This is a genomic window from Methylobacterium sp. J-068 (assembly GCF_022829445.1).
GTDB lineage: Bacteria > Pseudomonadota > Alphaproteobacteria > Rhizobiales > Beijerinckiaceae > Methylobacterium.
The window spans coordinates 1-51,708 of record NZ_JAKSXY010000018.1; the positions used below are offsets into that span (position 1 = coordinate 1).

Genomic DNA, 51,708 nt, shown 5'->3' on the forward strand with positions numbered 1-51,708 from the left:
GAGGAGGTGGGGCAGGAACGCGGCGCAGGCGAGCGCCATCGCCAGCAGGGCATCGGCCGTCGTCATCGCCCGGCGCGGCCAGATGCCGAACCCCGCGAGCGGCGCGAGACCCAGCACCGCGAGGGCGAACCAGAGCGCGAGCGTGCGGACCAGCATCGCGCCGAGGCGCCGGAGCCAGCGGCGCCGGACGCGCGCGCCATTGCCGATCAGCAGCGCTCCGAGCCCGAGCGTCGCGGCGTAGAGAAGGGCCGCGAGGCCTGAGCCGAGTGCGTAGGCTCCGAGCATGGGCTGCTGCGCCAGGAACGCCGAGCCGCCGCTTGCGAAGGCGAGGCGCAGGGTCACGCCGCCGAAGGTCGGGTACAGGCAGGCGGCGAGGAACAGGGCCAGGGCCAGGACGCCCCCGATCAGCCGGCGCGGCCATCCGGCGGGGCTGGGCCGGAGGATCACGACGGCGAGACGCGCCAGCCCATAGATGATCGCGATCCCGAAGAGCGGGTAGCGATCGAGGAAGAAGCCGTAGAACCGGGCCTCCAGCACGGGCGGCAACGGGGTCCGCTGGTCGAACCCCGTCGCGAAGGCGACGCCGATCGCCAGGATCGCCGCCGCCAGGGGAAGAAGGGCCGGCACCGCGCCGCGCACGGCAGGTTCGCGAGCCAGGTTCAGCCCTCGTAGTTGTCGCGCACCAGACGGTCGAGCAGGCGCACGCCCCAGCCGGCGCCCCAGCTCCGGTTGATCTCGCTCGCCGAGGAGGACATCGCCACGCCGGCGATGTCGAGATGCGCCCAGGGGACATCGTTGACGTAGCGCTTCAGGAACGAGGCCGCGGTTGCGGCACCGCCGTGACGACCGCCGGAATTCTTCATGTCGGCGAACTTCGAATCGATCGCCTTGTCGTAGGCCGGGATCAGCGGCATCCGCCAAACGGCCTCGCCCGTCGCCTCGCCGGCGGCGGTGATCTTCGCCGAGAGGGCATCGTCGTTCGAGTACATGCCGGCGATGTCCTGGCCGAGCGCCACGATGATCGCGCCCGTCAGAGTCGCCAGATCGATCATGAACTTCGGCTTGTAGGAGCCCTGGATGTGCCAGATCACGTCGGCGAGGACGAGGCGGCCCTCCGCGTCGGTGTTGATGATCTCGATGGTCTGGCCCGACATCGAGGTGACGATGTCGCCGGGGCGCTGGGCGTCGCCGTCCGGCATGTTCTCGACGATGCCGATGGCACCGATGACGTTGACCTTCGCCTTGCGGGCGGCGAGCGCGTGCAGGGTGCCGACGACGCAGGCCGCGCCGCCCATGTCGCCCTTCATGTCCTCCATGCCGCCGGCGGACTTGATGGAGATGCCGCCGGAATCGAAGCACACGCCCTTGCCGATGAAGGCGATGGGCGCCTCGGCCGGGTCGGCGCCGCCGTTCCAGCGCATCACCACGACCCGGGCCTCCTTGGTGGAGCCCTGCGCCACCGCGAGCAGGGCGCGCATGCCGAGCGCCTCGAGCTTGCCGGGGCCGAGCACCTCGACCTCGACGCCGAGCTTGGTCAGCGCCTCGGTGCGGCGGGCGAATTCCTCCGGGTGAAGGACGTTCGGCGGCTCGTTGACGAGTTCGCGGGCGAGGATGACGCCGTCGGCCACGGCCTCGGCGGTCCTGGCGGCGCTCTCGGCGGCGGCGGCGTCCGCCACCATCAGGGTCAGGGAGGTGCCCTTGGCGTCCTCGCCCTCGGGCTTCTTCTTGGTCTTGTAGCGGTCGAAGCTGTAATGGCGCAGGCGGGCGCCGAGCGCGAAGTCGGCGGCGTTCTCGGCGGTCACGTCGAGCCCGGCGAACGTCAGCGCCGCGTGCGCGTCGCGGCCCGAGACCTTGCCGGCGGTGAAGCCGCCCAGCGCCGGCCAGTCGATCTTGGCGCGGTCCTTCTCCGAACCGAGGCCGATCACCAGAAGCCGGTCGGCGTCGAGGCCGGCGGGGGCCGGCAGGGCCAGGGCCGACAGCGACTTGCCCTTGAAGCGCTCGCTCGCGGCGGCGCGCGCCACGAGGTCGGCGACACCGCCGCCGATCGCCTGCGCCACGGCGGGCGCCAGCGCGAGGTCGTCGCCCACGAACAGGACGATGTCGCCCCGGCCCACAGGACCGAGAGGCCCGAACGCGATCGTGATTCCGTCCGCCATGACGCTGCTTTCCGAGAATGGGACTCGAACGAGAGATACGTTCGAAGAAGTGCGAGCAAACCGTGCGGAGCGGCACACGGTGACGCGCTCCGCTCCAGGCGCTTCTGTGTACCCGTTGAGGCACAGAACGCAACGCGATCGGAACGCCGCGAAACCGCCCGATTTGGCGCGCCCCGATCGGAGTCGACGGCCGGGGGGCGGGACAGGTAGAGACAGGCGGGACATTCTTCCCGCCCGGGCGATGCGGGGGCGTGCCGCGAGACGCCGATCCACGAGAACCGATGACGCAGATCGAGCGCTACATCTTCAGAATCGCGCTCGGGGCGTTCCTGGCCTGCCTGGTCGGCCTGACCGGCACGATCTGGGTGACCCAGGCCCTGCGCGAACTCGACCTGATCACGGCCAAGGGCCAGACGCTGGTCATCTTCTTCCTGATCACCGGCCTGTCGCTGCCGACCCTGATCACCGTCATCGCCCCGGTCGCGCTGTTCATCGCGGTGGTCCACACCCTGAACAAGCTGAACGGCGATTCCGAGCTGATCGTGATGTCGGCCGCCGGCATGCGGCCGCGCCAGATCCTACGCCCCTTCCTCAGCCTCGGCCTCGCGGTCAGCCTCGCGGTGGCCTTCCTGACGATCCAGGTGATGCCGTCCTCGTTCCAGGAACTGCGCGACGTGCTCACGCGCGTCCGGGGCGACTTCATCGCCAACGTGGTCAAGGAGGGGCAGTTCACCAGCCTCGACAGCGGCATCACCTTCCACTTCCGCGAGCGCGGTCCGGGCGGCGGCCTGCTCGGGCTGTTCATCCAGGACAAGCGCGAGGCCGGGAAATCGGTCGTCTACCTCGCCGAGCGGGGGCAGGCGATGGAGTATGGCGGTCAGAGCTACCTCGCCCTGGAGAAGGGCAGCATCCACCGCCAGCAGAAGGGCTCCCGCGACGCCTCGATCATCACCTTCGAGCGCTACACCGTCGACCTCGCGGCCTTCACGCCGCCGGACGCGGAGCTGGTTTACAAGCCGCGCGAGCGCGCCACGATGCAGCTCCTGTTCCCCGATACCGGCGAGACCTACTACAAGCAGCAGAAGGGCCGCTTCCGGGCGGAACTGCACGATCGGCTCTCGTCCTGGCTCTACCCCCTGGCCCTGACCTTCATCGCCTTCGCGGCGTTGGGCGACCCGCGCACCACCCGGCAGGGACGCGGCCTCGCGGTGGCGGGCGCGGTGATCGCGGTGGTGGTGGTGCGGATCGGGGGATTCGCCGCCAGCAGCGCGGCCGCGCGCAGCCCCGGCGCCGTGGCGGCGGTCTACGGCGTGCCGCTCCTCGCCATCCTGATCTCGACGATCATCATCTTCAACGGCGCGGCCGTGCGGGAGCGGAATGCCCGCGCGATCCGTGCCTTCGCGGGCCTCGTCGCTCGCCTCAGGCGGCGCCCGCGCCTCGGCGTGCAGTGAGGCGCGGTTAGGCCATGCTGATCGGCGCGACCCTCGGCCGCTACTTCGCCATGCGCTTCCTGCGCACCATCCTGGGCGTGTTCCTCACGGTCTTCACGCTCGTCTACACCCTGGATTTCGTCGAACTCCTGCGCCGCGCGGGCGATGCCGAGGGCGCGTCCACGGGTTTGATGGCGCAGCTCTCGCTCTACCGGACGCCGGCGGTGGCCGAGGGCGTGCTGCCCTTCGCGATCCTGTTCGGCTCGATGGCCGCCCTGCTCCAGCTCTCGCGCAAGCTCGAACTCGTGGTCGCGCGCGCCGCCGGCATCTCGGCCTGGCAGTTCCTGCAGCCGGGCGTGTTCGTGGCGCTGGCCATCGGGGCATTCACGGTCGGCGTCTACAATCCGGTCTCGGCCCTGATGAAGCAGCGTTCCACCGAGATCGAGGCGAAGATCTTCTCGCGTTCCACCAAGGCGAATTCCGGCAAGGACCTCTGGCTGCGCCAGCGCAGCCTCGACGGGCAGGCCATCATCCGGGCGGACACCGCGATCGAGGGCACCACCGCGCTCGCCGGGGTCTCCGTCTTCACCTTCGACGAGGCGGGCCGGTTCACCGCGCAGATCGAGGCCGCGCGGGCGAGCCTGCACGACGGCTACTGGGCGCTGACCCAGGCCCGCGTGATGGCCCAGGGGCAGCCGGCCGAGACCTTCGACACCTACCTCATCGCCTCGACCCTGGTGCCATCGCAGGTCCGGCAGCGCTTCACGCCCCCCGAATCTGTGCCTTTCTGGCAACTGACCGAGACCATCGCGCGCTTCGAGCGGGCGGGTCTCGATGCCACGCGCTACCGTCTCCAGTACGATGTGCTGCTGGCCCGGCCGGTCCTGTTCCTCGCCATGGTGCTGGTGGCGGCCAGCGTTTCCTTAAGGTTCTTCCGCTTTGGTGGTGTGGGTAAGCTCGTGCTGGGCGGCGTGGCGGCGGGGTTCGTGCTGTATGTCGCCCGACAGGTGCTGGAAGGCCTCGGTGCCTCGGGAATCGTGACGCCGGCGGTGGCGGCGTGGTTCCCGGCCGTGGTAGGGAGTCTCCTCGGTACGCTCACGCTTCTCTATCAGGAGGACGGCTGATGTCGGACTCGCGGGTGGAGAGGGTGCAGGGGCCTTGGCAGGAGTTGGGACTGGCGTTGCGTAAGGTCGCCGACATCGCGTTAGCCACCGGGTTCGTGGCCCTCCTGACCGTCGCCGCACCGGCGGCGACGGGCGGCCGCGCCATGGCGCAATCGAGTTCTTCGGCGCAGTCGGGCCCTTCGGCTCAGCCGGGCCCGAAGAGCGCCGCCGGGCAGAAAGCCGTCCCCGCTCGGAAGGCCGGCGAGAAGCCGGCCGAGCGCCTCCTCGTCGAGGCGGCCGAGCTCGTCTACGACAACGACCGCAACACCGTGATGGCGCGCGGCAACGCGGAGCTGCATTACGGCGCCCGCGTGCTCCAGGCCGACCGGGTGACCTACGACCGCAACGCGAGCCGCGTCTACGCGGAAGGCAACGTGCGGCTGACCGAGGCCACCGGCGCGGTGCTGACCGGCGAGAAGATGGAGCTGACCGACGATTTCCGGAGCGGCTTCATCGATGCCCTGCGCGTGCAGCAGACCGTGGAACTCCACGGCCAGCCGGTCCGCACCCGGTTCTCCGCGCCCCGCGCCGAGCGGATCGAGGGCGACACCACCAGCTTCGAATACGGCACCTACACCGCCTGCGAGCCGTGCAAGAACAATCCGGAGACGCCGCCGCTCTGGCAGATCCGCGCCACCAAGATCATCCACAACAATCAGACTCACACCATCGCGTTCGAGGAATCGAGCCTCGAGATCGCGGGCATCCCGGTCGCCTACCTGCCGTATTTCGAGACCGCCGATCCGACGGTGAAGCGCAAGACCGGCTTCCTGACGCCCCGCTTCGTCACCTCGACGGCGCTCGGCTCCGGGGTCGCGACGCCGTTCTTCATCGATCTGGCGCCGAACTACGACCTGACCCTCTCGCCCGCCTTCCTGAGCAACCAGGGCGTCCTCGGTCAGGCGGAGTTCCGCCACCGCCTCGAGACGGGCTCCTACAACCTACGCCTCTCCGGCATCTTCCAGACCACGCCGAGCGCCTTCCTGCCCGGCCCCCTCGGCGCGGGCGACCGCGACTTCCGGGGCGCGGTGGAATCCAAGGGCCAGTTCTACATCAACGACCGCTGGCGCACCGGCTGGGACGTCGTCGGCGTCACCGACAAGTGGTTCCTCGACAATTACCGCATCCGCAACCAGAGCATCACCACGGACTACTTCCGTGAAGCGGTCTCGACGGCCTACCTGATCGGCCAGGGCGACCGCTCGTGGTTCGAGGCGCGCGGCTACTACTTCAAGGGCCTGTCGAGCTTCGACTGGCAGAAGGAGCAGCCTTTCGTTGCGCCCGTGATCGACTACGACAAGCGCATCAACGGCCCGGCGCCGCTCGGCGGCGAGGTGCGGTTCGAGGCCAACATCACCAGCCTGACGCGTCAGGCCACCGACTTCCAGGCCGTGCAGAGCCCCACCGGCTACCTGCTGACCCCGACCGTCAACGGGCGGACCTACAACCTCTACGAGACCTGCACCACGTTCGAGCGGGGCAAGTGCATCATCCGGGGCCTGGCCGGCACCAACACCCGCGCCTCGGCCCAGCTCTCCTGGCGCCGCTCCTTCATCGACGACATGGGGCAGGTCTTCACCCCCTTCGCCTACCTGCGCACGGACGCGTTCTTCGTCGATCCGCGCAATTCCGGCTACCAGAATGCCCTGGTGCAGAACATCGCCCGCCAGGACGCCGACTTCTCGGGCCGCGTGCTGCCCGCCGTGGGCATCGATTACCGCTATCCCTTCGTGAGCAATTTCGGGCCCCTCGGCGTCCACACCATCGAGCCGATCGCCCAGGTGATCGCGCGGCCGAGCGAGACGCATATCGGCCGCCTGCCGAACGAGGACGCGCAGAGCCTGATCTTCGACGACACCTCGCTGTTCGAGTGGGACAAGTTCTCCGGCTACGACCGGGTCGAGGGCGGCGTGCGCACCAATCTCGGCGCGCAATACTCCGTCGTGACCCCGGCCGGCTGGTACGCGAACGCCATGTTCGGCGAGTCGATCCAGATCGCGGGTGTCAATTCCTTCCGCCGGGGCGACATCGCCAATGTGGGCCTCGATTCCGGCCTGGAGAACCGGCGCTCGGACTTCGTCGGCCGCTTCCAGCTCTCGCCGAACCAGAACATCACCTTCATCACGCGCGGCCGCTTCGATCAGGCGGATCTCGGCGTGAACCGGGTCGAGACCGGTATCATCGCCCGGCTCTCGCCCTTCGCGCCGATCGACCTCTCGGCCTTCTATTCCTACTACAAGGCCCAGCCGGCTCTGGGCTTCGCCAATCGCCGCGAGGGCGTGACCGCCTCGGCAACCTATCACGTCACGCCGAACTGGTTCGTGACCGGGTCTGCCCTGATCGACATGTCGCACTACCTCGACGTGCGCGACACGTTCAAGACCGCCTATGCCTCCTACCTTGCGAACCCGGTCGGCGATGCGCCGGTCTATTCCAATCCCGGGCGCTTCTACCTCTCGGGCATGAGCATCGGCGGCGGCTATCAGGACGAGTGCACCACCGTGTCGGTGAACTACATCGTCTCCCCGACCGCCACCGCGCTCGGCACCAGCGAGCGCAACCGCACCGTCCTCCTGAGGCTCGAACTCAAGACCCTGGGCGAAGCCGATTTCCGCCAGAACCTCGGGACCGCGGTGACGGCCGACGGCATCTCGACGATCCGTTGACAGGGTCCGGCGCCCACGCATGCGGAGGCCGGCGGTGAGCCGCCTGCGCGCGCCCGTCGCCCTCACACTGGGGGACCCGGCCGGCATCGGCCCCGAACTCGCCCTGATGGCATGGTTGGCGCGCGACGACGGCGCGGGTCTGCCGCCCTTCTTCCTGATCGGCGATCCCGATTTCATCGAGCGCCGAGCGGGCGCGATGAACCTGCAGGTCCCGGTCGCCGATGTCGGCCCCGACCTCGCCGAGGAGGTCTTCGCGCGCGCTCTGCCGGTGATGCCGATGCCGAGCGGCATGCGCGTCGATGCCGTGCCGGGCCGCCCGGATTCGGCGCATGCGGGCGCGATCCTCGAATCGATCACCACCGCCGTGACCCTCGTGCAGCGCGGGGCCGCGTCGGCGCTGGTGACGAACCCCATCGCCAAGTACGTCCTGACCCAGGTCGGCTTCGCGCATCCGGGCCACACGGAGTTTCTCGCCTCCCTCGCGGTCGCGCCCGGCGAGGCGCCGCCGCTGCCCGTGATGATGCTGTGGTCCGAAACCCTCGCGGTGGTGCCGGTGACCATCCACGTGGCCTTACGCCGGGTGCCCGAGCTCCTGACGCAGGATCTGGTGGTGCGCACGGCCCGCATCGTCGCCCACGACCTGCGCCATCGCTTCGGCCTCGCGCGGCCCCGCCTCGTCCTGTCCGGCCTGAATCCCCATGCGGGCGAGAACGGCACGATGGGGACCGAGGACCGCGACGTGCTGGAGCCGGCCGTGATGCAGTTGCAGAACGAGGGCATCGACATCCGGGGACCGCTCCCCGCCGACACCCTGTTCCACGAACGGGCACGAGCGAGCTACGATGTGGCCCTGACCCCGACCCACGATCAGGGACTGATTCCCATCAAGACCCTGGCCTTCGACGAGGGGGTGAACGTCACCCTCGGTCTGCCCTTCATCCGGACCTCACCGGATCACGGCACCGCCTTCGACATCGCGGGCCGGGGCGTTGCGCGGCCCGACAGCCTGATGGCGGCCCTCCGTCTCGCCGCCCGACTCGCGAAGGCCGGCGCGTGAGCGGGGATGGCGAGCTGAGTGTGGACGGCCTGCCGCCGCTGCGTGAGGTGGTGCGCCGGCACGGCCTGGAGCCGAAGAAGGCGCTCGGCCAGAACTTCCTGTTCGACCTCAACCTGACGGGCCGGATCGCCCGCGCCGCCGGCCCCCTCGACGGCGTCACCGTGGTGGAGATCGGCCCAGGGCCCGGCGGCCTCACGCGCGCACTCCTCGCCGAGGGCGCGCGCCGCGTCATCGCCATCGAGCGCGACCCCCGCGCCCTGCCGGCGCTCGCCGAGGTCGCCGCGCATTATCCCGGCCGCCTCGACGTGATCGATGCCGACGCCCTGCGCTTCGACCCCACGCCCCTCATCGGCGCCGGGCCGGTGCGGGTGGTGGCCAACCTGCCCTACAACATCGGCACGCCGCTCCTGGTCGGGTGGCTCACGGGCGCGGCCTGGCCGCCGTGGTGGGATTCGCTGACGCTGATGTTCCAGCGCGAGGTCGCCGAGCGCATCGTCGCCGACGAGCACGACCGCGCCAATTACGGCCGCCTCGGCGTCCTCTGCGGCTGGCGCACGCAGGCCCACATCCTGTTCGACGTGGCGCCGTCCGCCTTCGTGCCGCCGCCGAAGGTGACCTCGTCCATCGTCCGTCTGACGCCGCGCGCCGAGCCCCTGCCCTGCTCGGTCCAGGCGCTCGAAGCCATCACCCGCGCGGCCTTCGGGCAGCGCCGCAAGATGCTGCGCCAGAGCCTGAAGGCGGCGGTCCCCGACCCCGCCCGCCTCCTCGCCGCCGCCGGCATCGCCGAGACCGCGCGGGCCGAGGAAGTCCCGGTCTCCGCCTTCGTGGCGATGGCGCGGGCGCTCAAGGACGGCTGATCCTGTCTCCGCCTGAGCGAAGCCCGGATCCGCCATCCCGAAGGGGGCAACCGGATTTGGGATGACGAAAACGAAAGAGGCCGCGCGGATCGCTCCGCGCGGCCTCTTCGATTCGCATCCGGGTCCGGTTGCGATCAGCGGCCCTGCTGGACCGCCGAGAGGACCCAGCGGCCGCCGCGCTCGCGCACGAAGGTCCAGAGTTCGACGGCCTCGGGCTCGCCGGTCTCGACCACGCGCTGGGTGCGCCGGTCGAGGGTCACGTCCTTGATCGCGTAGCGCATCGCCACCGTGGCGTACTCGGCATTGCCCTCGCCCCACGATTCGGACAGGTCGCCCTGCAGGAGCTTCACGTCCGAGATCCGGTTGACGACGCCGCGCGCCTCGTTGGCCCGCAATTCCTCGATGAAGTAACCGGCCATTTCCGGGGTGGCGAGGTTGCGCAGGGCCGCCGCGTCCTCACGGCCATAGGCCGCCTGGACGTCGTTGAGCGCGATCTCGAAGCTCTGGAAGTCACCGGGGCCGATCTGCACCGGGCGTGCCTGAACGGGCTGCACCGGAGCCGGGCCGCGCGCCTGGGCACTGGCGGTGCCGCCTCCCAGCGGTGCGCCGGCCATGGGCGCCGGGTTCGGACGCGCTCCGGACTGAAGGTCCGAGCGGGCGAGACCCGCGGCGGCCGGGGTGTCCTGGCGACGGCGGAACCAGCGCACCGCGAAGGCCACCAGCATCACGACGAGGCCGACCTGCAGCAGCAGACCGAGGAAGGACATGATGCCGCCGAGGCCGCCGAAGAAGCCGCCGCCCAGCAGCGCGCCGAGCAGGCCCGCGCCGAGCAGGCCCGCCATGAAGCCACCGCCGAAGCGACGGCCCGGCTGCGCGGCCTGGTTCATGCCCGGATTGCCCATGGCGGGGCCGGGCTGGGTCTGCGAACGCTGAATCGGGGCCGGTGCGCCGGGCGCCGTCGTGGTGGCGGAGGGCGGCGTGAAGGTGCGCGATCCGCGCGAGCCCATGCCACCGCTGCTGCCGCTTCCGGGACGCGCCTCGACGACGGGCGCGGCGAGGGTCAACGCCGCGGCGAGCGCGAGCATGGACGCCGCGCGCTTGCGACGAGTGGTGGAGGTGAGCATGAAGACGCCTCTGATGACGAACGGAGAGGTCGACGACCTCGAAAGAGCCCGGCGCGAACGCCGCTCCTGCATATGGTGACGTTCCAGCATGGGTTTTAGTCCTTACAGACTGCGCTTTTCGGTGCGCGGCCGGCGAGCCGGAGTCGATTTCAGACGACGGCCGGAAAGACGAGGCGGACCACCGATCCCTCCCCCAGCTTCGAATCGATCGAGACCGTGCCGTTCTGGCGCTTCATCAGGCCGTGCACGATGGCGAGCCCCGTGCCCCGCCCGGCCTCGCGGCTCGTGATGAAGGGCGCCAGCGCCCGCGCCGACATCTCGGGCGACATGCCCTGGCCCTCGTCCGTGACCAGGATGCCCACCGCCCCGTCGCCCGGCCGTTGCAGGCCGCGGTCCCCGGGCGGCACCGCGAAGGTCGCGATGACGATCCGCCCCGGCTGGGGCATCGCCTCGCAGGCATTGGCCACGATATGGGTCAGCGCCAGTTCCACCTGCGTCGGGTTGGCGAGGCCGGGGGCGAGGCCCGGATGGGGGCGGATGGCGAGGTCGACCCGCGTCGGCAGCGTCGGGCCGACCCGGGCGCCGAAATCCTCGATCAGGCGGTTCAGGTCCACCGGCCGCACGTCCGGAGCGATGCGGCGCGAGAAGGCCAGCAATTGTCGGGTCAGGATCGTCGCCCGCTCGGCGGCATCGGTGGAGCGCAGGATCGCGCGCTGGATGAACGGCTCCTCCCGGTCGCCGAGGCGGCGCTTCAGGCCGTCGATGTAGCCGATCAGGATCTGGAGGAAGTTGTTGAACTCGTGCGCCACGCTGTTGGTGAGGAGCCCGAGCGCCTCGCGCTGGCGCGAGAGTTGGAGGGCGCCCTCGGCGTCGCGACGCCGGGTCACGTCGACCACCTGCGCGAGCCGGTAATCCGTCCCCGGAACCGTGGCGACGAGCAGCTGGGCCCAGTAGGTCGCGCCGCTCCGGGATTGCGCGAGGATCTCGACGCCCTCGGGCCGGGTGCCGGTCAGAGCGGCTTTCAGGGTGGCGCAGGTCTCCCGGTCTCCGTCCGGCCGCAGCATCGCGGCGGCTCGGCCGCCAATCGCCTCGCCGGCCTCACGCCCGCTCAAGGCCAGGAAGGAGGCGTTCGCGAGGACGATCCGGTCCCCATCCGCGTCGAGCAGGAGCGCCGGCACGGGCGAAGCGGTCAGGAGCGCGGCGAGGCCCGGGTCCGGCCTCGTCTCCGACGCGGGGTCGTCCGTCCGGGGCGATGCCATGGCCTCTCCGCCGATGCGGGACGTCGCGCCCCTCGGAGTCAAGCCATAGCGGCATCCGCCGCCGCGGCAAAGCGCCGGGACGACCCTACTGGCGCACCCACATCACCCGGCCGATCCAGGCGATGTCGCCGACATTGACGATGCGGTCGGCGTGCTCGGGGTTCAGCGAGGCGAGTTCGATCGTGCGTGCCGTCTTGCGCTTCAGTTCCTTGGCCAGAACCTCGCCGACCGTGAGCCGCACCACCACGCGGTCGCCCTTGCGGACGCTGGCGGTGGGAGAGACGATGAGCACGTCGCCGTCCCGGTAGAGCGGCGCCATCGAATCGCCCTGCACCTCCAGGGCGAAGGCGCGGTCGTCGCCGAGGTCGGGAAACTCGATCTCTTCCCAGCCGGGGCCGCCGGTGGGCATGCCCTCATCGGTGAACAGCCGGCCCGAGCCGGCCTGGGTCATGCCGACGAGCGGGATCATGGTGCGCGGCGGGCCACCGCGCGCCTCGATCAGGCGGAGAAAGTCGTCCAGGCTCGCGCCGGTGGCGGCGAGCACCTTGGAGACCGATTCGGTCGAGGGCCAGCGCTTGCGTCCGTCGGGGCCGATGCGCTTCGAGCGGTTGAAGCTCGTCGCGTCGAGGCCGGCCCGGCGCGCGAGGCCGGATGCGGAGAAACCATGCCGCTCGGCCAAGCGGTCGATCGCGGTCCAAATCTGTTCATGAGACAGCATTGGGGCTCAAAGCGCACTACGGTTAAGACGTTCAGCCTATTTCTAGGAAAGTAGAACTATTTCCGCCTGATGGCAATGCCCACTCGACCATCAAAAACGCTTCGTCATCGCTCCGATAGCTTCTCACGACTTGCTCGCCAGAGTTGCAGCGATGCGCGAAGCGGCGATGTTTGATCGCCGTCTCGAAACCCGTTAGGGAGCGCGGATGCCGATCATCTACAAGATCTGTCCGCGCGATCTCTGGCGGGAGGCCGAGGCGCTCGGCCGCTTCACCGGCGCGCCGGTCGACCTGGCCGATGGATATATTCATTTTTCCACCGCGTCCCAAGTGGCGGAGACGGCCTCACGCCACTTCGCGGGCGCGACGGACCTCGTCCTCGTCTCGGTGGAGGCGGACGCCCTCGGGCCGGCCCTGCGCTACGAGCCGTCGCGCGGCGGCGACCTCTTCCCGCATCTCTATGGCGACCTGCCCCTCGATGCCGTGCGGGCGCTCGACGCGTTGCCCCTCGGCTCCGATGGCCGCCACGTCTTCCCCGCCGCTCTTCGGGGCGAACCCTCGGCGTAACGGCCGTCTCCCGGTGATCGGAGCCTTCCCGTGATCAACGCGCTGTTCCCCCTGGCCCGGCCGCTCCTGCACAGCCTCGACCCGGAGACCGCCCACAACCTGACCCTGCGGGGACTCTCGGCCCTGCCGCCGCGCGGGCCGGGCGCGGATGATTCGCGCCTCGCGGTCGAGGTGCTGGGGCGGCGCTTTCCGAATCCGGTCGGCCTCGCCGCGGGCTTCGACAAGGGCGCGCAGGTGCCGGACGCCCTGCTCGGCCTCGGTTTCGGCTTCGTGGAGGTCGGCGGCGTGGTGCCGAGGCCTCAGCCGGGCAACCCGCGCCCGCGCGTGTTCCGCCTCACCCGGGACAGCGCCGTCATCAATCGCTTCGGGCTGAACAGCGAGGGCCTCGACGTGGTGCGGGCCCGCCTCGCGGCCCGGCAGGGCCGGCCGGGCCGGGTCGGCGTCAATATCGGGGCGAACAAGGAGTCGACGGACCGCCTGGCCGACTACGTCACCTGCACCCGCGCCCTGGCGCCGCTGGTCGACTTCATCACCGTGAACGTCTCCTCGCCCAACACGCCGGGCCTGCGCGACCTCCAGGGCGAGGCGTTCCTCGACGAACTCCTGGCCCGCGTGGTCGAGGCGCGCGACGCCACCCATCCGGGCACGGCGATCCTGCTCAAGATCGCGCCGGACATCACCCTGGAGGCTCTCGACGCCATGGCGGCGACGGCCCTGCGCCGCGGCGTGCAGGCGCTCGTCGTCTCCAACACCACCGTCGCCCGCCCCGCGAGCCTGCGCGAGACGGCGCTCGCCACGGAAACGGGCGGCCTCTCGGGCCGGCCGCTCTTCGCGGCGGCGACACGGCTCCTCGCCGAGACCTACCTGCGGGTCGGCGTGAGGCTGCCGCTGATCGGCGTCGGCGGGATCGATTCTCCGGAGGCCGCCTGGACCAAGATCCGCGCCGGCGCCAGCCTCGTGCAGCTCTATTCCAGCCTCGTCTATGCCGGGCCGGGCCTGATCCCGGAGATCAAGCGCGGCCTCGTCGCGCGCCTGAAGGCCGAGAACGCGACGAGCCTCGCCTCGGTCGTCGGGCGCGACGCGGCCGCGCTGGCGACGATGGCGGCCTGACGCCTCCTTCGAGCGGCAGCGTCCCGTCTTGGTCCGTTCCTTGTCACCGTCGTCGTAGGCAACGCCGATGCGGTCGCCCCCGAGCGCGGAGATCACGCCCGGATACCACTTGCCGCCGCCCTGGACGTTGCGCTCGACCCGCCCGCCGATCGCCCAGTTCTACGGCTTCACGTTGCCGAGGCTCATCGCCTCGCGATCCCCGTCGTCGTAGGCGACGACAATCCGTCGCCCCCCGCCGCGCGGGCCTCAGCGCGGCCGGCGCCGCCCGGTCCCGGCCAGGACGGCGCCCCCGGCCGCGAGGCCGAGCAGGACCCATTTCAGGGGCAGGCGGCCGGCCTCCTCGCTCGGAAGGGGCTCGACCACCATCCGCCCCGGAGCGATCTCGACGCCCGGCTTTCCATAGGCCTGCGCATCGGCGATCTGCTCGCGCGAGACCGCCCATTCGGCGCCCATCTGACGATCATGCGCCATCACCGCCACCCCGACAGCGACGGCGGTGGCCAGGGCGGCGAACACCCGAACCGGCGTTCTCATGGATCTCGTCTCTCCAGCGGGACCTCGACGGGTCGGGGCCATGCATGCGGCATAGCCGAAAGACACGCGCCGGTTCGAACGATTTCAAGCTGGTGAACGCCGACCCTGCGGAAAACGCATGGCACCCTTAAGCGCATGACGGGCCTGCGTTTTCGCATGGTTGAGCGCCGCCTTCGCACTGCGATATCGGGGGGCAGCCTCCCATCCCGTCCCCATCCCGCCCCCCGCCCCTGCCAGGACCCTCCATGGATCACCCGGTCGCGACCCCCAAGCGTTCGTCCGCCGCCGGCGGCTGGGGCGCGTTGAAAAGCTGCGGCAAGCACCTTCTCGGCAGCCGCGCACCGCTCTCCGGCGCCCGCACCCTGCTGAAGGCTAACCAGCCGGACGGCTTCGACTGTCCCGGCTGCGCCTGGGGCGACCCGGAGCACGGCTCGTCGTTCGAGTTCTGCGAGAACGGCGTCAAGGCGGTCTCCTGGGAGGCCACCGACAAGCGCACGCCGCCGAAATTCTTCGCCCGGCACACCCTGACCGAACTCCGTGGCTGGACCGACTACGCCCTGGAGGGCGAGGGCCGCCTGACGCATCCGATGCGCTACGACGCGTCGAGCGACCGCTACGTCGTCACCACCTGGGAGGCGGCCTTCGCCGAGATCGGCGCCACGCTGCGCGGTCTCAGCCATCCCGATCAGGCCGAGTTCTACACCTCCGGCCGGGCCTCCAACGAGGCCGCCTATCTCTACCAGCTCTTCGCCCGGCACTACGGCACCAACAACTTCCCCGACTGCTCCAACATGTGCCACGAGGCCAGCGGCATCGCCCTCCAGGCGGCCATCGGCGTCGGCAAGGGCACGGTGCTCCTCGAGGATTTCGAGAAGGCCGACGCGATCTTCGTGGTGGGCCAGAACCCCGGCACCAACCATCCGCGCATGCTCGGCGACCTGCGCCGCGCGGCCCAGCGCGGCGCCAAGGTGGTGGTGTTCAACCCCGTGCGCGAGCGCGGCCTGGAGCGCTTCGCCGACCCGCAGAACACGGTGGAGATGCTGCGCGGCTCGAGCGCCCCGGTCGCGAGCCACTATTACCAGCCGCGCCTGGGCGGCGACATGGCGGCCTTCCGGGGCATCGCCAAGGCGGTGTTCGCGGCCGACGACGCGGCGCTCGCCGCCGGCAAACCGTCGCGGCTCGACCTTACCTTCCTGCGCAACCACACCGCCGATCACGCGGCCTACCGCGCCGCCGTCGATGCCACGACCTGGGCGGCGATCGAGGACCAGTCCGGCCTCACCCGCGCCGACATCGAGGTCGCGGCCGAGGTCTATCTCGCCGCCGACCGGGTGATCTGCACCTGGGCCATGGGCGTGACGCAGCACCGGCACTCGGTCGCCACCATCCGCGAATTGACCAACGTCATGCTCCTGCGCGGCCATGTCGGGCGCCCCGGCACCGGCCTCTGCCCCGTGCGCGGCCATTCCAACGTGCAGGGCGACCGCACGGTGGGCATCAACGAGAAGCCGCCGGCCGCCCTCCTCGACGCCCTGGAGCGGGAATTCGGCTTCACCGCGCCGCGCCGGCACGGCCACAACGTGCTGGCGAGCATCGGCGCCATGCTGGACGGCTCCGCCAAGGCGTTCATCGGTCTGGGCGGCAACTTCGCCCGCGCGACGCCGGACACGACGCTGGTCGCCAAGGCCCTGGCCTCCTGCGACCTCACCGTCCACATCGCGACGAAGCTGAACCACTCGCACCTCGTGCCGGGCCGCGTGGCCTACCTGCTGCCCTGCCTCGGCCGCACCGAGATCGACCGCAACGCGAAGGGCAGGACCCAGATCGTCACGGTCGAGGATTCCATGAGCATGGTCCACGGCTCGGGCGGCATCAACAAGCCGGCCTCGCCGGAACTCCGCTCGGAGATCGGCATCATCGCCGGCATGGCGGCGGCGACCGTCGGCTCGGAGCGGGTCGACTGGGCGATGCTGGCCGATGATTACGACCGGATCCGCGACCTCATCGAGCGCACGATCCCGGGCTTCACCGGCTACAACCTGCGCGTCCGGCGCCCGCGCGGCTTCATGCTGCGCAATCTGGCCGCCGAGCGGACTTTCGAGACGCCGACCGGCCGGGCCAACTTCTCCGCCGACCCGCTGCCGGAGGCGACGGAGCACCAGCGGGCCCGGCGCGAGCCCGGCACCTTCGTGCTCCAGACCTTCCGCAGCCACGACCAGTACAACACCACGATCTACGGCCTCGACGACCGTTATCGCGGGGTCTACGGCGAGCGCCGGGTGGTCTTCGCGCATCCCGACGACCTCGCGGAGATCCGGGCGCTGACCGGCGACCGCGTCGACATCGTCGGCACGCATGCGGACGGCGTCACGCGGGTGGCCGAGAGCTTCCGCCTCGTGCCCTTCGACATGCCGCGCGGATCGCTCGCCGGGTATTACCCGGAACTCAACGTCCTGGTGCCGCTCTCGACCTTCGGCGAAGGCAGCGACACCCCGACCTCGAAGTCGGTTCTGGTCTCGCTGCGCGCTCCGATCGCCGCATGAGCGCTCAGGCGGGAGGGACCGGAGAGGTTGCCGGAGAAGCCCTGGCCGAGACCTTCCTGGCGGTCACCGACTCGGTGGCCGCGCTCCAGCCCGGCCTTTCGAATTTGGAGGCCGGCATCCTCGCCGCCCTCCATCTCGGGCTGGCCGAGGACAGCCGCAGCTTCGCGCGGGTGTTCGGGATCGAGCACGCGCTGGTCCTGCGGGCCGTGGAGACGCTGGCGAGCGAGGCGGGCCTCCTCGCTCTCGCCGAGCGCAATCCCCGCACGCAGCGCACCCGCTACGCCGCCAGCGAGGCCGGCGGCGCGGTGCTGGCGCACCTGCACGGTTAGCATCTCCGAGCCTCAGCGGCCCGGCGGGGCGGCGTCGTTCGCGCAGGCACGGGCCTCCGTCCGAATCCCCGGCTCGATGAACGGCGAGCGCCGGATTTGCGCCTTCTCCTCATCGAGCAGGGTCGCGCGCGGGTAGGTGACATAGCCCTGCATCATCAGAGCCTCGGCGCGGCACTGGGCGGTCTGGCAGGCGGGGGACCGATCGGGATGAATCAGTCCGATCGTATGCAGAAGCTCGTGCCCGATGCCGCCGATCCAACGGCACCGTCCCGGGATCTCGGCCCCGTTCGCCTTGCCGCAAGCGGGCACGATCGGCTCGCCGGCCAGTCCGCGAAGGTCGTTGGCGGAAACGACCGCGATTCCGTTCCCGCCAGCGCCGGATTGTCCGCAGGCATGGTCGGCATCGACGTAGACCAGGTAGCGGGCACTCGGGTCGTCGTAGCGCGCGAGACCCAGGCGGGTCAGTTCGTCCACCGCGTTGCGGTAGAACGCGCCATAACCCGCATGCCGGTCGGTGGAGCGAAACCAAGCGGCCTTCCTGTCGGATCGGACGACACGCACGAGCGGATCGGCGAGCCGGAAGGTCGCCCCCTTCAATGTGTCGTTCAGCCATGCCTGGACATGCCGGACGCCGAATTCGGCGGCCTTGCGGTAGCTCTCGGACACGGAACGGTCGGCCGGCACGAGATAGATGACCTGTACGCTCGGTGCCGCGTACGCGGCGCCGCTCCAGCCAGCGGCGCCGAGAACACTGATCAGAACGAGGAGAAACCCGAAACGACGCATCTGCAAACCACGGACCGGCATGGAGCCCAACGTGGCAGGACTTCGTTTCGGAAATCCCCCCGCCGGTCCGAGATCTCGGTCGAGGCGCGCCTCAGCGCTTGATCGCCACCGGTCCGTTCATGCCGGGCCAGTCCGAGTAGCCGTTGGCGCCGCCGCCGTACCAGTAGGATTTCGGCGCCTCGGCCAGCGGGGCGCCGGTGGCGAGGCGCTGCACGAGGTCCGGGTTGGCGATGTAGGGGCGGCCGAAGCTGAAGAGATCGGCGCGGCCCTCGGCGAGGTCCTTCTCAGCCAGGTCCAGCGTGTACTGGTTGTTGCCGATATAGGCGCCCCGGAAGCGCTCGCGGATCTGGCCGAAATCCACCGAATCCGGCACGTCGCGGGTCTGCTGCGTCACGCCCTCGATGGTGTGGACGTAGAGCAGACCGAAGGCGTTCAGGGCCTCCACGTAGGCGCCGAAGGTCGCCTTCGGGTCGCTATCGAGCGGCGTCTTGCCGGGCTCGGTGGTGGCGGGCGAGAGGCGGATGCCGACGCGGTGGCCGCCGCCCCAGACCTCGGTCACGGCCTTCACCACCGCGAGGGGAAAGCGCAGGCGGTTCTCGATCGAGCCACCATACCGATCGGTGCGGTGGTTGGTGGAATCGCGCACGAATTGTTCGAGCAGGTAGTTGTTGGCCGAGTGGATCTCGACGCCGTCGAAGCCGGCGCGCTTGGCGTTCTCGGCGGCCCGGCGATAATCCTCGACGATGCCGGGGATCTCGTCGGTCTCCAGGGCGCGCGGCGTCACGTGCGGCTGCATGCCCGATTCCGTGAAGGCCGTGCCCTCGGGCCTGATCGCCGAAGGCGCCACCGGCTTTTGGCCGTCCGGCTGCACGTCGGGGTGCGAGATCCGGCCCGTGTGCCAGAGCTGGAGGAAGATCAGCCCGCCATTGGCATGAACCCCGGCGGTGACCGGCTTCCAGGCCTCGACCTGCGCCGCGCTCCAGATACCCGGCGTGTAGGCGTAGCCCACGGCCTGGGGCGAGATGTTGGTGGCCTCGCTGATGATCAGGCCCGCATTGGCGCGCTGGGCGTAGTAATCGACCGCGAAGGCCGGCGGCACGCCCTCGGTGGAAGAGCGGCTGCGGGTGAGCGGCGCCATCACGACGCGGTTCTTGAGGCTGAGATCGCCCAGCGTGAAGGGTTCGAGGATCGGGCTCATTCGGCGGTTCTGTCCTGGGTTGCGCCCGGCACCGTGGGTGCCCTGTGGCTTCGTCCGGGACAAGCGGCGGCGCCGGGCGGTGTTCCGCCCCCGGCGCCGCATGGCAGCCCGTCAGTATCCCTTGGCGGCGATGGCCTCGCGCCAGTTCACGGCCCGGCGCGCCATGCTGATGTGCTGGCGCTCGTACATGCGGCCCTCGATCTTGATCGCGCCGCGCTTGGCGTTCTCCTCCTTCTCGAAGGCCTCGATCACGAGGCGGGCGCGGCGAACCTCCTCGTCGGAGGGCGCGAAGCAGGTGTTGGCCGGCTCCAGCTGGCTGGGGTGGATCAGGGTCTTGCCGTCGAAGCCGAGGTCGCGCGCCTGCTGGCACTCGGCCCGGCACCCGTCCACGTCCGCGATGTCGTTCCAGACGCCGTCGAGGATCGTCAGACCCTCGGCGCGGGCGGCCGCGAGGGTGAACATCATCCAGGGCAGCATCGGCACGCGGCCGGGCACCAGCTGGGCCCAGGTATCCTTGGCCAGATCGTTGGTGCCGAGCACGAAGCAGGTCAGACGGGTGCGCCGGTCGCGCCGCGCCTTGGCGATCTCCTGAATGTTCAGGATCGCCGCCGGGGTCTCGATCATCGCCCAGACGGCGATGCTCTCGTGGGCGTCGAGGGCTTCGAGATGGTTGGCGATGCTCTCCAGCACGGCCGGCGACGAGACCTTCGGCATCAGGATCGCATCGGGCCGCGCCTCGATCGCCGCCTTCAGGTCGGCCTCGCCCCAGGGCGTCTGGGGGGCGTTGACGCGGATGATGATCTCGCGCGTGCCGTAGCCGCCGCCCTTGACCGCCGCGCAGACCTGTTCGCGCGCCACGTCCTTGGCGTCCGGCGCCACGGCATCCTCGAGGTCGAGGATCAGCGAGTCGGCGTCCAGGGTCTTCGCCTTCTCGAGCGCCCTCTGGTTCGAACCGGGCATATAGAGCACGCTGCGGCGCAGGCGGAGATCGGACATATCGGCTTCCCGTGACTTTGGCGGAAGCTTAGTGCACCCCACGCGGCGGAACACCCCGGCGGAGCCGGAATGCCGTGGCATTTCAGGGATTTTGTTGCAATGCACCCGGAATCTCGGCGCAAGCCCGATTGCGTCCGCCAGTTCCCGATCGTGAGGAGCCATGTCGCGGCAACGCTCGAAGCGCGGGTCGGACCGGGTCCGCGCCCCTAGGCCCGGGTGGATCGATCCATGCCCTATCGTGTGACGCCGGAGGGTGTCCGCCTCGCCGTGCGCCTGACGCCGCGCGCGAATCGCGACGGTCTCGATGGGCTGGTAGCGGATCCCGAGGGACGCGTCGCTCTGCAGGTTAGGATCGCCGCGCCGCCCGTGGACGGGGCCGCCAACGCGGCCCTGATCGCGTATCTCGCGAGGCGCTTGGACCTGCGTCGCTCCGAAATCCGGATCGCGTCCGGCGAGACGAGCCGGCACAAGATCGTGATCCTCTCCGGAGACGGTCCGGCGCTCGCGGCCAAGCTGGCCGCGATCACGGACGGCGCCGCGCGGCGCCGCTGAACGGCCCCGCGTCAGTGGCGCAGGGGTGCCGTTAGGCTGAAGATCACGGTGTAGTCCGGGTTCTCGACGGCCGGGTGCTCGTCCGAGAGACGGTACGAGCCGGGATTGGCCGGCTCGATCGCCTCCAGGATGGGCACCATCGTGAAGGGGTCGCCGCCGTCGAACGGCTGGATCGTGATTCCGGCCTCGGCATCCACCGTCTCGACCCGGCCAAAAACCTGCTGGCGCCGGATCAGCGTTCCCTCGTGATCGAGATAGGTGACGCCGACGAAGAGCGTCGCGCCGACCAGCTGATCGGCGAAATCCTCGTCCCATTCGATACCGGATTCGTCGTTCTCAGAGTCGCTCATGGGGACAGGGATGGCGAAGAATCCGTCCGGCGGCAACCGGGATTCCGGGAGCGTCCGCCTCAGACCAGATCTGCTTCGATCGAGCGGAGGACGGTCTCAGAACAACCGGCTGCCGTTCGGCACCGTCAGGTCGGGCCGGAACAGGACCACCGCGCCGGCTTCGTCCGTGAAACCGAGGGTGAGGACCTCGGACAGAAACTTGCCGATCTGGCGCGGCGGGAAGTTCACCACCGCGGCGATCTGCCGGCCGATCAGGTCCTCCGCCCGGTAATGCTCGGTGATCTGCGCGCTGGAGCGCTTCGTCCCGATGACCGGCCCGAAATCGATGGTGAGCTTCAGGGCGGGCTTGCGGGCCTCCGGGAACGGCTCGGCGGAGAGAACGGTCCCGACCCGGATGTCGACGGCCAGGAAGGCGTCGAAATCGATGGTCGGGCCGGCCGGCGCGTCGCTCGCGTGGGTCACGTGCACGGCGCGCTCAGGCCGTGCGCAAGTGGCGGCGCTTGTCGGCCGAGGACCATTGCATCAGCCCGACCATGACCAGGATGGTGCCGAGATAGACGATCACCTGAAGGGCGCTCGGGCGGTCCGTGTAGCCGACGAGGGCATGGAGCACGCGGCCGACGAGGCTGTCCTCGCGCAGGATCGCGGAGGTGTTCCAGAGCGGCCGGTCGAGCACGGTGATCAGGCCCGCATTGGTGAGGAACTGCGCCGCCTGCGCCGCGAGTCCCGCCGCCAGCAGGATGATGAGCGCGCTCGTCACCGAGAAGACGTAGCGGGTCGGGATCGCCGCGAGACCAAAATAGCTGACCGACGACATGGCGGCGCCCACCGCGACGCCCGCGAGCGCGCCGAACTGGATGTCCGGACCGGAGGTGCCGGACGCGACGAGGCCGTAGAGGAACAGCACGAGCTCGGCGCCCTCGCGCAGGATCGCCGCGCCGACGACCAGCGCGAGGCCGGCGGCGGTGCTCTGGCCCGTGCGCACCGCCTCGCCGGCCGCGCGCAACTCGCCGGCCATCTCGCGGCCGTGCTTGGCCATCCAGGTGTTGTGCCAGATCAGCATCAGCACCGCGACGATGAGCACGGAGGCGTTCAGGATCTCCTGGCCGGCGCCCTCGAAGGCGTCCGAGATCTTCTCCGCGAACAGCGCGACGAGGGCGGCACCCGCGAGGCCCCCCAGGATGCCGAGGAGGATCCAGCGGCCGCGCCCGGCGATGCCCCGGGTGGCGGCGAGCACGATGCCGACGATGAGGCCGGCCTCGATGACCTCGCGGAAGGCGATGACGAAGGCTCCGATCATGCGGAGGTTTCCTCTGTGTTTATGGGCGCGGCCGAGCCGGCATCGCGCCCTACCAGATCCAGAACAGCAGCGCCCAGCCGTAGACCGAGAGCGTGCAGGCGGCGGCGATGCCGAGCGTCGCGCCGATGCGGCGAAGCCCCCGTGCCGAGAGGCCGGCCACCGACCAGGCGAGCCAGACACTCCACAGGCTGGTGCCGAGGAGAAGCGCGGCGCGAATCTCCGAGACGTAGGGGATGTGGATGCCGTCGCCCCGCAGGAACGTCACCGTGAGGGCCGACAGGCCGAGGAAGACGCCGCAGCCCGCGACCGGGATCAGCGTCTGGGTGAGGTGGTGGAAACGGCGCGTGGACCAGCCGCCGAGGGCGAGGGTGGCGAGTCCCACGAGGGCCGAGAGCGAGACGCCGAGGACGATGGCGGCGGCGGCGATGTAGGCCAGCAGCAACGCACCGTCGAGGACGCTCAGCACGTCGTTGTGCTCGGGGTAGTTGGTCAGGATGAACCAGGGCAGCGTCGTCTCGAGCGGCCAGGTGACGCCGTGCTCGATCAGCCAGGTGGCGATCGCCTGCTTGGCGTCGATGTACCAGGGGCTCGACGACCACTGGAAGGCGCCCACCGCCAGACCCATCATGCCGAACAGGATCAGCACCGTCTGGTCGAGGCTCGGCTCGGCGCCGGCCACGTGGACGATCTCGTGGGTGGGGGAACGCCGGGCGAGGCGCACGGCCCCGCGATAGCCCGAGCAGCGCCCGCACATGTGACAGGCGCCGGCCCCGTTCATGGTCTTGACCGGAACCAGGGGCGCGCAGTTGAAGGCGGCACCTTTCGGTTTGGGCGAGTCGGCCCAGGCCGCGTGGTCGACCTGGAAGCTCACGGGGGCGAGCTTGGCCAGCACCGCGAAGACGCCGTTGACGGGGCAGAGGTAGCGGCACCAGACCCGCTTGTTGCGCCCGTAGAGCAGGCCGACGATGACCGCCGCCACGGTGGAACCGCCGAGCACGGCGAGCACCGGCTTCGGATAACCGTAGACGCTGACCATCTGCCCGTAGACCGTGGTGCCGGCGAACGCCACGAAGGGCCAGCCGCCCCAGGTGATCCAGCGCGGCACCGCGCGGCCGAGGCTCCAGCGGCTGGCGAACTCCGTCAGCGCGCCCTCGGGGCAGAGCACCCCGCACCAGGCGCGGCCCACCAGCACCATGCTCACCAGCACGAAGGGCCACCAGATGCCCCAGAAGGCGAATTGGGCGAAGACCGTCAGGTCGTTCCAGAGATGCGCGCTGCGGTCGGGCAGCGGCAGGAAGGCCGGCACCGCGACGAGCACCAGATAGACGGCGACCACGCCCCACTGAATGGTGCGGATGACGCCGCCATGGCGCTGCAGCCAGTTCCCGAGATCGGCGAGCTTCGCGTCGATCCAGGCATCGCGGCTGTGGCGCGGCGTGATGGAGGTCGAGACCGCCATGCGAAAATGACTTTGCCGGGGTAAGGGTACGAGGGGGTCGCGCGGTCTCTAACTGGTCACGAACTCACTTGGCGACCAGGGTGGCCTTCGAATTCGGGTGGAAGTCGTCGAACACGTCGTAGGTGCCGGGATCGACGGTGCGGAAGACGATGGACGAGGTCGCGCCCGCCGCGAGGGCCTTCTCGCGCTTCAGTTCCACGCTCTCGAACTCCACCGGGCTGGTGCCCGTGTTGGTGATCTCCAGCTTGAAGCGCGTGTTGGCCGGCACCTCGATGACGTTCGGGGTGATGGTCCCGTCCTTCATCTCGACCTTGATCACCGGCAGGTCCTCGGCCCGTGCGGGCGCGCCGGCGGCGAGGCCGGCCGCGAGGGCGATCAGGGGCAGGAAACGGCGTGCGGCGGTCATGAGGCTCAGTACGCCCCCTTCTTGCCGATCCCCGCGAAGGTGAAGTCCTGGATCAGGTCGAAGGGCTTGAACCACTCCGCGACGCCGGTCTCCTTGTCGACGTGGCGGCCGAAATGGCTGCTGGCGCCGGGCGGGGCCACGGTGAGCTTCAGGCGATAGCGGCCGGGGCCGGAGAGCTTGACGTTGTCGCCGTAATGCGGACCGTCATTGGCGACCATCGGCATCAGCGTGCCCGTGACCTTCGGCCCGGTGGCGGCCTCGCCCTCCAGCTTCGTGATCTCGAAGCTCACGGCCAGGGCCGGAACCCAGTCGCCCTCGGCGAAGCCGTTGCGGTTGTCCTTGGCGGCGTGGATGTCGGCCTCGAGGTGGATGTCGGACTGCGCGGCGGCGCGCATCATGTCCGGCGGGTCCATCTCGATCGGCTGCAGGTAGACGGCGCCGACCTCGATCCCGTTCTGGATCACGTGCGGGCCGATCGGCGTCTCCTTCGCCTGGGCGGCCCCTCCGAGGGAGGCGCCTCCGGCGATGAGGGCGGCGAGGGCGAGGGACGGGATGAGATTCTTGCGCATCGTGGCTAGCGCGTAGACCAGCGCGCCAAACAAGCAAAGAGGCTATTTCGCCACGTTCTTAGATCAGAACCATTCCAAACTAAGTTTTTGCGAGGTTCCCGAAGTATTCCCTAATACGGAGTCCGGTAGATTAGGTCGGACAGCTGACGAGACGGAGCGCGGGTCCCCTCTCCTGGAAGGAGAGGGACAGGGTGAGGTGCGTGACCTCTCCGGAGATGGACTACACCTCACCCCAACCCTCTCCTTCCAAGAGAGGGAGCCCGTCGCGATCCAGTGATCCGAAGTGATCAGCCGGAACCAGTATGACGCGTCGCCACCGGTCCGCACGGGAGCGAGCGGACCGTCATCTCGCGTTCTTATCGTCCGGCGGCCGTGTCGTGTCCGGGCTTTATCTTGCCTTTGTCCCGGCAGATCCGGGCGATGTTGAGGAGACGGGTCCGTCGGGCGATGGCCCAATGGCCTAAGCCCTCGATCCTTTGGATACGAACCATCCCGGCAAGGCCCCCTTAACGCTGACAACCCGATGTCTGAGGGCATCGCAAGTCTCGTGGCGTACCGACATGCACCGTTGTTTCACCTACTTCGCTGCGGCGTCCGCCGTCTGCGTCGGCCCCGCCGCTCGGTCCGCCGACTGGTATACGGGCGCCGTCGTACCGGCCGAGCGGGACGCCTGGATCGTCGCGGTGGACGCCTCGACCACCCTGAGTTCGCAGGGCTCGCAATTCGCCGGGGCCACGGTCACGGCCGCGCCGCAGGACAGCCTGCTCGTGAGCGGCCCGCGCGTGCGGCTCGACGGATTGATCGGCTCCTATCGCGCCGAGGGCGGCAACGGCCGCAACGCGCTCGGCGAGCAGGCCGAGATCGCCGCGATGGCCGGCTACGCCTGGGTGATGCCCGAGGCGGTGCTGTCGGGCTTCGTCGGGCTGAACGTGCGCCGCAACGAGCTCTCGCAGTTCGACGGCAGCCTGCCCACCGACAGCGTCCGGGTCGGTCTGAAGACGGCGCTCGATTACTATGCGCGCCCCACCGCCTTCACGATGCTCCACGCCACCGGCACCTATTCGACGGCCTTCGGCGCCTATTACGGCCGCGTCCGCGCGGGCGTCGCCAGCGTCGCCGGCGGCTTCCTCGGGCCTGAATTTGCGGTGCTCGGCGACGCGTATTACCGGCAATGGCGAGCCGGCATCCACCTCAGCGGGATGCAGCTGGGCGCGGTTCAGCTCGGCCTCTCGGCCGGCTACCTGCACGACCATGCCCGCAAGGGCGGCGCCTACACCACCCTCGACCTGCGCACGGGCTTCTGAGGATGCGCGCGCTGGCACCCGGCGGCACCGTCGCCCCCTCCATCGCCGCTCTGCTGCGCCGGGCCTTCGGCCGGGTGGCGATGGGGCTGATCTGGACCACCTGGAGCGTCTCCGCCGCCCTGGCACTCGGCTACCTCGCCCAGCCCGTCGGCACGGGCGCGCAGCTCGCGCTCTGCGCCGGCGCGGGGGCTGGCATGGTCGGCCTCTGGCTGTTCTGCCCGAAGCACGGATGGTCCCGCATGGCCTTCCTGGCACTCGGGAGCCTCGTGGTGGTGCGCTACGTCTACTGGCGCCTGAGCGGCACGCTGCCGGGCCTCGACGACCCAATCGGTCTCGGTCTCGGTCTCGTGCTGGTCGCGGCCGAACTCTACTGCGTGCTGATCCTCTCGGTCAGCCTCATCATCAATGCCGATCCGCTCGAGCGCGCGGAGGCGCCGGCACAGCCCGATGCGGCACTGCCCTCCATCGACGTGCTCGTTCCGAGCTACAACGAGAGTACCGAGATCCTCGCGGTCACCCTCGCGGCGTCCCTGAACCTCGACTATCCGGCCGACAAGCTCACGGTCTGGCTGCTCGACGACGGCGGCACTGACCAGAAATGCTTCGATGCCGACGTCGGCAAGGCCGAGGCGGCCCGGACCCGTCGCGCCGCGCTGCAGGCGCTCTGCCGCGCGCTCGGCGCGCGCTACCTGACCCGCGAGAGGAACGAGCACGCCAAGGCGGGCAACCTCAACAACGGGCTGAAGGCCTCCAGCGCCGAAATCGTGCTCGTGCTCGACGCCGACCACGCGCCGTTCCGCTCGTTCCTGCGCGAGACCGTCGGATTGTTCTCGACCGATCCGCGGCTCTTCCTGGTGCAGACGCCGCATGTCTTCCTCAACCCGGACCCGGTCGAGCGGAACCTGCGCACCTTCGGGCGGATGCCGTCCGAGAACGAGATGTTCTACGCCATCACGCAGCGCGGTCTCGACAAGTGGAACGGCTCGTTCTTCTGTGGCTCGGCGGCGCTCCTGAGGCGCGAGGCCCTCGATGCCGTCAACGGCTTCTCCGGCATCACCATCACGGAGGATTGCGAGACCGCCTTCGAATTGCATGCGCGGGGCTGGACGAGCGCCTTCGTCGACAAGCCCCTGATCGCCGGCCTGCAGCCCGAGACCTTCGCCGACTTCATCGGCCAGCGGACGCGCTGGTGCCAGGGCATGTTCCAGATCATGCTCCTGAAGAACCCGCTCACCAAGGCCGGCCTGAAGCCGATCCAGCGGCTCGGCTACCTGTCGAGCATGGCTTACTGGTTCTTCCCGCTGCCGCGCCTGATCTTCATGCTGGCTCCGCTGCTGCACATCTTCTTCGACGTGAAGATGTTCGTCTCTTCGCTCGACGAGGCCTTGGCCTTCACCGCGACTTACGTCGTCGCGAACATGATGATCCAGAACTATCTCTACGGCCGCGTGCGCTGGCCCTGGATCTCCGAGCTCTACGAATACGTGCAGGGCGTCCATCTCGCCCGCGCAATCGTCTCGGTCCTGGTCTCGCCGCGGACGCCCGGCTTCAACGTCACGGCCAAAGGCGTCAGCCTCGAAACCGACCACCTATCGCCCCTCTCCTGGCCGTTCTTCGCGATCTTCGGGGCGCTGGCCGCCGGCTGCGCGACGGCGACGTGGCGCTACCTCTACGAGCCCGGTGTCACCAGCCTAATGCTGGTGGTGGGCCTGTGGTGCCTGTTCAACCTCGTCATCGCCGGCGTGGCGCTCGGCGTGGTGGCCGAGCGCCGCCAGCCCGAGCGCTGCCCGAGCCTGCCGGTGTCGCGGCGCGGCCGGGTCGCCATCGGCGGCCAGAGCTTCGCGGTCGAGGTCCAGCGCGCTTCCTCCGACGGGTGCACCCTGCGCCGCGCCGATGGCGCGCCGTGGCCGGCGGCGGTGACGGATCTCGGCACGCTCGACCTGCAGCCGCGCCGGGACGGGGCGGCCCTCGCCCCCCTCCCGTTTCGTCCCCGCGCCGCGGCCAAGGGCGAGGTCTGCCCGGTCGCGTTCGAGGCGATGCATTCCGGCACCTACCGGACGCTCGCCGAACTCATGTACGGTGACGCCGCGCCGCTGCGCGATTTTCTCCAAGGCCGTCGCCGCCACAAGACCCTTCTCGGCGGATCGCTGCGCTTCCTCGCCTGGGGGATCACCGAGCCGGTCCGGGCCTTCGGCTGCGCCGCCCGCGCCGCCCGCGCCGCCCGGCCGGCCGCGATCGCCGGGCCGGTCGTCGCCGTGGCGCCGAGCGTCGCTGCGGTCGTCGAGCCCGTCGTGATCGTGCCGGTCGTCGCGATGGAGACGGCGCCAGGACCGAGCCTCGCCGCGCGTTCCGGGCGGGAGGCGCTCAACGAGGCTCCGCGCGCGATCGACCCCGTCGCTGTGTCCGAGATCCCGGTCCCCGAGCCCGCTTCGGCGCCGGCACCCGTTCCCCCCGTCACCCCGATGACGGCCGAGGCCTGGCAGGCGGCCATGCGCGCCCTCCTCGGCGAGGCACCCCCGGCGCCTCGCCTCATCGTGACCGGCCTCGATCCCGCCGCGTGGAAGGCCTGCGTCGAAGCCCTCGCTGACGCCGAACTGACGAAGAGCGAACGTCCGGAGACGTCGCCCGCGATGTGGCCCGCGATGCCGCCGGAGCCGGTCAGGGCCTTCGAGGGCGCGGCGCCGGACACCCTCGCCGAACGCCGCGACCCGCTCTCCCGCGGTCACACGCTCCGCAACGCCGCCTGAGGCCGTTCGATGCGCACCCTCCGCTTGCTCACGCTCACCGCCGGCCTGGCCTGCGCCGCCGGCGCGACGGCCCAGACCTTCTCGGGCCTCGGCCCGGTTCGTCCCCTGGTCCTGCCGCAGGATCAGGACGGGACACCGGCCATCGCCGAGCCGCGCGCCGCACCGCGCGGTCCGCGCGAGCCCGCCCTGCGCCGGCTACCCTCCGTCACCGCACCGATGCGCCTCTGGGGCGAGAACGGCGCGATCACCTGGACGCTCTTCGCGACCGAGGCCGAGGCCCGCGCGGGCGGCCGCTTCCAGGTCGGCTACCTCGCCGCCGTCTCGGTGCTGCCCGAGGCCTCGACCCTGACGTTGACGCTCAACGGGAAGACGCTCGGCGCCACCGCCATCGACGGCGCCAAAGGGCTGCGCACCGTGAGCTTCGAGGTGCCGCCGGGCGCACTCTCGCACGGCTTCAACGCCGTGCGGGTCGCGACGCGTCAGCGCCACCGCGTCGACTGCTCGGTCGCCGCCACCTACGAACTCTGGACGCAGATCGACCCCGACAGCACCGGCTTCGTCTCCGCCGCATCGGGCCTCGGCGCGGTGGCGGACCTCGCGGCGGCCTCCGTGTCGGCCGACGGCGCCGTGCCGATCCGACTCGTCCAGACCGGCGATCGTCTTTCGGAGAGCGGCGTCGAGCGCCTGCTGGGCGCCGTGCAGGACGTCGTGCTGGCCGGCCGCTTCGGGCAGCCCTCCGTCGATTTCGGTCCGGTGCCGGAGGCCGGCGACGGTCTGGCCCTGGCGGTCGGACCGGCGGAGCAACTCGCCAAGACACTCGATCTCGGGGCGCTCGGCCCGGTGACCGGTCCGCGCCTCGCCCTGTTCCCCGGTTCGCCCGAGCACCGCCCGCTCCTCGTCGCCACCGGTGCGAGCGAGGCCGACGTGACGGAGAGCCTGGCCGAACTCGCCCGGCTGCACGCCGTTCCGCCGCAGGGCACGCCCTCGGGCCTGCGCGCGCTGGCCGATGCCGGTGGCCGGCGCATCGCGGGGGGCGAGAGCGTCACGCTGGCCGATCTCGGCATCGCCGACGCGCATGTGGCCGCGCGCACCCACCGCATCGGCTTCGATCTGGCCCTGCCGCATGACGTGATGGCCGCCGATTACGACCGCCTGGCGCTCGACCTCGACGGCAGCTACCCGGCCGGCCTCGCTCCGGGAGCGCAGATCTCCGTCGAGATCAACGGCAGCAGCGCCGGCAGCACGCCGCTGGCCCGCGCGGGCGGCGAGCGTTTTCGCCGCCGCACGCTGTTCCTGCCCCTGCGCCTGCTGCGACCCGGCCTCAACCGCGTCGTGATCACCGCCGAACTGCCGCGCCAGGAAGACAGGGCCTGCCCGGCGGAAGAGGCGGTCCTGCCCGAGCGGCTGACACTCTTTGCAAGTACACGCCTGACGATTCCGGGGCTGGCCCGCATCGCGCGCCAGCCCGACCTCGCCGAGACGCTGAGCGCCGGCTTTCCCTATGCGCAGGGACCTCGCCGCCCGATGCTGAGCGTGCCGGCCCCCGATCGCGACAGCATGGCCGCCGCCGCGACGCTGGCCGCCCGTCTCGGCTACGCCGCCGGTCGCGCGATCCCCTTCGGCTTCGCCGCCGGCCGCACCGCGATCACCGGTCCGACGCTCATCGTCGCGCCGGCGCGCCTGCTCGATGCGCCGACGGTGAAGGCGGCCGGCCTTGACCCGCAATCCGTGCGCGAGGCCTGGACGGGCCGCGAGAATCTCGCGGCGATGCAGGCCGTGGGGCCCGCCGCACGCCGGCGCGCCCTACGCCATGACGCCATCGCGGCCTGCCGCGCGACGCCCGCGATCTCCGATGCGCCGGCCGCAGCCAGGGCATCGGCCGAGACGGGACCGGATCTCGGTGGTGCCTCCGCGGTCCTGACCCAGGCCATCACCGGCCCGGGCGCCGACGACCTCGTCACCCTCGTGACCGCACCGAGCGCCGCCGCGCTCCGCGAGGCGGTCGATTGCCTGGTGCATCCCCGGGTCTGGAATCATCCGCAGGGGCGTCAGGCCGTGCTCTCGGCCTCGGATGGCGGCGTCGCCAGCTGGCACGACGACAGGCCCCGCTACGTCGCCACCGCCGAGGCCTCCCCGCTGAACCTGCGCCGGATCGCGGCGGGCTGGCTCTCGCTCCATGCGGGGTTCTACGGCGTCTTCGCGCTCCTGCTGGCGGGCTGCCTCGCCGGCTCGACCCAACTCCTCGTGCGAAATCTCGGCCGGAGGTCGAAGTGATGGTGTCCCCCCCGTCCGCGCGCGTCCAGGGCATCCGCGCCGACACCCGCGCGTGGCTGCGATCGACCCGGCGTCGCATCGTCATCCTCGCCTCGGCGCTCCTTTCGAAGGCTCTTCTGGCATCGTCGCTCCTCGCGCTCGCCGGCCCCGCCTGCGCGCAGACCGCGGCGGCGCCGCTTCTCGGCGCATTGTCCGACAGCCAGACCTGGGCCGCCTACAAGGCGCGCTTCGTCACCGAGCAGGGCCGCGTCGTCGACACCGGCAACGGCGGCATCAGCCATTCCGAGGGTCAGGGCTACGGCATGCTGCTCGCCGTCGCCTTCGGCGACCGCGCCGCCTTCGAGCGGATCTGGACCTGGACGCGGGCCAACCTGATGGTGCGCGACGACCAGCTCATCGCCTGGCGCTGGGAACCCGGGAGCCGCCCCGCCGTCGCGGACATGAACGATGCCTCGGACGGCGACCTCCTCGTCGCCTGGGCGCTCGCCGAGGCGGCGGAGGCTTGGCGCGACCCCTCGCACAGGGTCGCCGGCCGGCGCATCGCGGTGGAACTGGGCCGCAAGCTGATTCTGCCGCGCGCCGCGCACGGACCGCTCCTGCTGCCGGCCGTCTCCGGCTTCTCGGCCGAGGACCGTGGCGACGGACCGGTGGTCAACCTGTCCTACTGGATCTTCCCCGCCTTCGACCGCGTCGCGCTGCTCGCCCCGGAATTCGATTGGGCCGGGCTCGGCCGCAGCGGGCGCCGCCTCATCGCCGCCGCGCGCTTCGGCGCGGCCCGGCTCCCCGTGGAATGGGTCTCGCTCTCCGGCGAGGTCCCCCGTCCGGCCGAGGGATTCCCCCCGCATTTCGCCTACAACGCCCTGCGCATCCCCCTCTACCTCGCCATGGCGGGCGTGACGGACCCGGAACTCCACGCGCCGTTCCTGGCGCTCTGGGCCAAGCCCGAGGCCGGGGGGCTCGGCCTCGTCGACACCGCGAGCGGCCGCGTCACCGAGCGCCTCGCCGAGACCGGCTACGGCGCGATTCCCGCGCTCAGCGCTTGCGCCAGCCGTGGCACGCCGTTCCCCGCGAGCCTCCGAACGGTCCGGGCGGGCAGCGAGCACTACTACCCGGTCACCCTGCATCTCCTGGCGCTCGCCGCCCTCAAGACGAAGTTCCCCGCATGCGCGCCGCGCTGATCCTCGCCCTCGTCGCGTGCGGCCTGATCCAGGCCGCCTCGGCCGAGCCCGTGGCGGCCGACCGGCCCGACGACGTCGCGCTCCGCTACTACGCGGCGCAGAAGCGGACCGACCGCGTCGAGGCCGAGATCGAGCGGTTGCGCCGCCGCCATCCCGGCTGGCAGCCGCCCGCCGACCTCTGGACCGCCGAGCCCGGCGGCGAGGACGAAGGCCCGCTCTGGGACCTGCTGGGCGCCGGGCGTCTGGCCGACCTGCGCGCCGGCCTCGCCGAGCGCCGCCGCGCCGAGCCCGGCTGGACGCCGTCCGCGGCCCTGACCAGGGCCCTCGCACGGCGGGATCTGCGGCTCGAGGCCGTCACGCTCGCCAAGTCCGCCCGCTGGATCGAGCTCGCCCGGCTCGTCGACGCCCGCCGCGCCGACCTCGACCCCGGCGAGGCCGAACTCGGCTGGGCGGCGGCGGAAGCCTGGGGCCGCACGGAGCGCGGACCGGAGGCGTTCGACTGGCTCAAGCGGATGATGGTCGCCCCCGGCCTCGGCCCGGAGGAGCGCCGCGTCACGCTGCTGCGCGCTATGGCCTTCCTGCCCATGGGCGAGGTCGACCGCCTCGTAGCACAGGCGAGGCCGGGGGAGGCCGAGCCGATCCGGATCGACCTGACCCGTGGACGCATCAGCGCCGTGCTGCACGACGAGGCCGGGCAATCGGTCGATGTCAATGACCGCATCGCCTTCGAGGCCTATGCCGAGGCCGCGCCGGACCCGAACCAGTCGGCCCTGGTCGCCTGGCTCGCCTACAAGGGGCGGGATTTGCCCGTGGCGCTCACCTGGTTCAAGCGGGCGATCGCGCGCGGCGGCGACGCCATGGTGGCGCACGGCCTCGCCCATACCCTGCGCGAACTCGGCCTGCGGCGCGAGGCGGAGGACGTCGCCTATGCCTGGCGCGAACCGCTGGTGAACAACACCCTGCTGTTCATCGACCTGCTCGAGGGCGACCTGACCCGTGAGATCCCTCCGGCGATCGAGCCCGAACGGCTCACGCGCTACGCCCAGGTCACCGCCGCCACGGCTTCGGGCGAAGGCGCGCAGGCGCTCGCTTGGTACGCCTACAACAATTGCCAGTTCGACACGGCGCTCGGCTGGTTCAAGCGCGCGGTGGCGTGGTTCCCGAAGGAGGCCACGGTCTACGGCTACGCCCTGACCCAGCGCCGCCTGCACCAGCAGCGCGCCTTCATCGAGACGGTGAACCGCTACGACGGCCTGTTTCCGAAGGTGGTCGACCTGCTGTTTCAACCGGCCAGCGACCATCCGATGCCCTGCGAGCAGGCGGCGGCCAGGCGCGTGGCGCGCCCGGTCGCGGTGGCGCCGACCTCGGGCTATCTCGATCTCTCGGCCCCCAACGAGCCCGTCGCTGCGGGCCGGCGCGGGCGCGTGCCCGATCCGGACGATCTCGGCGCCTCGGCCGCCTCCACCCCCCAGGTCCGCCGCAGCGACTTCCCAGTTCCCGTCCCGATGGAGAACGACCTGCGCGTCGCCCCCAGCGGCACCGCGAGTGCGGTGGCCGAACTCCGCTGGCCTGCCCGCGCCCTGGGCCGGCCCGCGACGATCGCCCGGCGCGTGCCCGGCGTCGGGGCGATGCCCTACGAGCGCTACGGCTTCTCGCTCAAGCCCGCCTGGAACGGCGAGGACGGCCCGAGTGCCCCGACGGCCGCCGAGAAGCCGGCGCCGAACGGCTCCCTCTGGGCCGACCAGCACGCCGCCCCGTCGAGCGGCCTCGACGTCGCCGGCACCGGATCGATCCAGCCCCTCTCCTCCCGCACGCGGAACCGCGCCCCGTGACCCGTCGCCTCATTTCTCTTTTTGCCCTCGCCCTCGCGCTCGGCGCCTGCAACGCCCGCACGCCGACCGGCTCGCTGGCCTCGCCGCGCTATGCCAGCCTCGACGCCACGCTCGATGCCCGCGCCGACAGCACCGCCGGCCTGTCGGACGCTCTGCCGCCCGAGCGCCGCGCCAGCCCGGTCGCGGTGCTGCCCGCCTGGATCGGCCGCCCGACCCGGCTGCGCGAGCACGACGATGCCGGGGCCTTCGAGCAGGTGGTCTCGCTCGGCCCGACGCCGCGCGGGCAGGCCCGCGAAAATCTCGTGATGGTCCGGATGGCGCATGCCGGCGCCGCCTCGGGCCGCCTCACCGACGGTTCGGCGGCCTTCATGGGCCGGCCGACGGAGGCCGGCATCCGCGCCGAGATGGAGGCCGTCTTCCCCGGCGTCCCGATGCAGGTCGTCGAGCGCCCCAGCGCCAACAGCTACGGCCCTTACGGCCTCGCCATCGGCCGCGGCGCGGGCGGCGCGCGCTGTCTCTACGCCTGGCAGTGGATCGCGGAGCCGCCGGCCCTCCAGGGTGACGGAAGCGTCGCCGCGCCCCTGTCGCTGCGCGTGCGCCTGTGCCGCTCCGACATCACGCTGGAAGCGATGGCCGCGGCGGTGAACCAGCTCCGCCTCGTGCCCCGCTTCGCGGGACAGCCGGTCGAGGCGCCGCGCCGCGCCGTGGCGCAGCCTGCCGGCACTCAGCCCGAACGACGCCGGACGAGGGCCTCCGTCCGCCGGCCCGACCCCGACCGGACGCCGCGCGGGGCGGCCTCGGCCGACCGCGGCGCGTCCGCGAGGCAGGCCGCGCCCGACACCCAGGAGCGGCGCTACCTCGGCGCGGACACGGCGTCCGTCGCGGCCCCAGCGCCGATCCATCCAGCCGGTGCCGTTCCGGTCTCCGCCAGCGTGGTCCGGGGCACGCTCGCGGGGCTCGGCGCGGTTCCGGCAGCGACGTCGGCCACGATCTCCGCCGACCTTCCGCCGGAGGCCTATCGTGGGCCTCCCGGCAACCCGAGCCGGTAACGCGGCCTCGAACGGGATTGCAGCGATGTCGATCGAACAGAGTCAAACCGTGACGAACGGGGCCGCCATGGGCACGCGCATCCTCCTGGTCGAGGACGATCCGGGCACGCAGGATCTGATCCGCGCACTCTGCGAGGGGCGCGGCGACCGCATCGACACCGCCGTCGACGGCTTCCACGGCCTGCGCCTCCTGAGCGAGGGCCGCCACGAGATCGTGCTGATCGATTACCACCTGCCCGAGATGGACGGCTACGCGCTCGCCCGCCTGATGCGTGAACTCGCCCGGCCGGAGGAGTGCGTTCGCCTGATCGGCATCACGGCCGACCGCCACGGCCTGGCCTCGCGCCGTGGTGCCGACACGCTGTTCGATGCGATCCTGGTGAAGCCCCTCGATCCACAGGTCCTGTTCGCGACGCTCGACCGGCTGATGCAGCCCGAACCGGTCGACGAGGTCGGCGACCCGGCCGGCGCGCTCTGGCGTCTGCGCGGCCTCACCGGCCGACCGCGTGCGATCCTCTGTCCGCCGCCGTCGGCCACCGAGGCGGAAGCCATCGCACAGGCCTTCACCCTCGTGGAATCGTCGGACGAGGCGGACATCGTTCTCATCAGTGACGAGACCGGCCTCGATGGCCTGCGGGGCCTGCGGGGCCTGCGGGCCGACGGTTCGGCCGGCCTGCTGCCGGTCTTCGATCTGACGGGGAGGTTCGGGGAAGCCTGCGACGGCGCTTTCCAGGTCGGCGATCCGGATTCCTGGACCGCTTTGGCCCGGACCAGCCTCACCTTTGGCGAACGCCGCGCCATGCTGGCACCCGCGTTCCGCAACGCGACCGATGCGAAGGCCCGCCTGGCCGCACTGATGTTCGTCGCCGACCGTCGCCTCCGGCTGACCACGGGCGCAGAGCCTGCCGGCTCCGCCTACGAGACCGGCTACGCGAAGGCCTCGCTGATGGCGGCGATGCTGCAACTGATGGAGGCCGGCTCTCTGACCTGTGAGCCGATCGCCGGCGGTGTCGTCGCTGCCTTGACCCAGGCCGGGCACGACGAGGTCACCCGGGAACATCCGGTCGAGCCCGGACAGACGGGTCAGGCCGCCCCGGTCTCCGCGCCCACGAACCTGCACGATCGATCCGCCGCCTCGGCTTCGGATGCCGAAGCGGCAATGCCGGTTGATGTCGAACGGCTGCAGGGATTGAACGCCCTCATCGGCTGGCGGCAGATGGAGGTGCTGCTGGCTCGCCTCGGCGAAACGCTCGACACGGTCTTCGCACCCGGCGACGACACGCAGACCATCGCGCGGCAGGCTCACACTCTGATATCCATGGCAGGCAGCCTCGGCTTCGATCAGCTCTCGCAGGCCTGTCAGGCCCTTCAGGCGACGATCGCGGCCGGGGCCGATGAGACGCGGTGTTTGCAGGACGCGAGGCGGGCCACGGCCTCGACGAAGACGCTGTGTCGTCAAGGCGGACTGTTACTCACCGAGCCGTTGAAGGCGCTCAAGGGGTGAGCCTGTGCGGCAAGCGGCATTCGCCGAGCTCGATGGATCACAGTCCCTGAAGCGGACGCGCGACAATGTCGCCGATACCTCTGGCGTCATCCGGCCAGGGTGCCGATAGGTTGGCTTCGCCGCGGTGACTGATACCGGTTCTGCTTGATCCCTTCGGGACGATCAGACGCGACGGGCTCCATCTCCTGGAAGAAGAGGGGACCCGCGAGTCACCCCGTCACCGAACTGATCAGGCGGAAACAGTATGAAATGATGGTGAGCGCGTTGGGGCTCGAACCCAAGACCTACAGATTATAAGCTTGCATGAACGCCCGCCATCGGTGCTGCCCCATGTGGATGAAGAGCGATTAAGTAATTGATTTGAAACGACTTTGCGATATGCCTTGTCGACGGGCGGCGATCGTTGTCGCTCCTTGTTGATGCCGCGTGCTACCCCGGTGCTTCGACAACCCACCAGCTGCACCGGAACATCCTGAGAAGAAGCCGCCTGCGATCCCGGAAGAAAACGACCCGGCGATCAAGGAGACCGAGGAGCAGCCGAGCTGATCGAGTTCATCTCGTACGCTGCCCGACGCAAGAAGCCCCGGACCGTTAAGCGGCCGGGGCTTCGGTCACTGGTCGCAGGCTGAGGGCCAACAGGGGTAACATCCGCTCAGCCCATCGGGTACGGGCAGGGGTGGAGAGGACCGAGCATGAGCCAAGCGGTCGTGGCAAAACCTGGGGCGACACCTTTCTGGTCAGCCCTGTTCACCGATCGACGGATCGCACCGGCCCTTGGCCTCGGCTTCACGTCCGGCATCCCGTTCCTTCTCGTCTACTCGACCCAATCGGCCTGGCTCTCCGACATTGGGATCTCGATCGCGACCATCGGGCTCCTGAGTGAGCTGACCCTTGCCTACAAATTCAAGTTCCTGTGGGCACCCTTCCTCGACCGGTACGATCCGCCTTTCCTCGGCCGCTTCCTCGGCCGGAGGCGTGGCTGGATCGTTATCGCGCAGCTCGGCGTCATGGCCGCAGCCGCAGGCATCGCCTTCGGCGATCCTGCGCATCAGCTCGCCTGGACGATCGCCTTCTCGCTGGCTTTAGGATTTGCCGGCGCAACGCTCGACCTCGTCATTGATGGTTGGCGCATCACCAGCGTGCGCCCTCCCGAGAAGCAGGCCGTGCTCTCGTCCTGGACGGAGATCGGCTGGAGGCTCGGCAACCTTGCGGCCGGAGCGGGCGCCTTGTTCCTGGCCGACAGGATCGGCTGGCGCGGTGCCTACCTCTGCATGGCCGCGCTGATGCTCCCAGGCATGATCGCGGCCGTGCTCGCGCCCGAGCCGCCCTCGGACAAACGCCCCCATCTCGCCAGATCCGGCTTCCTCAATACCATCTGGGCGCCAATCAAAGAGCTGCTGACCCGGCTCGGCCCAATGGCGCCCGTCATCCTACTCCTCGTCGCCGGTTTCCGCATGCCGGGCTACGTGGCGAGCGCGATGGCCATTCCCCTGTTCAAGCACCAGGGCTTCTCCAACACCGACATCGCGACCGTCACGAAGCTGTTCGGCTTCTGGATTGCGCTGGGCGGTACGTTCCTGGCCGGTGCCCTCATCCCGCGGATCGGCATGCTGCCGAGCCTCCTTATCGGCACTGTGGCCGGCTCGGCCTCGCATTTGAGCCTGGCCTACCTCTCCGCGCATGGAGGCGATGGTGGGACGGCGTTCTGGACATTCGCAACAGCCGTTGGCGTCGAGGGCTTCGCCTACGCCTTCGCGTCGGTCGTGCTGATCACCTACATGTCGACCCTCGCGTCGACCGATCATGCGGCGAGCCAGTTCGGGCTCCTGACGTCGCTCTGCGCCTTCCCAGGCAGCGTGCTCGCAGGCTTCTCCGGCTTCGCGATCGAGCACACCGGCTTCACCTGGTTCTTCGTCGCAACGTCTTTGATCGGGCTGCCGGTAGCTCTGCTCGCTGTCTACGTCTGGGCGAAGGTCGGTATCTCCGACGAGGCCTCACCACGCCCACCTGCGGCGCATTGAGGCGAAAGCTTCATCAGAGCCCAGCGCTTCCCTGTTGCAGCGACGCCGCGATCCAAATGCCTTTTGGTCAAGCTGTTTCCCCGCGGCCGAGACGGATGAGCGCGGGCGGGAGTTGTTCATCCCCCGGGGCAATGGCCAGATCGTGCCGATCGGAAAGGGCGGAAGCGGCGGCTCATCCGGTCCTGTCGTGAGGATGGGCGACATCAACATCAGCGCGCCTGGCGCTGACCGTGAAGGGCTGATGCAGCTTCGCGTCTACGTGGATCGGAGCATGGCCGAGAGCCGCCGCACCATCGGGCAGCAGCTGGCCTTGTGGAAGGAGAGCAACTGACATGCTGGGGACGAGCATCATGCGGGTCCCAGGCGTGATCGGTCTCGGAAGCGGCGGCACCAGCTGAAGCTTTGGGCGGTACGTAGCGATAGGACGCGACTGTCAGGGCCGACCATCAGGGCCCGCTGCGGTCTTTTTGATGCGGGCGAACAGGATCTTTACGTTTTCCATCCCCATATCGTACAAACCGCTTGGACGAGGATGGGAGATGGGCGCGCTCGCTTTTCAGGAGCAGGTCGAGAATTTGGCAGCGGTGACGCGAGGCCGTTCTCTAGATATGCCGAAAAAGGGCGAAGTTCTCACTTTCAAACGCGCATCGATTGTCCGTGTTGTGAACCGACTCATCGACGGCACTTGGTCCATTCGCGGTCGGTACATCTCGTCTTTGAGGGAGGTTCCTTCGCGTTCCGCTCTCTTGGAAGAGGCCGCGGCGGGGCAAGACTTCTCTGGCTCGAAGCAGTCGCTTGAACGACTCGTCGCAAGCTTGCAAGTCCCGACCATGCACGACAGTGACGGGAGAAGCGTCATTGCTATGCTGGATGAAATAGCTCGCGAATGGGCGAAGAAGTCTGCAGACGACGGCAGATTTGTTCGCAGGCTAGCCAAGCGCGCGCGTGAGGCGGGACAGGCATGCGACACTCAAAGGCTCCGTGTCCTCACTGTCGCAATAGAACTCCTTGACACAATAGAAATAATCGAGGCCACAAAAATTAAGGCGTATAAGTTTTCAAATAAATATCAGTATGATGACATATTTGATGCTCACTTAAGCAGCTATCCTGTGACGATGGATTACCTTGCCAGATAGACCGAACGAACCTATCTGGTTCAGCGCCTCTCACATAGTCAGGATGAACGAGAAGATAGTCTCCGCTCGCGGTGAGTGTCATCTCGTTCTTGATGCCGGCTTAATTGAAAGCGCTCTGACGCGCCCATTAAACTTGTTCCTCTACGAAGGCGTCACCGATATTTTCATGCTTGGCGTGCGCCTCATGGAAGCGATCGGTAAGAACCACTGCTTCGAGCAAGGCAACAAGCGAACTGCTCATATGGCTGCCCTGTCGTTCATGCGGATCAATGGCTCGCCCTACCAGCACGCCGACACGAGTGAAAACGCCAAGGTGATACGGCGGGTCATCACCGGACTGGTGAGCTTCAATGACGTGATCACATGGTGCAGGCCGCTGCCTCTAGCCGCGTAGCCCCCAACGGACGATCAGCGCCTATCGCCCATGCTCCGCCGATAGTTCGGCATGCAGCTGGCGCAAAACAGACGGTAAATCGATGGACTGGAGCCGGCATCACCCGATCGCGAAAGATCGCTGCGGATTGTCCGAGCTCGCTCGCATCTCGGGTGTGGACGCTGCTACGATCCGGCGCTGGATTCATCGTAGAGCGCTGAAGGTGCCTCCAGTCGGCCGGGGGCGGGATCGTGCCTGCAAGATCTGGCAGGCTATCCACGTGGCCATCATCGCCGATATGAGTCGCATGGGCCTGCCGATCACCGGCAAGGGCGCTGACATATCCCTGGCCTTCCTGGGCTACGTGCGCCACCGTGTGGCCCGTGACGGCGACCTGAGCGACGTGGGGCCGGTCTCGCTCACCATCGTGCCGGAAACAGATGATTGGGGCATTCGGCCGGCAGAGTGGGTGCTGACCGGCGAGTCCTGCATTACTATCGGGCTTACATATATTGTCGACGCAACAGCAGACAACTATAAATCATGCTCATCGGCGAAAGGTTGTATCAAAAACATTCGAGCGCGTATCTGATGGCACAGCTTGTTTAATTCTTCCAAGTGTATTCCGTTTAATCTAAGTTTGACTAAAGGGTTTTGCGAAAACTGCTGATTATTTATAACCCCAGACAACAATGCATTCGTTGTCAGAAGCAATGATGTGAATTCTTGAGTATGATGATTATCTAATGTTTCTATATTCGGATAACTGCATACACTCGAGTAAATCTGAGATAAAGATCGAAAATAATCCTCAAAAAAAGATCGACAGTAGAAGAGTCTGTTGCCGACAGATATATCTCGCGGCTAAAATCGAGAACTCCAATCTTTATGTGGCGCCAATCATTCTCCTCATGAGCTTTGTGTAACTCTAGCGCTGACAATCTAATCTGCTTATTCTTATATAATTCCCTAGAAATATAATAAAGTTGCAGATTTGAAAGCTCGTAGATTTCCCTTGACTCTGAAAACAGATTGCTTTTTTGCATTATAGCAATCTGTCGGTTGCTTTCTTCTGCGGACTTTTGCAGTTCTAATTTTTGTTCAGCAAGGATGTCTCTTGTTTCGGCGAGCTCTTCTCGCTGAAGTCGAAGTTCCTTCCGTTGTAGCTGTGTCGCTACGAATAGCCAAAGGAACGCCAGCGGCGCAAAGAAGCCCGCGAGGATGTCGCCGATGCTGTTGAGCGGAAGACGTCCTGGAGCCGTCCCCGGCGGCTCAAACAGCGAGCCAACTTCCCCCCATCGATCGTAAAGGACGAGGGCACCAAACCCGAGATATAGAACAGTGAGGAAATACCAGGGCCAGAGGGCATCGCCGCGCGGCGGCTTGTTCGTGCTCATGCCAAACCGCCCTACATCTCGGCGCATCCTTCGGGGTGCGCCATTTTTGTTGACCGTTACCCTTCCGGTTACCCGGTTCACGTCTCAGGATACCGGAGAGGCATCTAAGTGCCTGAGAAAATTGGTGAGCGCGTTGGGGCTCGAACCCAAGACCTACAGATTAAAAGTCCGTTGCTCTACCAACTGAGCTACGCGCTCGCATCCGATGCTTGGCAGCGCGGCGCCTTGGGGGGCCGGGCCGCGTCGGACAGCGTGGCTCGCAATAGGGGCTCGGCGGTATGGGGTCAACCGCGATTCCGGTTGTCCCTCCGGCGGGCCGGTTCAGGCCGGTCGGCGCTCGGCCTCGGCGCGGGCCCAGGCGGCGCGGGTCTCGTCACAGAAAGCGGCCAGCCGCCCCTCGGCGATGGCCCGGCGCATCCCCGCCATCAGATCCTGGTAATAGGAGAGGTTGTTCCAGGTCAGCAGCATCATGCCGAGGATCTCGTCGCTGCGCACGAGGTGGTGCAGGTAGGCGCGGGAATAGTCGCGGGCCGCCGGGCAGGACGAGGCCTCGTCCAGGGGGCGCGTGTCCTCGCCGTGGCGGGCGTTGCGCAGGTTGATCCGGCCGTGGCGGGTATAGGCCAGGCCGTGGCGGCCGGCGCGGGTCGGCATCACGCAGTCGAACATGTCGATGCCGCGCGTCACCGAGCGCATCAGGTCGTCGGGGGTGCCGACGCCCATGAGGTAGCGCGGTTTGCCCTCGGGCAGGTGCGGCGCCACCGTCTCGATCATGGCCAGCATCACGGCCTGCGGCTCGCCCACCGCGAGGCCGCCGATGGCGTAGCCCTTGAGGTCGAGGTCCACGAGGGCGCGGGCGCTCTCCACCCGCAGGGCCGGCACGTCGCCGCCCTGGACGATGCCGAACATCGCCTTGCCGGGCTGCTCGCCGAAGGCGACGCGGCAGCGCTCGGCCCAGCGCAGCGAGAGCCGCATGGCCTTCTCGATGGCGGCGTGGTCGGCCGGCAGGCGTACGCACTCGTCGAGCTGCATCTGGATGTCGGAGCCGAGCAGGCCCTGGATCTCGATGGAGCGCTCGGGGCTCATGTGGTGGGCCGAGCCGTCCACGTGCGAGCGGAAGGTCACGCCCTGCTCGTCGAGTTTGCGCAGGGCGGAGAGCGACATCACCTGGAAGCCGCCGGAATCGGTGAGGATCGGGTGCGGCCAGTTCATGAAGTGGTGCAGCCCGCCGAGCCGCGCCATGCGCTCGGGGCCGGGGCGCAGCATCAGGTGATAGGTGTTGCCCAGCACCACGTCGGCGCCGAGGTCCCGCACCTGCCCCGGATACATCGCCTTCACGGTGGCGGCCGTGCCCACCGGCATGAAGGCGGGCGTGCGGATGCCGCCGCGCGGCATCGTGATGGCGCCGGTGCGCGCCGCGCCGTCGGTGGCGTCGATGCGGAACGTGAAGGAGTCGCTGGTCTGGGATCGGGCTTGGTCGGACACAGGATTTTGGGACATGGGCGGGCTCTTAGCACCGCGCGCGCCGCCGGGCACGCCTCCTAATCCGCGGGTGCCGGAAACAGCAGGCTCGAATCCCCGTAGGAATAGAACCGGTAGCCCGCCGCGATCGCGTGTGCGTAGGCGGCCCGCATGGTCTCCAGCCCGGAGAAGGCCGAGACCAGCATGAACAGGGTCGAGCGCGGCAGGTGGAAATTCGTCATCAGCGCGTCCACGGCGCGGATCGGCGTGCCCGGCGTGATGAAGATCTCGGTCGGCCCGGAGAACGGATGCAGGATCCCGTCCGCGTCGGCGGCGCTCTCCAGCAGCCGCAGGGCGGTCGTGCCGACTGCCACGATGCGTCCGCCCCGCGCCCGCACGGCGTTGAGCGCCCGCGCGGTCTCGGCGTCGAGGATGCCGATCTCGGCATGCATGCGATGGTCCTCGGTGTCCTGCGCCTTGACCGGCAGGAAGGTCCCCGCCCCTACGTGCAGGGTGACCGCGTGGCGCGCGAGCCCGGCCGCGTCGAGATCGGCGAGGAGCGCCTCCGAGACGTGCAGCCCGGCGGTGGGCGCGGCGACGGCACCGGGTTCGCGGGCATAGACTGTCTGGTAGTCGGTGGCGTCCCGCGCGTCGGTCGCGCGCTTGCCCGCGATGTAGGGGGGCAGCGGCAGGTCGCCGACCCGCGCGATGGCCGCGTCGAGGGCCGGGCCGGCGAGATCGAAGCGCAAGGTGATTTCGCCGCCCTCCCCCTTCTCCGCGATGGTGGCGTCGAGCCCCGGAAGCTCGCAGGGCGCGCCCGCCCCGTGCCGGCCGAAGTCGACCCGGTCGAAGCCGACCCGGTCGCCGACCGCGAGGCGCTTGCCCGGCCGGGCGAAGGCGCGCCAGCGATCCGGGGCTTCCCGCAGGTGCAGCATCGCCTCCATCCGCAGGCCCGGCGAGCCGGCGCGGTGCCGGATGCCGTTGAGACGGGCCGGGATCACGCGGGTGTCGTTGAAGACCAGGGCGTCGCCCGCCCGCAGCAGGCCCGGCAAGTCGCGCACCGTCCGGTCCGCGAAGGGCTTGCCCGGACGCACCACGAGGAGGCGGCCGGCATCGCGGGGCACGGGGGGGCGCAGGGCGATGCTCGCCTCGGGCAGTTCGAAATCGAAGAGGTCGACGCGCATGGCGCGCCAACAGCACGGTTCGCCCATCCGGATCAATGGGGCCGGATCAGGCGGGCGCGGCCCGATCCGGTGGAACCGGCGCGGGCCGGCCCTGTTCAGAAGGAGAGCCGCTGCCGCCTCCGGACGGCCTCGAACGACGAAGAGGACACTCGAACGCATGCCGTGGTTTGCCGTGAGCCCCCGTGATCCCGCCGATCCGCGCTGGCCGCTGCCGGAGCAGCCGCGCGTGACCCTGAAGGCGGAGGACGCGGACGAAGCCCGCGAAAAGTTCCTGGAGGCCTATCCGAGCCGCCCGTTCGGGACGCCGGCCTCGCCCGTCGCGGATGCCGGAGATGCCGGGTTTGCCGGGGATCGCGACGCCCTCGAGATCGTGCCGACCGATACGCCGCCCTCGCCCTGAGCGCCCTGCCTCGGGAATCGTGAATCCCGAAGCTTTGGGACAGCGTTGGTGCAGGCGTCGATGCCGATGGCGGGAGGGGTGTGAGTGGCATGAGCGAGGCGATCAAGGGCGACGAGATCAGGGCCAGGATGGCGCGGCGGCGCGTCACCCTCGACGGACAACTGGTGTCTTACTGGGACCGCGAGGCCCTGCGCCTGGAGACCCTGGCCGAGGGCGCGCGCTGGAACTGGACGGCACGCGGCCACCGGCGCAGGGCCGAGCGGGCCCGCGCCAAGAGCGCGGTGTTCGCGGAGCGCGAGCGGGCCCGTGCGGCCACGCCCGGGGAGTCCGGACCCGACCCGGCATAGCCCCGGCTCAATCGTTCAGCGACGGGTTCAACCTGTGCCGTGGCCTTGAACCTTTGCCGTGGCCTTGGCGCGGCCCCGGCGCGTATGGGCTGCCCGACCGCACGGCGAGACGCCGTCGCGGCTTCGAGCCCGGACGCCGCGATGGACCGCACACAGAAAGCCGCCCTGCTGAGTGCCGTCATCGGCACCCTCGTGATGGGCCTCAAATTCGCGGCCTACTGGATCACCGGCAGCCTCGCGCTCTACTCCGATGCCCTGGAGAGCATCATCAACGTGGTGGCGGCCCTGTTCGCCCTCATCGCCCTGCGGGTGGCCGCCCAGCCCGCCGACGACGACCACCCCTACGGTCACCACAAGGCGGAATACTTCTCCGCCGTCATCGAGGGCGCGCTGATCATCGTCGCGGCGATCCTGATCCTGCGCGAATCCTTCCAGGGCCTCCTCGACCCGAAGCCCCTCGACGCGCCGTTCACGGGCCTGATGGTCAACCTCGTGGCCACGGCGATCAATGGCGGCTGGGCGATCTGGCTCCTGGCGCGCGGCCGGGCCTGGCGTTCCCCCGCCCTGGTGGCGGATGCCCGCCACGTCATGGCCGACGTGATCACCTCCGGCGGCGTGCTGGCGGGCGTCGCCCTGGTGATGGCGACCGGCATCGCCATCCTCGATCCGCTGATCGCCGGGCTCGTGGCCCTCAACATCCTGTGGTCGGGCTGGGGCATGGTGCGGGAATCGGTCAGCGGCCTGATGGACAAGGCGGCCCCGCCCGAGATGGTGGCGCAGATCCGCGACCTGATCTCGACCCACAGCACGGGGGCGCTGGAGGCGCACGACGTCCGCACCCGCCACGCGGGCCAGGCGACCTTCATCGACTTCCACCTCGTGGTGCCGGGCGCCATGACGGTGCAGGATTCGCACGCCATCTGCGATCGCCTGGAAGCCGCGATCGAGAGCGCCATCGAGGGCTCCGTCGTGGTCATCCACGTGGAGCCCGGCGAGCACGCCAAGGGCCGGGGCGTGCCGGTGGTCTGAGGGAGCGGAAACCCGCCCTCCGGGGCGCGCCCGGCCAACGGCGCCGGCCCCCTTCGGCCTACCAGCGGTAGATCAGGCTGCCGATGACCGTCGCGGGCTGGTTGCGGTTGCAGAAGCCGAACGAGCAGGTCTGATAGTTCCGGTCGAAGATGTTGTAGCCGTTGAGCTGCGCGCGGAAGCCCTTGTAGCGCGGGTCGAGCGCGGCGAAATCGTAGGCGACGAGGGCGTCGTACAGGGTCGCGGTGGCGTTGCGCACGGTGTTCAGGTCGTCGGCATAGCTGGTGCCGATGTAGCGGATGCCGCCGCCGATCTGCAGGCCGCGCAAGGGAGAGGATGGCGGGAAGGCATAGGTCAGGAACGATGCGTAGGTGTCGCCGGGAATGCCCGAGACGCGGTTCCCGTTGATCGATTCGCCCGTGGCTGCGGTCGAGTTCACGAAGCGGATGTCGACGTGGGTGTAAGCGATCGTCAGATTCGTGCCGGGCGCGAGATTGGCGGTGGCCTCGGCCTCGAAGCCGGTGGAGCGCACGGCGCCGGTGGAGGCCTGGAACAGGATGTTGTTGGGGTCGGTGCGCAGGATGCTCGACTGCGCGATGTCGAAGCCGGCGAACGCGGCCTGGATGTTGGTGCCGGGGATCAGGACCTTCACCCCCGCCTCGATCTGGTCGCCGGTGGCCGGCTTGAAGGCCTGGCCGTTCCGGTCGAGGCCCACCTGCGGCGTGAAGGTTGTGGCGTAGCTGGCATAGGGCACGAGGCCGGGCGCCAGGACGTAGCCGAGGCCGACGCGGCCGGTGAAGGCGGTGTTGTCCTGGCGCGAGACCGCACTGCCGGGCGTCGCGTAGCTGTCCTGGAAGACCTGATCGTAGCGCCCGTTCACGGTCAGGATGAAGTCGCCGAACTTGGCCTGATCCTGGAGGTAGACGCCGATCTGGTCCTGGGTCTGGCGCGCGGTGTCACCGAGGGCCGGCGTCGCGATGAACTGCTGGCCGTAGTTCCGCGTGAGGAGGTTGAGGTCGGGAACCGCGACGCTGTCGCCGTAGAAACTCCCGAAGCGGGTGGTGAGGCTGTAGCGGGCGTAGTCGACGCCCCCGATCACGGTGTGGGCGATCGGGCCGGTCGCGAAATGCCCTTCCAGCTGGTTGTCCAGCGTCTGCTGGACGAGGCCGTTGCGCTGATAGCCGTTGTCGCGCGCGCCGATGGTGCGCTCCGCGTTGATGGACGTGATGTCCACGTACTTCGCGCTCAGGAACAGGCCGTAATGCCGGAAGTTCTGGCGGAAGATCAGGTCCGGACTGAACTTGTGCTCGAAGGCGTAGCCGACCCGGTACTGGGTCTGGTCGAGGCCGGCGAAGCGCGGATCACCCATGTAGTAGTTCGTCGCCCGGAAGCCGGGGTCGTTGTAGAAGAACGTCGTCGCCGGCGTGTTGGTGATCTGGAACTCGCTCAGGAACGTGAACGTGGTGTCGGCCGAGGGCTTCCAGGTGAAGGCCGGGGCGATGTTGAACTGGTCGTCGTTCGTGCCGAGGCCGATGAAGGTGCCGGCCTCCCGTCGCAGGCCCGTGAGGCGATAGGCCATCGTCCCGCCCGTTCCTTCGAGGGGGCCGCCGACGTCGAAGGCGCCCTGGAAGCGGTCGAAGCTGCCGGCCTGGAACTGCACCTCGCCGAAGGGCGCGAAGACCGGGCGCTTCGACGTCGCGTCGAGGATGCCGCCGGGTGAGCCGAGGCCGTAAAGGCCGGAGGCCGGCCCGCGCAGGATGGTCACCGCCTCCAGGCCGTAGGGCTCGGTCTTCGGATAGGCGAAGCCGCTGCCGATCACCCGTAGGCCGTCGCGGTAGATGCCCTGGTTGGTGAGCACGTCGAAGCCGCGGATGAAGATCTGGTCGAAGCGCGGATCGAAGCCGGAGCGCGCCGTCGCGGCGCCGGGGATGTAGGCCACCGAATCCGCGAAGGTCTGGACGTTGCGGTCGTTGAGCTGCTCGCGGGTGACGACCGAGACCGATTGCGGGGTCTCGATCAGCGGGGTGTTGGTCTTCGTCGCCGCCGTGGCGACCCGTGCCGTGTAGCCGGTGACGCCGGAGGGGCCGCCGCCGCCGCCGCTGGTCGCCGCCGTGCCGCCATCGCCACCGCTGAGATTGACGCCTCTCCCGATGGCGGGCCCGGGCGCCGTCCCCTCGACGGAGAGCTGATCGAGTTGCACGCTTTGCTGAGCGGCGGCGGGCCCGCCGAGGGCGGTCGTGGCCAGGAGGAGAGCGAGGCGTGAGGAGCGATGGGGCATGGACACGGAACACGCTGGGAGGCGCCCGAAGCGGCGCAATACCCCGTTTCATCGCTTGTCGGGGATTACGAAGCAAGCCAAAAACGTGTTGTTTTACAGATACTTAGAACAATTAAAATCTGAAGGAATTCCAAACTGACGCCGCGTGGCGCGGGCGATGGCGCGACGCCTCCGCGTGATCGGGATGGAGCTCACGCCCCCGGTACGGTCTCGCCGAAGATCGCCTCGAAGGCGGCGCGCAGCTGCATGTCGGCCTCCGGCAGGGTGACCAGGCGCCCAAGATCGACGAGGCTGGTGACCCCGTGTCCGACGATGCCGCAGGGCACGATGCCCTCGAAGTGGGAAAGGTCCGGCTCCACGTTGAGGCTGATGCCGTGGAAGCTCACCCAGCGGCGCACCCGGATGCCGATCGCCGCGATCTTGTCCTCGACGCCCTCCCCCTTCTCGGGGCGTCGGACCCAGACCCCGACCCGGTCCTCGCGCCGCTCGCCGCGCACGTTGAAGGCCTCCAGCGTGGCGATGATCCAGGCCTCCAGGGCCGCCACGTAGGCCCGCAGGTCCCGGCGCCGGCGGTTGAGGTCGAGCATGACGTAGGCCACCCGCTGGCCGGGGCCGTGATAGGTGTACTGCCCGCCCCGCCCGGTGCGGTGGACGGGAAGGCGCTCCGGCGCGACGAGGTCCGCCTCCCGCGCCGAGGTGCCCGCCGTGTAGAGCGCCGGGTGCTCCAGGAGCCAGACCAGCTCGGGAGCCGTGCCGGCCGCGATCGCCTCGGCCCGCGCTTCCATCACGGCCACCGCCGCCTCGTAGGCCACGGGTGCCTCGCTGATCCGCCATTCCACCGGCGCGCTTCCGGGCCCGGCGCGGAAATCGCCCGCGGACAGCGCCAGCCGGGGGGCGGTTATGGTTTCGTTTACCAAGACTTCACCATCACGCATGGACAGTCGGATGAGGGACGGGCGCCGCGAGCGCCAGAGCGTCCCTCGGGCAAGGAACGGGTGGCGTGGCGGTTCTCGAAGACCTCAAGGTCGATCTCACGGTGGTGCTCGGGCGCAGTCACATGCCGCTGCACATGCTGCTGCGCATGGGCCGTGGCGCGGTGATCGAACTCGAATCCACCGAGACCGATATGGTCGAGATTCTCGCCAACGACCACCCGATCGCGCGCGGCCAGATCGTGGTGACGGGCAACCGCATCTCGGTGGAGGTCACCGAACTGATCCGCAAGGCCGAGGTCGTGCGGCTTCCGGGCGTGACCATTGGCGACGGCGCGGTGCCGGTCCTGGAGGGCGGCGTCGATTTCCTCTGATCCGCCCATTCCGGCGCTTGTCGGACGAAAATTCGTCTGCTACTAGCTGCGCCGCGCCACGAGAGATCGTTCGCAGCCCCCCGGGGCGGCGGACGAAAGCGAACGCGGTGAGACAATGCGGCCATGGCGGAATTGGTAGACGCGCTAGCTTGAGGTGCTAGTCCTGCAAGGGGTGGAGGTTCGAGTCCTCTTGGCCGCACCAACTCTTTTGTCCTTGAGCGACAGAAGGTTGTTGCATTACAACGGGTTACGGGTAGCCGCGCTGTCACACAGCGGTACCCCACATGGCCGTCATGACAGCCCGACCTTGGAAAGACCCGAAGACCGGGGTCTATCATCTCCGACAGCGCACTCCGCGAGACCTTTTGGTCCGCGTGAAGGACCAGACGGTCTCCCTCCCAGTCGCTGATACTTTCGTTTCCGTGAAAGTCGGAGACACCGTTCAGGCATCCCTACGCACTAAGGAAGCCGCCGAAGCGCGTACCCGCCACGCGGTCGCTGACGGGGCTCTGAAGCGGTTCCGGGAAGCTCAGAAGGCTGGGCCGGCTCACCTATCCCATAAGCAGGCTGTCGCCCTTGCTGGCGTCCTCTTCCGGGAGTTCACCGAAGCTCATGACGATGACCCCGGCGAGGCTGAGCGGTGGCTCATAGAGCACGGAGCTGATGTTCTCGCGCGGTATGGGCAGCTTGGGCGCGCGAGATTGATGATAGGTGACGACGCACGGCGCCGCTCTTCGCGTGAGTTTCGGTTCGGCCAGGCGCCCGGATTGCCGAACTGACGCATCTGGAAGCGGGGGACATCAGGACAGAGGCAGGGATAATAGTGATGGACCTGAGGGTCACCAAGACGGGGCATCCGCGGACAGTGCCGATCCACGCTCACCTCATCGAGCAAGGCTTCCTGGCCTTCGTAGCGGCGGCTGGGCCTGGGCCGTTGTTCTTCGATCCGAAAAGGCACGGGAAGGCTTCCTCTACGTCCCCGGCCGAGTTGCGCGGGCACAAGATCGGCAAGTGGGTTCGCGAAGCCGTGAAGCTGGACCCTGACGTGGACCCGAACCACGGCTGGCGGCACACTTGGAAGACCAGAGCCCTTGGTGCGGGGATTGAGGAGCGGCTCCGGGACGCCGTAACGGGTCATCGGGTTGGATCGGTCGCACGGAGTTATGAAGCGCCGTCACTGGCGATGTTAACCGCTGCGATGCGGAGATTTCCGCGCTGCAGCTCGTAGCTTCAAGTTGGTGCGGACGGTGGGAGACCCTTCGTCCCAATTTCGATCATTGTAAACATTGATGTTTTGACGGCACTGTCGAAGGTCTTTGTAAGGATTTGGCTAGCCCGACACTGCCGCTTGAAACGTATGATCTGGGGATGCCGAAGGTACGGACGGAAGCCTCAAAGCGGTCATAGCGCGCGTGACCCAGCATGTCAGAGTCAATGGCCACTTCAGCACGCCTATTGGTATGCTGAAGTCGCGCCATCCTATCAGCCGAGATAATTAAAATCTCTACTCAATGCGGATGCGGAAGGTCTTCCATAGCGGCAATCCCAGGAGTAGTGAGCCAGTTATATAGTCCTTCACGTGTTAAGGAGCCCTCCCTAATTCGGAGTACTGCCTCCGCCAAGCTAGGGTGTGTCATCGCTTGAGCCAGTGGAGGGCGGCGGCGAGGTAGAGGACGCCCATGAAGCTGATGGCGGTCTTCTCGTAGCGGGTGGCGATGGCGCGCCATTCCTTGAGCCTGGCCCAGAGGCGCTCGACCTGGTTGC

At 69.2% G+C, this 51,708-nt stretch carries 47 protein-coding genes and 2 tRNA genes; 27 read left to right on the forward strand and 22 right to left on the reverse strand.

Annotation, left to right across the window (positions count from 1 at the left end; genetic code table 11):
- Together MKK54_RS00840 and MKK54_RS00845 are read right to left on the reverse strand one after the other, a co-directional pair.
- Positions 1-639: hypothetical protein (locus MKK54_RS00840; RefSeq protein ID WP_244008621.1), on the reverse strand; the 639-nt coding region annotated here is incomplete at its 3' end.
- A 20-nt stretch (positions 640-659) separates the two neighbouring features.
- Positions 660-2,156, reverse strand: a complete 1,497-nt coding sequence (locus MKK54_RS00845) for a leucyl aminopeptidase (protein WP_244008622.1) — start codon at positions 2,154-2,156, stop codon at positions 660-662.
- 281 nt (positions 2,157-2,437) lie between these two features.
- Here MKK54_RS00845 and lptF point away from each other — a divergent pair, with 281 nt between their 5' ends.
- From lptF to rsmA, 5 genes are all read left to right on the forward strand, one after another.
- Entirely contained in the window at positions 2,438-3,607 is a 1,170-nt protein-coding gene (lptF, locus tag MKK54_RS00850; protein WP_244008623.1) for an LPS export ABC transporter permease LptF, read from the forward strand.
- A gap of 14 nt (positions 3,608-3,621) precedes the next feature.
- Positions 3,622-4,710 (forward strand): LPS export ABC transporter permease LptG, encoded by a 1,089-nt coding sequence (gene lptG / locus MKK54_RS00855; protein ID WP_244008624.1) that lies wholly within the window; start codon positions 3,622-3,624, stop codon positions 4,708-4,710.
- Positions 4,710-7,415, forward strand: a complete 2,706-nt coding sequence (locus MKK54_RS00860; protein WP_244008625.1) for an LPS-assembly protein LptD — start codon at positions 4,710-4,712, stop codon at positions 7,413-7,415. The genes lptG and MKK54_RS00860 overlap by 1 nt, the downstream gene beginning before the upstream one ends.
- A 106-nt stretch (positions 7,416-7,521) precedes the next feature.
- Positions 7,522-8,472, forward strand: a complete 951-nt coding sequence (gene pdxA / locus MKK54_RS00865) for a 4-hydroxythreonine-4-phosphate dehydrogenase PdxA (RefSeq protein ID WP_244008664.1) — start codon at positions 7,522-7,524, stop codon at positions 8,470-8,472.
- Between the two features lie 14 nt (positions 8,473-8,486).
- On the forward strand, positions 8,487-9,329 hold the full coding sequence (rsmA, locus tag MKK54_RS00870) for a 16S rRNA (adenine(1518)-N(6)/adenine(1519)-N(6))-dimethyltransferase RsmA (RefSeq protein ID WP_279597089.1): 843 nt from the start codon (positions 8,487-8,489) through the stop codon (positions 9,327-9,329).
- A 134-nt stretch (positions 9,330-9,463) separates the two neighbouring features.
- On the opposite strand, the gene MKK54_RS00875 is transcribed toward rsmA, so the two are convergent.
- From MKK54_RS00875 to MKK54_RS00885, 3 genes are all read right to left on the reverse strand, one after another.
- Positions 9,464-10,453, reverse strand: a complete 990-nt coding sequence (locus tag MKK54_RS00875) for a TIM44-like domain-containing protein (protein WP_244008627.1) — start codon at positions 10,451-10,453, stop codon at positions 9,464-9,466.
- Positions 10,454-10,602: 149 nt separating this feature from the next.
- Positions 10,603-11,712 (reverse strand): ATP-binding protein, encoded by a 1,110-nt coding sequence (locus tag MKK54_RS00880; RefSeq protein WP_244008628.1) that lies wholly within the window; start codon positions 11,710-11,712, stop codon positions 10,603-10,605.
- Between the two features lie 85 nt (positions 11,713-11,797).
- On the reverse strand, positions 11,798-12,430 hold the full coding sequence (locus tag MKK54_RS00885; protein WP_244008629.1) for a helix-turn-helix transcriptional regulator: 633 nt from the start codon (positions 12,428-12,430) through the stop codon (positions 11,798-11,800).
- Positions 12,431-12,635: 205 nt separating this feature from the next.
- On the opposite strand from MKK54_RS00885, the gene MKK54_RS00890 reads away from it, so the two are divergent.
- Together MKK54_RS00890 and MKK54_RS00895 are read left to right on the forward strand one after the other, a co-directional pair.
- Positions 12,636-12,995 carry a DUF952 domain-containing protein gene (locus tag MKK54_RS00890; RefSeq protein WP_244008630.1) on the forward strand — a complete coding sequence of 120 codons (360 nt, stop codon included), beginning with the start codon at positions 12,636-12,638 and terminating at the stop codon, positions 12,993-12,995.
- A 30-nt stretch (positions 12,996-13,025) separates the two neighbouring features.
- Positions 13,026-14,105, forward strand: coding sequence for a quinone-dependent dihydroorotate dehydrogenase (locus MKK54_RS00895; protein ID WP_244008631.1), 1,080 nt, complete (start codon positions 13,026-13,028; stop codon positions 14,103-14,105).
- Positions 14,106-14,351: 246 nt separating this feature from the next.
- On the opposite strand, the gene MKK54_RS00900 is transcribed toward MKK54_RS00895, so the two are convergent.
- Positions 14,352-14,639, reverse strand: coding sequence for a hypothetical protein (locus tag MKK54_RS00900; RefSeq protein WP_244008632.1), 288 nt, complete (start codon positions 14,637-14,639; stop codon positions 14,352-14,354).
- 245 nt (positions 14,640-14,884) lie between these two features.
- Between MKK54_RS00900 and MKK54_RS00905 the strand changes: the two genes are divergently transcribed.
- The gene (locus MKK54_RS00905) at positions 14,885-17,182 is read left to right on the forward strand and encodes an FdhF/YdeP family oxidoreductase (protein ID WP_244008633.1); all 2,298 of its coding nucleotides are present in this window, start codon (positions 14,885-14,887) and stop codon (positions 17,180-17,182) included.
- On the forward strand, positions 17,179-17,511 hold the full coding sequence (locus tag MKK54_RS00910) for a hypothetical protein (protein ID WP_244008634.1): 333 nt from the start codon (positions 17,179-17,181) through the stop codon (positions 17,509-17,511). Before MKK54_RS00905 ends, MKK54_RS00910 begins: the two co-directional genes overlap by 4 nt.
- Positions 17,512-17,523: 12 nt before the next feature.
- Here MKK54_RS00910 and MKK54_RS00915 read toward each other — a convergent pair whose 3' ends face one another.
- The 3 genes from MKK54_RS00915 to MKK54_RS00925 all read right to left on the reverse strand — a co-directional run bounded on the left by MKK54_RS00915 (position 17,524) and on the right by MKK54_RS00925 (position 20,491).
- Positions 17,524-18,297: a hypothetical protein gene (locus tag MKK54_RS00915; RefSeq protein WP_244008635.1), complete on the reverse strand. Its 774-nt coding sequence runs from the start codon at positions 18,295-18,297 to the stop codon at positions 17,524-17,526.
- A gap of 91 nt (positions 18,298-18,388) precedes the next feature.
- Positions 18,389-19,495 (reverse strand): alkene reductase, encoded by a 1,107-nt coding sequence (locus tag MKK54_RS00920; protein ID WP_244008636.1) that lies wholly within the window; start codon positions 19,493-19,495, stop codon positions 18,389-18,391.
- 111 nt (positions 19,496-19,606) lie between these two features.
- Positions 19,607-20,491 carry an HpcH/HpaI aldolase/citrate lyase family protein gene (locus tag MKK54_RS00925; protein ID WP_244008637.1) on the reverse strand — a complete coding sequence of 295 codons (885 nt, stop codon included), beginning with the start codon at positions 20,489-20,491 and terminating at the stop codon, positions 19,607-19,609.
- Positions 20,492-20,719: 228 nt separating this feature from the next.
- On the opposite strand from MKK54_RS00925, the gene MKK54_RS00930 reads away from it, so the two are divergent.
- Positions 20,720-21,043, forward strand: coding sequence for a DUF167 domain-containing protein (locus MKK54_RS00930; RefSeq protein WP_244008638.1), 324 nt, complete (start codon positions 20,720-20,722; stop codon positions 21,041-21,043).
- An 11-nt stretch (positions 21,044-21,054) separates the two neighbouring features.
- On the opposite strand, the gene MKK54_RS00935 is transcribed toward MKK54_RS00930, so the two are convergent.
- The 6 genes from MKK54_RS00935 to MKK54_RS00960 all read right to left on the reverse strand — a co-directional run bounded on the left by MKK54_RS00935 (position 21,055) and on the right by MKK54_RS00960 (position 25,127).
- Positions 21,055-21,393 carry a hypothetical protein gene (locus MKK54_RS00935; RefSeq protein WP_244008639.1) on the reverse strand — a complete coding sequence of 113 codons (339 nt, stop codon included), beginning with the start codon at positions 21,391-21,393 and terminating at the stop codon, positions 21,055-21,057.
- A gap of 96 nt (positions 21,394-21,489) precedes the next feature.
- Positions 21,490-21,861, reverse strand: a complete 372-nt coding sequence (locus tag MKK54_RS00940) for a tRNA-binding protein (protein WP_244008640.1) — start codon at positions 21,859-21,861, stop codon at positions 21,490-21,492.
- 7 nt (positions 21,862-21,868) lie between these two features.
- A complete protein-coding gene (locus MKK54_RS00945) occupies positions 21,869-22,693 on the reverse strand; it encodes an FTR1 family protein (protein WP_244008641.1) in 825 nt (274 codons plus the stop codon).
- A gap of 49 nt (positions 22,694-22,742) precedes the next feature.
- Complete coding sequence (locus MKK54_RS00950; protein WP_244008642.1) at positions 22,743-24,152, reverse strand: 4Fe-4S binding protein; 1,410 nt, start codon at positions 24,150-24,152, stop codon at positions 22,743-22,745.
- Positions 24,153-24,216: 64 nt separating this feature from the next.
- Positions 24,217-24,558 (reverse strand): cupredoxin domain-containing protein, encoded by a 342-nt coding sequence (locus tag MKK54_RS00955; RefSeq protein WP_244008643.1) that lies wholly within the window; start codon positions 24,556-24,558, stop codon positions 24,217-24,219.
- Positions 24,559-24,563: 5 nt separating this feature from the next.
- A complete protein-coding gene (locus MKK54_RS00960; protein WP_244008644.1) occupies positions 24,564-25,127 on the reverse strand; it encodes an iron transporter in 564 nt (187 codons plus the stop codon).
- A 560-nt stretch (positions 25,128-25,687) separates the two neighbouring features.
- Here MKK54_RS00960 and bcsS point away from each other — a divergent pair.
- From bcsS to MKK54_RS01020, 12 genes are all read left to right on the forward strand, one after another.
- Positions 25,688-26,431, forward strand: coding sequence for a cellulose biosynthesis protein BcsS (gene bcsS, locus MKK54_RS00965; protein WP_244008645.1), 744 nt, complete (start codon positions 25,688-25,690; stop codon positions 26,429-26,431).
- An 80-nt stretch (positions 26,432-26,511) separates the two neighbouring features.
- Positions 26,512-29,178, forward strand: a complete 2,667-nt coding sequence (gene bcsA, locus MKK54_RS00970; protein WP_244008665.1) for a UDP-forming cellulose synthase catalytic subunit — start codon at positions 26,512-26,514, stop codon at positions 29,176-29,178.
- Between the two features lie 9 nt (positions 29,179-29,187).
- On the forward strand, positions 29,188-31,452 hold the full coding sequence (locus tag MKK54_RS00975; protein ID WP_244008646.1) for a cellulose biosynthesis cyclic di-GMP-binding regulatory protein BcsB: 2,265 nt from the start codon (positions 29,188-29,190) through the stop codon (positions 31,450-31,452).
- The gene (locus MKK54_RS00980) at positions 31,452-32,630 is read left to right on the forward strand and encodes a glycosyl hydrolase family 8 (RefSeq protein ID WP_244008647.1); all 1,179 of its coding nucleotides are present in this window, start codon (positions 31,452-31,454) and stop codon (positions 32,628-32,630) included. The genes MKK54_RS00975 and MKK54_RS00980 overlap by 1 nt, the downstream gene beginning before the upstream one ends.
- A complete protein-coding gene (locus MKK54_RS00985) occupies positions 32,615-34,462 on the forward strand; it encodes a hypothetical protein (RefSeq protein ID WP_244008648.1) in 1,848 nt (615 codons plus the stop codon). The genes MKK54_RS00980 and MKK54_RS00985 overlap by 16 nt, the downstream gene beginning before the upstream one ends.
- Entirely contained in the window at positions 34,459-35,511 is a 1,053-nt protein-coding gene (gene bcsN / locus MKK54_RS00990; RefSeq protein WP_244008649.1) for a cellulose biosynthesis protein BcsN, read from the forward strand. Before MKK54_RS00985 ends, bcsN begins: the two co-directional genes overlap by 4 nt.
- A 25-nt stretch (positions 35,512-35,536) precedes the next feature.
- A complete protein-coding gene (locus tag MKK54_RS00995; protein WP_244008650.1) occupies positions 35,537-37,015 on the forward strand; it encodes a response regulator in 1,479 nt (492 codons plus the stop codon).
- Positions 37,016-37,707: 692 nt separating this feature from the next.
- Positions 37,708-39,036: an AmpG family muropeptide MFS transporter gene (locus tag MKK54_RS01000; protein WP_244008651.1), complete on the forward strand. Its 1,329-nt coding sequence runs from the start codon at positions 37,708-37,710 to the stop codon at positions 39,034-39,036.
- A gap of 193 nt (positions 39,037-39,229) precedes the next feature.
- On the forward strand, positions 39,230-39,367 hold the full coding sequence (locus tag MKK54_RS01005; RefSeq protein ID WP_244008652.1) for a hypothetical protein: 138 nt from the start codon (positions 39,230-39,232) through the stop codon (positions 39,365-39,367).
- Positions 39,368-39,575: 208 nt separating this feature from the next.
- Entirely contained in the window at positions 39,576-40,175 is a 600-nt protein-coding gene (locus MKK54_RS01010) for a hypothetical protein (RefSeq protein WP_244008653.1), read from the forward strand.
- Complete coding sequence (locus tag MKK54_RS01015) at positions 40,165-40,569, forward strand: type II toxin-antitoxin system death-on-curing family toxin (protein WP_279597086.1); 405 nt, start codon at positions 40,165-40,167, stop codon at positions 40,567-40,569. The genes MKK54_RS01010 and MKK54_RS01015 overlap by 11 nt, the downstream gene beginning before the upstream one ends.
- Before the next feature lie 259 nt (positions 40,570-40,828).
- Positions 40,829-41,140 (forward strand): hypothetical protein, encoded by a 312-nt coding sequence (locus MKK54_RS01020; protein WP_244008655.1) that lies wholly within the window; start codon positions 40,829-40,831, stop codon positions 41,138-41,140.
- Between the two features lie 160 nt (positions 41,141-41,300).
- Here MKK54_RS01020 and MKK54_RS01025 read toward each other — a convergent pair whose 3' ends face one another.
- The 4 genes from MKK54_RS01025 to queA form a co-directional block, all read right to left on the reverse strand.
- Entirely contained in the window at positions 41,301-41,945 is a 645-nt protein-coding gene (locus MKK54_RS01025; RefSeq protein ID WP_244008656.1) for a hypothetical protein, read from the reverse strand.
- 122 nt (positions 41,946-42,067) lie between these two features.
- A tRNA-Lys gene (locus MKK54_RS01030) sits at positions 42,068-42,143 on the reverse strand.
- Positions 42,144-42,266: 123 nt separating this feature from the next.
- Positions 42,267-43,442, reverse strand: coding sequence for a tRNA guanosine(34) transglycosylase Tgt (tgt, locus tag MKK54_RS01035; RefSeq protein WP_244008657.1), 1,176 nt, complete (start codon positions 43,440-43,442; stop codon positions 42,267-42,269).
- 41 nt (positions 43,443-43,483) lie between these two features.
- Positions 43,484-44,587 carry a tRNA preQ1(34) S-adenosylmethionine ribosyltransferase-isomerase QueA gene (gene queA / locus MKK54_RS01040; RefSeq protein WP_244008658.1) on the reverse strand — a complete coding sequence of 368 codons (1,104 nt, stop codon included), beginning with the start codon at positions 44,585-44,587 and terminating at the stop codon, positions 43,484-43,486.
- A 157-nt stretch (positions 44,588-44,744) separates the two neighbouring features.
- Between queA and MKK54_RS01045 the strand changes: the two genes are divergently transcribed.
- The 3 genes from MKK54_RS01045 (at position 44,745) to MKK54_RS01055 (ending at position 46,363) form a co-directional block, all read left to right on the forward strand.
- Positions 44,745-44,987 carry a hypothetical protein gene (locus tag MKK54_RS01045; RefSeq protein WP_244008659.1) on the forward strand — a complete coding sequence of 81 codons (243 nt, stop codon included), beginning with the start codon at positions 44,745-44,747 and terminating at the stop codon, positions 44,985-44,987.
- A gap of 89 nt (positions 44,988-45,076) precedes the next feature.
- Positions 45,077-45,334, forward strand: a complete 258-nt coding sequence (locus tag MKK54_RS01050) for a hypothetical protein (RefSeq protein WP_244008666.1) — start codon at positions 45,077-45,079, stop codon at positions 45,332-45,334.
- Between the two features lie 141 nt (positions 45,335-45,475).
- A complete protein-coding gene (locus MKK54_RS01055; protein WP_244008660.1) occupies positions 45,476-46,363 on the forward strand; it encodes a cation diffusion facilitator family transporter in 888 nt (295 codons plus the stop codon).
- A gap of 58 nt (positions 46,364-46,421) precedes the next feature.
- On the opposite strand, the gene MKK54_RS01060 is transcribed toward MKK54_RS01055, so the two are convergent.
- Positions 46,422-48,638, reverse strand: a complete 2,217-nt coding sequence (locus tag MKK54_RS01060; RefSeq protein WP_244008661.1) for a TonB-dependent siderophore receptor — start codon at positions 48,636-48,638, stop codon at positions 46,422-46,424.
- 191 nt (positions 48,639-48,829) lie between these two features.
- Positions 48,830-49,573, reverse strand: a complete 744-nt coding sequence (gene lipB, locus MKK54_RS01065) for a lipoyl(octanoyl) transferase LipB (protein WP_409564104.1) — start codon at positions 49,571-49,573, stop codon at positions 48,830-48,832.
- 65 nt (positions 49,574-49,638) lie between these two features.
- Between lipB and MKK54_RS01070 the strand changes: the two genes are divergently transcribed.
- Positions 49,639-49,944: a FliM/FliN family flagellar motor switch protein gene (locus MKK54_RS01070; protein WP_244008663.1), complete on the forward strand. Its 306-nt coding sequence runs from the start codon at positions 49,639-49,641 to the stop codon at positions 49,942-49,944.
- 117 nt (positions 49,945-50,061) lie between these two features.
- A tRNA-Leu gene (locus MKK54_RS01075) sits at positions 50,062-50,146 on the forward strand.
- A gap of 1,431 nt (positions 50,147-51,577) precedes the next feature.
- Here the strand turns inward: MKK54_RS01075 and MKK54_RS01080 are convergent.
- Positions 51,578-51,708, reverse strand: a 131-nt coding sequence (locus MKK54_RS01080) for a transposase (RefSeq protein WP_244008667.1), incomplete at its 5' end; no start/stop codon positions are given.

Bases quoted from the DNA above. Each gene is read 5' to 3' on its own strand.
- MKK54_RS00910 (WP_244008634.1), top strand. From the start codon at position 17,179: ATGAGCGCTCAGGCGGGAGGGACCGGAGAGGTTGCCGGAGAAGCCCTG.
- MKK54_RS00925 (WP_244008637.1), bottom strand. From the start codon at position 20,491: ATGTCCGATCTCCGCCTGCGCCGCAGCGTGCTCTATATGCCCGGTTCG.
- MKK54_RS00985 (WP_244008648.1), top strand. From the start codon at position 32,615: ATGCGCGCCGCGCTGATCCTCGCCCTCGTCGCGTGCGGCCTGATCCAG.
- MKK54_RS01010 (WP_244008653.1), top strand. From the start codon at position 39,576: ATGGGCGCGCTCGCTTTTCAGGAGCAGGTCGAGAATTTGGCAGCGGTG.
- pdxA (WP_244008664.1), top strand. From the start codon at position 7,522: ATGGCATGGTTGGCGCGCGACGACGGCGCGGGTCTGCCGCCCTTCTTC.
- MKK54_RS00860 (WP_244008625.1), top strand. From the start codon at position 4,710: ATGTCGGACTCGCGGGTGGAGAGGGTGCAGGGGCCTTGGCAGGAGTTG.
- MKK54_RS00980 (WP_244008647.1), top strand. From the start codon at position 31,452: ATGGTGTCCCCCCCGTCCGCGCGCGTCCAGGGCATCCGCGCCGACACC.
- MKK54_RS00930 (WP_244008638.1), top strand. From the start codon at position 20,720: ATGCCCTATCGTGTGACGCCGGAGGGTGTCCGCCTCGCCGTGCGCCTG.
- bcsS (WP_244008645.1), top strand. From the start codon at position 25,688: ATGCACCGTTGTTTCACCTACTTCGCTGCGGCGTCCGCCGTCTGCGTC.
- MKK54_RS01055 (WP_244008660.1), top strand. From the start codon at position 45,476: ATGGACCGCACACAGAAAGCCGCCCTGCTGAGTGCCGTCATCGGCACC.
- MKK54_RS00995 (WP_244008650.1), top strand. From the start codon at position 35,537: ATGTCGATCGAACAGAGTCAAACCGTGACGAACGGGGCCGCCATGGGC.
- MKK54_RS00955 (WP_244008643.1), bottom strand. From the start codon at position 24,558: ATGACCGCCGCACGCCGTTTCCTGCCCCTGATCGCCCTCGCGGCCGGC.
- MKK54_RS00900 (WP_244008632.1), bottom strand. From the start codon at position 14,639: ATGAGAACGCCGGTTCGGGTGTTCGCCGCCCTGGCCACCGCCGTCGCT.
- lipB (WP_409564104.1), bottom strand. From the start codon at position 49,573: ATGCGTGATGGTGAAGTCTTGGTAAACGAAACCATAACCGCCCCCCGG.
- MKK54_RS01000 (WP_244008651.1), top strand. From the start codon at position 37,708: ATGAGCCAAGCGGTCGTGGCAAAACCTGGGGCGACACCTTTCTGGTCA.
- queA (WP_244008658.1), bottom strand. From the start codon at position 44,587: ATGCGCGTCGACCTCTTCGATTTCGAACTGCCCGAGGCGAGCATCGCC.
- MKK54_RS00880 (WP_244008628.1), bottom strand. From the start codon at position 11,712: ATGGCATCGCCCCGGACGGACGACCCCGCGTCGGAGACGAGGCCGGAC.
- MKK54_RS00890 (WP_244008630.1), top strand. From the start codon at position 12,636: ATGCCGATCATCTACAAGATCTGTCCGCGCGATCTCTGGCGGGAGGCC.
- bcsA (WP_244008665.1), top strand. From the start codon at position 26,512: ATGGGGCTGATCTGGACCACCTGGAGCGTCTCCGCCGCCCTGGCACTC.
- MKK54_RS00920 (WP_244008636.1), bottom strand. From the start codon at position 19,495: ATGAGCCCGATCCTCGAACCCTTCACGCTGGGCGATCTCAGCCTCAAG.
- MKK54_RS00935 (WP_244008639.1), bottom strand. From the start codon at position 21,393: ATGAGCGACTCTGAGAACGACGAATCCGGTATCGAATGGGACGAGGAT.
- lptF (WP_244008623.1), top strand. From the start codon at position 2,438: ATGACGCAGATCGAGCGCTACATCTTCAGAATCGCGCTCGGGGCGTTC.
- MKK54_RS01005 (WP_244008652.1), top strand. From the start codon at position 39,230: ATGGGCGACATCAACATCAGCGCGCCTGGCGCTGACCGTGAAGGGCTG.
- MKK54_RS00875 (WP_244008627.1), bottom strand. From the start codon at position 10,453: ATGCTCACCTCCACCACTCGTCGCAAGCGCGCGGCGTCCATGCTCGCG.
- MKK54_RS00960 (WP_244008644.1), bottom strand. From the start codon at position 25,127: ATGCGCAAGAATCTCATCCCGTCCCTCGCCCTCGCCGCCCTCATCGCC.
- MKK54_RS01060 (WP_244008661.1), bottom strand. From the start codon at position 48,638: ATGCCCCATCGCTCCTCACGCCTCGCTCTCCTCCTGGCCACGACCGCC.
- MKK54_RS00885 (WP_244008629.1), bottom strand. From the start codon at position 12,430: ATGCTGTCTCATGAACAGATTTGGACCGCGATCGACCGCTTGGCCGAG.
- MKK54_RS00975 (WP_244008646.1), top strand. From the start codon at position 29,188: ATGCGCACCCTCCGCTTGCTCACGCTCACCGCCGGCCTGGCCTGCGCC.
- MKK54_RS00845 (WP_244008622.1), bottom strand. From the start codon at position 2,156: ATGGCGGACGGAATCACGATCGCGTTCGGGCCTCTCGGTCCTGTGGGC.
- tgt (WP_244008657.1), bottom strand. From the start codon at position 43,442: ATGTCCCAAAATCCTGTGTCCGACCAAGCCCGATCCCAGACCAGCGAC.
- MKK54_RS01045 (WP_244008659.1), top strand. From the start codon at position 44,745: ATGCCGTGGTTTGCCGTGAGCCCCCGTGATCCCGCCGATCCGCGCTGG.
- MKK54_RS01050 (WP_244008666.1), top strand. From the start codon at position 45,077: ATGAGCGAGGCGATCAAGGGCGACGAGATCAGGGCCAGGATGGCGCGG.
- MKK54_RS00950 (WP_244008642.1), bottom strand. From the start codon at position 24,152: ATGGCGGTCTCGACCTCCATCACGCCGCGCCACAGCCGCGATGCCTGG.
- lptG (WP_244008624.1), top strand. From the start codon at position 3,622: ATGCTGATCGGCGCGACCCTCGGCCGCTACTTCGCCATGCGCTTCCTG.
- MKK54_RS01025 (WP_244008656.1), bottom strand. From the start codon at position 41,945: ATGAGCACGAACAAGCCGCCGCGCGGCGATGCCCTCTGGCCCTGGTAT.
- MKK54_RS00945 (WP_244008641.1), bottom strand. From the start codon at position 22,693: ATGATCGGAGCCTTCGTCATCGCCTTCCGCGAGGTCATCGAGGCCGGC.
- MKK54_RS00915 (WP_244008635.1), bottom strand. From the start codon at position 18,297: ATGCGTCGTTTCGGGTTTCTCCTCGTTCTGATCAGTGTTCTCGGCGCC.
- MKK54_RS00905 (WP_244008633.1), top strand. From the start codon at position 14,885: ATGGATCACCCGGTCGCGACCCCCAAGCGTTCGTCCGCCGCCGGCGGC.